The sequence below is a fragment of the Chromobacterium fluminis genome (assembly GCF_011602385.1).
Taxonomy (GTDB): Bacteria; Pseudomonadota; Gammaproteobacteria; order Burkholderiales; family Chromobacteriaceae; genus Chromobacterium; species Chromobacterium fluminis.
The window spans coordinates 1-57,671 of the sequence record NZ_JAAOMA010000011.1; the positions used below are offsets into that span (position 1 = coordinate 1).

Annotated in this window: 47 protein-coding genes (1 of these 47 running past the window's edge); 28 read left to right on the plus strand and 19 right to left on the minus strand. The window is 62.2% G+C overall.

The window, feature by feature from the left end; translation table 11 throughout:
- From HA052_RS09565 to HA052_RS09580, 4 genes are all read left to right on the plus strand, one after another.
- A partial coding sequence (locus HA052_RS09565; protein ID WP_166451754.1) for a sensor histidine kinase occupies positions 1-1,423 on the plus strand: 1,423 nt, incomplete at its 5' end.
- Positions 1,420-2,154, plus strand: coding sequence for a two-component system response regulator BtsR (gene btsR / locus HA052_RS09570; RefSeq protein WP_240937326.1), 735 nt, complete (start codon positions 1,420-1,422; stop codon positions 2,152-2,154). The genes HA052_RS09565 and btsR, both read left to right, overlap by 4 nt.
- A 71-nt stretch (positions 2,155-2,225) precedes the next feature.
- Entirely contained in the window at positions 2,226-3,002 is a 777-nt protein-coding gene (locus tag HA052_RS09575; protein ID WP_166451755.1) for a type 2 periplasmic-binding domain-containing protein, read from the plus strand.
- Between the two features lie 258 nt (positions 3,003-3,260).
- On the plus strand, positions 3,261-5,069 hold the full coding sequence (locus HA052_RS09580) for a carbon starvation CstA family protein (protein ID WP_166451756.1): 1,809 nt from the start codon (positions 3,261-3,263) through the stop codon (positions 5,067-5,069).
- 482 nt (positions 5,070-5,551) lie between these two features.
- On the opposite strand, the gene HA052_RS09585 is transcribed toward HA052_RS09580, so the two are convergent.
- The 5 genes from HA052_RS09585 to zigA form a co-directional block, all read right to left on the minus strand.
- Positions 5,552-6,313: a methyltransferase domain-containing protein gene (locus HA052_RS09585; protein WP_166451757.1), complete on the minus strand. Its 762-nt coding sequence runs from the start codon at positions 6,311-6,313 to the stop codon at positions 5,552-5,554.
- Positions 6,314-6,986: 673 nt separating this feature from the next.
- Positions 6,987-8,324, minus strand: a complete 1,338-nt coding sequence (locus HA052_RS09590) for a dihydroorotase (protein ID WP_166451758.1) — start codon at positions 8,322-8,324, stop codon at positions 6,987-6,989.
- Positions 8,325-8,885 carry an LbetaH domain-containing protein gene (locus HA052_RS09595; RefSeq protein ID WP_166451759.1) on the minus strand — a complete coding sequence of 187 codons (561 nt, stop codon included), beginning with the start codon at positions 8,883-8,885 and terminating at the stop codon, positions 8,325-8,327.
- A 139-nt stretch (positions 8,886-9,024) separates the two neighbouring features.
- Positions 9,025-9,909 (minus strand): GTP cyclohydrolase FolE2, encoded by an 885-nt coding sequence (gene folE2 / locus HA052_RS09600; RefSeq protein ID WP_166451760.1) that lies wholly within the window; start codon positions 9,907-9,909, stop codon positions 9,025-9,027.
- Positions 9,906-11,153 (minus strand): zinc metallochaperone GTPase ZigA, encoded by a 1,248-nt coding sequence (gene zigA / locus HA052_RS09605; protein ID WP_166451761.1) that lies wholly within the window; start codon positions 11,151-11,153, stop codon positions 9,906-9,908. The genes folE2 and zigA overlap by 4 nt, the downstream gene beginning before the upstream one ends.
- 308 nt (positions 11,154-11,461) lie before the next feature.
- On the opposite strand from zigA, the gene HA052_RS09610 reads away from it, so the two are divergent.
- Genes HA052_RS09610 through narI form a run of 4 tightly spaced genes read left to right on the plus strand, consistent with a single transcriptional unit; the run spans position 11,462 to position 18,072 of the window.
- Positions 11,462-15,163: a nitrate reductase subunit alpha gene (locus HA052_RS09610; protein WP_166451762.1), complete on the plus strand. Its 3,702-nt coding sequence runs from the start codon at positions 11,462-11,464 to the stop codon at positions 15,161-15,163.
- A complete protein-coding gene (gene narH, locus HA052_RS09615) occupies positions 15,160-16,710 on the plus strand; it encodes a nitrate reductase subunit beta (RefSeq protein ID WP_166451763.1) in 1,551 nt (516 codons plus the stop codon). Before HA052_RS09610 ends, narH begins: the two co-directional genes overlap by 4 nt.
- Positions 16,711-16,721: 11 nt before the next feature.
- On the plus strand, positions 16,722-17,363 hold the full coding sequence (gene narJ / locus HA052_RS09620; protein WP_166451764.1) for a nitrate reductase molybdenum cofactor assembly chaperone: 642 nt from the start codon (positions 16,722-16,724) through the stop codon (positions 17,361-17,363).
- A 22-nt stretch (positions 17,364-17,385) separates the two neighbouring features.
- Positions 17,386-18,072, plus strand: a complete 687-nt coding sequence (gene narI, locus HA052_RS09625; protein WP_166451765.1) for a respiratory nitrate reductase subunit gamma — start codon at positions 17,386-17,388, stop codon at positions 18,070-18,072.
- A gap of 212 nt (positions 18,073-18,284) precedes the next feature.
- On the opposite strand, the gene HA052_RS28240 is transcribed toward narI, so the two are convergent.
- Positions 18,285-18,581, minus strand: coding sequence for an integrase core domain-containing protein (locus tag HA052_RS28240; protein WP_166451766.1), 297 nt, complete (start codon positions 18,579-18,581; stop codon positions 18,285-18,287).
- Positions 18,582-19,371: 790 nt separating this feature from the next.
- Here HA052_RS28240 and HA052_RS09635 point away from each other — a divergent pair.
- The 12 genes from HA052_RS09635 (at position 19,372) to HA052_RS09690 (ending at position 33,384) form a co-directional block, all read left to right on the plus strand.
- Positions 19,372-20,082 (plus strand): cupin domain-containing protein, encoded by a 711-nt coding sequence (locus tag HA052_RS09635; protein WP_166451767.1) that lies wholly within the window; start codon positions 19,372-19,374, stop codon positions 20,080-20,082.
- Positions 20,083-20,207: 125 nt separating this feature from the next.
- Positions 20,208-21,671 carry a class-II aminoacyl-tRNA synthetase family protein gene (locus HA052_RS09640; RefSeq protein WP_166451768.1) on the plus strand — a complete coding sequence of 488 codons (1,464 nt, stop codon included), beginning with the start codon at positions 20,208-20,210 and terminating at the stop codon, positions 21,669-21,671.
- Positions 21,672-21,702: 31 nt separating this feature from the next.
- The gene (locus HA052_RS09645) at positions 21,703-22,779 is read left to right on the plus strand and encodes a GTP cyclohydrolase II (RefSeq protein WP_166451769.1); all 1,077 of its coding nucleotides are present in this window, start codon (positions 21,703-21,705) and stop codon (positions 22,777-22,779) included.
- Between the two features lie 9 nt (positions 22,780-22,788).
- Entirely contained in the window at positions 22,789-23,481 is a 693-nt protein-coding gene (locus tag HA052_RS09650; RefSeq protein WP_166451770.1) for a DUF6939 family protein, read from the plus strand.
- Positions 23,478-24,860 (plus strand): phenylacetate--CoA ligase family protein, encoded by a 1,383-nt coding sequence (locus HA052_RS09655; RefSeq protein ID WP_166451771.1) that lies wholly within the window; start codon positions 23,478-23,480, stop codon positions 24,858-24,860. The genes HA052_RS09650 and HA052_RS09655 overlap by 4 nt, the downstream gene beginning before the upstream one ends.
- Entirely contained in the window at positions 24,857-25,924 is a 1,068-nt protein-coding gene (locus HA052_RS09660; protein WP_277345088.1) for an Ldh family oxidoreductase, read from the plus strand. The genes HA052_RS09655 and HA052_RS09660 overlap by 4 nt, the downstream gene beginning before the upstream one ends.
- A complete protein-coding gene (locus HA052_RS09665) occupies positions 25,914-26,711 on the plus strand; it encodes an HpcH/HpaI aldolase family protein (RefSeq protein ID WP_166451773.1) in 798 nt (265 codons plus the stop codon). Before HA052_RS09660 ends, HA052_RS09665 begins: the two co-directional genes overlap by 11 nt.
- Positions 26,712-27,067: 356 nt before the next feature.
- The gene (locus tag HA052_RS09670) at positions 27,068-27,394 is read left to right on the plus strand and encodes a YMGG-like glycine zipper-containing protein (protein ID WP_166451774.1); all 327 of its coding nucleotides are present in this window, start codon (positions 27,068-27,070) and stop codon (positions 27,392-27,394) included.
- A 133-nt stretch (positions 27,395-27,527) separates the two neighbouring features.
- Positions 27,528-29,507: a methyl-accepting chemotaxis protein gene (locus HA052_RS09675; RefSeq protein WP_166451775.1), complete on the plus strand. Its 1,980-nt coding sequence runs from the start codon at positions 27,528-27,530 to the stop codon at positions 29,505-29,507.
- A gap of 218 nt (positions 29,508-29,725) precedes the next feature.
- Positions 29,726-30,700, plus strand: a complete 975-nt coding sequence (moaA, locus tag HA052_RS09680) for a GTP 3',8-cyclase MoaA (protein WP_166451776.1) — start codon at positions 29,726-29,728, stop codon at positions 30,698-30,700.
- A 10-nt stretch (positions 30,701-30,710) separates the two neighbouring features.
- Positions 30,711-32,645 carry a type IV pili methyl-accepting chemotaxis transducer N-terminal domain-containing protein gene (locus HA052_RS09685; protein ID WP_166451777.1) on the plus strand — a complete coding sequence of 645 codons (1,935 nt, stop codon included), beginning with the start codon at positions 30,711-30,713 and terminating at the stop codon, positions 32,643-32,645.
- Between the two features lie 70 nt (positions 32,646-32,715).
- Positions 32,716-33,384: a response regulator gene (locus tag HA052_RS09690; RefSeq protein WP_081551081.1), complete on the plus strand. Its 669-nt coding sequence runs from the start codon at positions 32,716-32,718 to the stop codon at positions 33,382-33,384.
- A 571-nt stretch (positions 33,385-33,955) separates the two neighbouring features.
- Here HA052_RS09690 and kdpE read toward each other — a convergent pair.
- The 6 genes from kdpE to kdpF all read right to left on the minus strand — a co-directional run bounded on the left by kdpE (position 33,956) and on the right by kdpF (position 42,197).
- Positions 33,956-34,651: a two-component system response regulator KdpE gene (gene kdpE, locus HA052_RS09695; protein WP_166451778.1), complete on the minus strand. Its 696-nt coding sequence runs from the start codon at positions 34,649-34,651 to the stop codon at positions 33,956-33,958.
- A gap of 19 nt (positions 34,652-34,670) precedes the next feature.
- Entirely contained in the window at positions 34,671-37,373 is a 2,703-nt protein-coding gene (locus tag HA052_RS09700; protein ID WP_166451779.1) for a DUF4118 domain-containing protein, read from the minus strand.
- Positions 37,374-37,551: 178 nt separating this feature from the next.
- Positions 37,552-38,127: a potassium-transporting ATPase subunit KdpC gene (gene kdpC / locus HA052_RS09705; protein ID WP_107731737.1), complete on the minus strand. Its 576-nt coding sequence runs from the start codon at positions 38,125-38,127 to the stop codon at positions 37,552-37,554.
- Between the two features lie 20 nt (positions 38,128-38,147).
- Complete coding sequence (gene kdpB / locus HA052_RS09710) at positions 38,148-40,259, minus strand: potassium-transporting ATPase subunit KdpB (RefSeq protein ID WP_166451780.1); 2,112 nt, start codon at positions 40,257-40,259, stop codon at positions 38,148-38,150.
- Positions 40,260-40,281: 22 nt separating this feature from the next.
- Complete coding sequence (gene kdpA, locus HA052_RS09715) at positions 40,282-42,105, minus strand: potassium-transporting ATPase subunit KdpA (protein ID WP_166451781.1); 1,824 nt, start codon at positions 42,103-42,105, stop codon at positions 40,282-40,284.
- Positions 42,106-42,107: 2 nt separating this feature from the next.
- A complete protein-coding gene (gene kdpF / locus HA052_RS09720) occupies positions 42,108-42,197 on the minus strand; it encodes a K(+)-transporting ATPase subunit F (RefSeq protein WP_019103745.1) in 90 nt (29 codons plus the stop codon).
- Between the two features lie 90 nt (positions 42,198-42,287).
- On the opposite strand from kdpF, the gene HA052_RS09725 reads away from it, so the two are divergent.
- Positions 42,288-42,521: a hypothetical protein gene (locus tag HA052_RS09725; protein ID WP_166451782.1), complete on the plus strand. Its 234-nt coding sequence runs from the start codon at positions 42,288-42,290 to the stop codon at positions 42,519-42,521.
- A 632-nt stretch (positions 42,522-43,153) separates the two neighbouring features.
- Entirely contained in the window at positions 43,154-43,924 is a 771-nt protein-coding gene (locus HA052_RS09730) for a sulfite exporter TauE/SafE family protein (RefSeq protein WP_166451783.1), read from the plus strand.
- Between the two features lie 195 nt (positions 43,925-44,119).
- Here the strand turns inward: HA052_RS09730 and HA052_RS09735 are convergent, their stop codons facing one another.
- From HA052_RS09735 to recA, 5 genes are all read right to left on the minus strand, one after another.
- Complete coding sequence (locus HA052_RS09735) at positions 44,120-44,605, minus strand: GNAT family N-acetyltransferase (protein WP_166451784.1); 486 nt, start codon at positions 44,603-44,605, stop codon at positions 44,120-44,122.
- A 115-nt stretch (positions 44,606-44,720) separates the two neighbouring features.
- The gene (alaS, locus tag HA052_RS09740) at positions 44,721-47,354 is read right to left on the minus strand and encodes an alanine--tRNA ligase (protein ID WP_166451785.1); all 2,634 of its coding nucleotides are present in this window, start codon (positions 47,352-47,354) and stop codon (positions 44,721-44,723) included.
- Between the two features lie 76 nt (positions 47,355-47,430).
- On the minus strand, positions 47,431-47,889 hold the full coding sequence (locus tag HA052_RS09745; protein WP_166451786.1) for an SRPBCC domain-containing protein: 459 nt from the start codon (positions 47,887-47,889) through the stop codon (positions 47,431-47,433).
- A gap of 2 nt (positions 47,890-47,891) precedes the next feature.
- Positions 47,892-48,347 (minus strand): recombination regulator RecX, encoded by a 456-nt coding sequence (gene recX / locus HA052_RS09750; RefSeq protein WP_166451787.1) that lies wholly within the window; start codon positions 48,345-48,347, stop codon positions 47,892-47,894.
- An 8-nt stretch (positions 48,348-48,355) separates the two neighbouring features.
- Positions 48,356-49,408 (minus strand): recombinase RecA, encoded by a 1,053-nt coding sequence (gene recA, locus HA052_RS09755; RefSeq protein WP_166451788.1) that lies wholly within the window; start codon positions 49,406-49,408, stop codon positions 48,356-48,358.
- A gap of 306 nt (positions 49,409-49,714) precedes the next feature.
- Between recA and hrcA the strand changes: the two genes are divergently transcribed.
- From hrcA to recR, 6 genes are all read left to right on the plus strand, one after another.
- Complete coding sequence (hrcA, locus tag HA052_RS09760) at positions 49,715-50,737, plus strand: heat-inducible transcriptional repressor HrcA (RefSeq protein ID WP_081547740.1); 1,023 nt, start codon at positions 49,715-49,717, stop codon at positions 50,735-50,737.
- A 230-nt stretch (positions 50,738-50,967) separates the two neighbouring features.
- Positions 50,968-51,978, plus strand: coding sequence for a lytic murein transglycosylase B (mltB, locus tag HA052_RS09765; RefSeq protein WP_081547738.1), 1,011 nt, complete (start codon positions 50,968-50,970; stop codon positions 51,976-51,978).
- Between the two features lie 73 nt (positions 51,979-52,051).
- Entirely contained in the window at positions 52,052-53,956 is a 1,905-nt protein-coding gene (dnaX, locus tag HA052_RS09770) for a DNA polymerase III subunit gamma/tau (protein ID WP_166451789.1), read from the plus strand.
- 7 nt (positions 53,957-53,963) lie between these two features.
- Entirely contained in the window at positions 53,964-54,302 is a 339-nt protein-coding gene (locus tag HA052_RS09775) for a YbaB/EbfC family nucleoid-associated protein (protein WP_081547734.1), read from the plus strand.
- A 62-nt stretch (positions 54,303-54,364) separates the two neighbouring features.
- Positions 54,365-54,820, plus strand: coding sequence for an Rv1443c family protein (locus HA052_RS09780; protein WP_166451790.1), 456 nt, complete (start codon positions 54,365-54,367; stop codon positions 54,818-54,820).
- A 5-nt stretch (positions 54,821-54,825) separates the two neighbouring features.
- Positions 54,826-55,428: a recombination mediator RecR gene (gene recR, locus HA052_RS09785; protein WP_166451791.1), complete on the plus strand. Its 603-nt coding sequence runs from the start codon at positions 54,826-54,828 to the stop codon at positions 55,426-55,428.
- A 251-nt stretch (positions 55,429-55,679) separates the two neighbouring features.
- Here the strand turns inward: recR and hcnC are convergent, their stop codons facing one another.
- Complete coding sequence (gene hcnC, locus HA052_RS09790) at positions 55,680-56,951, minus strand: cyanide-forming glycine dehydrogenase subunit HcnC (protein WP_166451792.1); 1,272 nt, start codon at positions 56,949-56,951, stop codon at positions 55,680-55,682.
- 2 nt (positions 56,952-56,953) lie between these two features.
- Positions 56,954-57,671, minus strand: partial view of an FAD/NAD(P)-dependent oxidoreductase gene (locus HA052_RS09795; RefSeq protein ID WP_166451793.1) — the 3' portion only. 680 nt of this gene lie beyond the right edge of the window; 718 of the gene's 1,398 nt are visible here — the last part of the coding sequence; the start codon falls outside the window, past its right edge; the stop codon is at positions 56,954-56,956.

The following is a 57,671-nucleotide window of genomic DNA, read 5'->3' on the forward strand; positions in this document are numbered from 1 at the left end:
TCGTTATTCGTTGGGCGGTGTCACCGCCGGCGCTTGCATGGCGTCCACCATGGCGGAAGGCTTGCTGGGTGGGTTGGTGCATCTTTATTTCGTGCGGCGCGGCCAGGTGGGACGGGTGTTCGACCCGCTGGCGGTGGCCGCGGTGGCGCTGCTGGCCGAATGCATGCAGATGTTGATCCTGCTGGCGGCGGTCAAGCCCTTCGCCGCCGCCTGGCATCTGGTGCGCAGCATCGCGTTGCCGATGATGATCGCCAATACTCTGGGCGCGGCCATGTTCATGCGCATCCTGCTGGACCGGCGCGCGCTGGCGGAGAAGTATTCTTCCGCCTTTTCCTCCAAGGCGCTGCAGATCGCCGCCCGCGCCGAGGGTGTGCTGCGCCACGGCTTCGACCGCGACAATTGCATGACCATGGCGCGCATCTTGTACGAGGAGCTGGGCGTGGGCGCGGTGGCGCTGACCGATCGCGAGCGCCTGCTGGCCTTCATCGGCGCCGGCGCCGACCACCACCTGGCGGGCACGCCCATCACCTCGCCGCTGACCCAACGCGCCATCGCGGCCAATCAGGTAGTGTACGCGGACGGCAACGAGACGCCTTACCGCTGCTCCATCAGCCCGGCCTGCAAGCTGGGCTCGTCGCTGGTGATTCCCTTGCGCGGCGAGGACGAACGGGTGATAGGCACCATCAAGTTGTACGAGACGCGCAACAAGCTGTTTTCCGGCATCAACCTGACCCTGGGCGAGGGCATTGCCCGGCTGCTGTCCAACCAGATTCTGCAGGGCAAGTACGAGCAGCAGAAACAGCTGCTGGCTCAGACCGAGATCAAGCTGTTGCACGCTCAGGTCAATCCTCATTTTCTGTTCAACGCGCTCAACACCCTGTCCGCGGTGATACGCCGCAACCCGGAGCATGCGCGCCAGCTGGTGCAATACCTATCCACTTTTTTCCGCAAGAACCTGAAGCGCTCCAGCGAGATGGCCACGCTGGGCGACGAGATAGACCACGTCAGCGCCTATCTGCGCATTGAGGAGGCGCGCTTCGCCGGCCGGCTGCAAGTGGAGATCGAGGCGCCGGAGGCGGCGCGCCGGGCCGAACTGCCGGCGTTTTCCCTGCAGCCGCTGGTGGAAAACGCGATCAAGCACGGCACTTCCCAGTTGCTGGAGCCGGGGCGCATCCGCATCGCCGCCCGTTGCGACGCGCAAGGCCTGCGGGTGACGGTGGAGGACAACGCCGGGCTCTACCGCAAGCCGGAGCAGAGCGACGGCCTGGGCATGTCGCTGGTGGACCGCCGCATCCGCGCCCGTTACGGCGAGGCCTACGGGGTGGCGGTGGACTGCGCGCCGGAGCTTTACACCCGGGTCAGCCTGCTGCTGCCCTGTCGTTGTCCGCAGGCGGACGCGCGCCGCGCCGGAGCGGCGGCATGAGCGCGGCCGGCCTGCCCAGCGCGCTGCTGGTGGACGACGAACCGCTGGCGCGCGATGAATTGCGCCAGCTGCTGCAAGCCGCCGGCGGCCTGGACATCGTCGGCGAGTGCGGCAACGCGGTGGAGGCCATCGCTTTCATCCATCGCCGCAAGCCGGACGTGGTGTTCCTGGATATCCAGATGCCGCGCATCAGCGGCCTGGAAATGCTGGCGATGCTGGACCCGGAGGCCATGCCGCAAGTGGTGTTCGTCACCGCCTACGACGCCTACGCGCTGCAGGCCTTTGAAGAACACGCCTGCGACTATCTGCTGAAGCCAGTGGACCCGGCGCGCTTGGCCAAGACCCTGGCGCGGCTGCGCCAGCGCGCCGCCCCGCCGCCGGCGGCGGTATGCGGCTTGGCGCCGCTCAGCCTGATTCCCTGCCAGGGCGTCAACCGCATCGTGTTGTGCCGGCTGGAGGAGGTGGCCTATGTCTGTTCCCGGCTCAGCGGCGTTTACGTGGTGGACGCCGCCGGCGCGGAGCGCTTCACCGAGCTGACGCTGCGCACCCTGGAAGAGCGCAGCGATCTATTCCGCTGCCACCGGCAATACCTGGTGCGTTTGTCCGCGATACGGGAAATCCTGTTCGGCGACAACGGCGTCGCCACCATCCATACGCTGGACGGCCACAGCCTGCCGGTCAGCCGCCGCTATCTGAAGCCCCTGAAGGACGCGCTGGGCATCGCGAGCTAGCGGCCGCCCGTCCAAATGCGCCGCGCAGCCCCCACAGGTGTGCTACACCTCAGTCCAGGGGGAAACATTCGATGGCAAAACAAATGCTGCTGTGCGCGGTTTGGGCGCTGGGCTGCGCGCCCGGCCTGCTCCTGGCGTGCAACGGCACGGCAACCCAGGACAGCTCGCCGGACATCAACCGGCCGGATCTGCACGGCATCGCCGTCTTCCTGCCGCAATTGCTGGAGAACAACCAGAACAGCCCGTTTGCCGAACTCTTGCAGGTGGTGGCCAGACATTACAAGGAAGGCAAGATCAGTTTCAGCATAGAGCCGGTCAAGCGCGTCTATCTGGACGCCAGCGACAAGAACGCGGACTTCCGCTTTCCCATCATGAAGGTGAGGGAGGGAGCGGACGACGCCACGCCCTATCAGTTCACCAAGGAGATGCTGGGCAAGGTCACCTTCGTGCTCTACACCCACAAGACCAAGCCGCTGGACAAGGAGGACGTGCTGCGCATGGCCAATCTGGCCAAATACAATATCGAGGCGCCGCCGGTGAACTGGGGCTTTCCCAGCAAGAGCGTGGTCAATCTGGAGCTATCGCTGAAAAAGCTGAACCTGGGCCGGGTGGACGGGGTGCTGTGGGCGCAGGAGGAGGCGGACTATCTGGTGCGCAAGTTCAAACTGAGCAACATCCATCGCGCCCGTTTCGACGATTACCCGGACGTGCTCTTTCTCAACTGCAACCGCCGCGGCGATTTCGTCCATCAGGTGCTGAACCGGGCCATCCGCGCCGCGCGCGCCAGCGGCGAACTGCAAAAAGCCTACGCCAAGGTGCATAGGCCCTATCAGGACTGGCAGCCCTGATAAGCTGTTCAAAGTCTGCTGCGCGTCGGCGATACGGCGTTAAAACCGCCTTCGAAATGCTCATGTACCATCCGTACATTCCGCTTCCTCAGCCGGTTTCGCCTTGTCCCGCTCAAGATCGTCAGCACATTCCGGGAACCGCTCGCCCCGCTCTGGCCGCCGCTGGCGACGCCATGCGGCCGCTGAGCCGCTTTCCGCCCCACGGAGACCGCGCCCGCGCGTAAGTTCCGGGTGAGACTATCACCGGAGCTGACAAAAATGGATCACGCATTGACCTTCGTGATCGCCACCCTTTGCATACTTGCCATCTGCTACCGCCTGTACGGGGTGTTCTTCACGCGCAAGGTATTGGGTGTCGATGATAGCGCCGTGACCCCGGCGCATGAATTAAAGGACGGCAAGGACTATGTGCCCACCAGCAAGTGGGTGGCGTTTGGCGGCCACTTCGCCGCCATCGCGGCGGCCGGTCCGCTGGTGGGACCGGTGCTGGCCGCCCAGTACGGCTATCTGCCCAGCATGTTGTGGCTGCTGATAGGCTGTGTGATCGGCGGCGCGGTGCACGACACCGTGGTGCTGTTCGCCTCGATGAAGCATCACGGCAAATCGCTGTCGGAAGTGGCCAAGACCGAGCTGGGCCCCTGGGCCGGCTGGTGCACCGGCCTGGCCATGCTGTTCATCATCACCATCACCATGGCCGGCCTGTCCATGGTGGTGGTGCACGCGCTGGAGCGCAATCCCTGGGGCGCGTTCGCGGTGAGCATGACCATTCCCATCGCCATCGCCGTCGGCTTGTGGGAGCGCGTCACCGGCAGCATGAAGAACGCCAGCTATGTCGGCGTCGCCGCCATCATGGCCTGTGTGTTCGCCGGTCCCTACATCCAGGGCACCGCGCTGGGCGAGCTGCTGACGCTGAAGGCGTCCACCGTGTCCCTGCTGCTGCCCATCTACGCCTTCTTTGCCACCGCGTTGCCGGTGTGGATGCTGCTGACCCCGCGCGCCTGTCTGTCCAGCTTCATGAAGATAGGCGTGTTCGGCCTGTTGGTGGTGGGCGTGGTGTTCATCAACCCGCAAATCCAGTTCCCGGCCGTTACCCAGTTCATCCATGGCGGCGGCCCGGTGCTGGCTGGTCCGGTATGGCCGTTCATCTCCATCACCATCGCCTGCGGCGCCATTTCCGGCTTCCACGCCTTCATCGGCTCCGGCACCACGCCCAAGCAGATAGACCGTTGGAGCGACATCTTGCCGGTGGGCTTTGGCGCGATGCTGGCCGAATGCGTGGTGGGGGTGATGGCGCTGATCGCCGCCACCGCCTTGCACCCGGCGGATTACTTCGCCATCAACTCCGCGCCGGATGTCTTCGCCAAGCTGGGCATGCAGGTGGTGAACCTGCCGCAGCTGTCCCAGGAGATCGGCCTGGACCTGTACGGCCGCACCGGCGGCGCGGTGACGCTGGCGGTGGGCATGGCGGACATTTTCACCCGCATCCCCTGGTTCCATAATCTGGCGTCCTATTTCTTCCAGTTCATGGTGATGTTCGAAGCCGTGTTCATCCTCACCGCCATTGATTCCGGCACCCGCGTCGCCCGCTATCTGATCCAGGATTTCGTCGGCGACGCCTGGGCGCCGCTCAAGCGCACCGACTGGATGCCCGGCGCCATCGGCGCTTCGGTGGTGGCCTGCTTGCTGTGGGGCTATTTGCTGAACTCCGGCGACATCAATTCGGTGTGGGCCTTGTTTGGCGTGTCCAATCAGCTGATGGCGTCCATCGGCCTGATCATCGGCGCCACCATCATCCTGCGGCTGTCGCACAAGCGCGCTTACATGATGACCTGCCTGGTGCCGTTGGCTTATCTCTACGTCACCGTCAATTACGCCGGCTACTGGATGATCAAGCACGTTTATCTGAACCCGGCGGCCAAGGGCTACAACCTGTTCAACGCCGCCATCTCCATCGCCATGCTGGCGCTGGGCTTGGTGATCCTGCTCTCCGCCTGCCGCAAGTGGATGGAGCTGCTGGCGCGGCCGGCGCCGGATGCGCGGCGCGAACTGGCCGCCACGGAGGCTTGAGCCGCTTGATTAAAATTGGGGTAAGACTTGGCCCGCTGGAAACAGCGGGCTTTTTTTAGGACTTTAGTTCTTCTTTCGATCACATATGGGGGGGCGGGAAGCAAGCAAGGGGTGGACTGCGTAATAGTTATATGGGGTGTAATATTGTTTTTTCTTGCCTGTATTAATTTTTGTTAGTGTTTTTCTAAAATTTTAAGAACAGTGATGGCCCCAGTGATAGCTATTAAAAAGTCTATCGACGTTTTATGTGTGTTGGAAGGTGTAAGAGAGTATGTTAAGGCAATGGTTGAATTAAAGGTGGTGGCGCTTTTCTTTTGAGGTGGAGAAATAATTTTTAGGTAATGTATTTAATAGTCGTTGGTGTGATGCCGGTGCGAGTGATATTTTTAATTAATATGTTTTCTATATTTTGTGAGTTTTAGGTAAAATATTTTTGTGTTCTGTTTTAGTGTTGCGGTTCTATGGGATTTTTTGTTGTAAAGCTATTCTCTATTTTTAGTCGGATTTCTGTTTTTTATTGCAATAATTCTCTTTAGTCCATCAAGGCCAAGAAAACATAGTAGGTGAGAAATGATAGTTGCGGTCCAGAAGGGAAGCCAGGTGGGGAGCTTTGGATGGGGGATCGTATAGATGCAGAAGTGTAGATTGGGGCATAAACTTTTAACTTCATCCAGTATGGCAACTAAAGAGTTTGGATTGTTCCAGGCTTGGTAAATTACAATTGTGCCCAGAGGATTTAGTTGGGCAGAAAAGTATTCGAGAAATTTAGATTGCAGACTGGAGTCTTTGTTGCGAGTAAATGGATAAAATTCAAAACAAAATATGCAGTCGAATTTTCCAATTTTTTCTGAGCTGGGAGAAATGGCTAGGGACTTGAATTCGGCGTTGTGGAAATTTTGCTTTGCATACTCTATGGCATCTTCGGAAATGTCAATTCCAGTAACTTTACTTTTGATGAAGGTATTTGCAAGGGCCGTTGTGGTGTAGCCTAGGCCGCAGCCTGCATCAAGGATGTGGTTTGAATTGGAAAGTTTAAGCCTTTTTTTGATTAATTGTATTTTTCTAATTGGATTGATGTCGTTGTGGGATTTTATTTCGGAGGCTGATTTGTCCCCTGTTAACAGCATTTTTCTATAAGATCCAAAATCATTTTTTGTGTCAATTTCTGAAATATTTTTTATTGAGCGAAATTTTCTTTCGGTTATAGCCAGCTCATCAGGGGTCCACCAAGTTTTTTCTTTCATCTTTAAGGCCTCTTAAGATTGAGTAGATGGTTTTTCTTGAGTGCGGCTTACGGTTTTGCTTCTTCTATAATGCTCTTGTGAAACCAAGAGTGCAGTTAGTGCATTCTAGTTGGTTGCTGTTGCGAGATTGCATCGATGTTATCTGCTATTTTCTGCGGTGAACAGGCGTAGTGCTGGCCATTTTGCTAGGTTTTTTGGGAGGCAATCCATATTCTTGTGGCTATAGGTTGAAACAATACTCTCTTTATTGTTTTTCAAGGTAGTCTTGCTATGCAATAGTGGCCGCCGCACTCACCTCAGATCCGCATCGGCCATCACTCTGCAACTTCACGGCACTAACAGTGCTTGAATTCTATCAATATTGGAATAAGGGGCGCGGTGGCTCGGCAGCCCGCGAGGGCGGGCTGGTTGGCATCCATGTTAGTAAAGCCCTGCAAGGTGCTTGCGGAACTGTCCTGCTAAGGCCGATTGTTAGGTGCAGTAGAACAAAGGCCACGGTGGAATGGCGAAGTGCTGGTGCCAAGAGGCGTTGGAAGTCGATCCAGAAATAGGGGCAGGGTCAGTTGGCCGGACTCTACCTCGTAGGCAGGCTGCTTAGACGAGGCGTAGCTGTAGCGCAGTGGTTGACCCGTGTAGTGTAAGGACTGTTTTATGGCAAACCTGTAACCGGCCCTCAGCGCATAAACCGCAGCGGCAGGCCCTGACAGTCCGGCTGGAGGCGGCCCTGGAACCAGGCCAATTGACCGGAAACGATGGTGGCGCTGACCGCGTGGCGGAAGGCCAGATGCGGGAAGGGGGTCCAGCCGCAATGGGCCAGCAGGGCGTCGCGGCAGACCGGACGCGGCGCGGGCAGGCGCCGCACCAGCGTCAGATCGGCCCAATAGCCTTCGCGCAGATAGCCGCGCTCGGCGATGGCGAAGCGGGTGGCCACCGCGTGGCTGGTCTTGTCCACCAGTTGCGGCAGCGTCAGTTCGCCGTCGGCCACCAATTCCAGCAGCGCCGGCAGCGCGTGCTGGACCAGCGGCAGGCCGGCAGGGGCCTGCGCGTAGGGCTGCTGTTTTTCCTCCCAGGCATGCGGCGCGTGGTCGGTGCCGATCAGATCGATGCGGCCGTCGCGCAGCGCCTGGCGCAGCGCGTCGCGGTCGGCGCGGCTTTTGATCGCCGGATTGCATTTGATCAGGTGGCCCAGGCGGGCGTAGTCGCCGTCGTCCAGCAGCAGGTGGTGGACGCAGGCTTCGGCGGTGATGCGCTTGCCGGCGACGGGGCCGGGCTGGAACAGCTCCAGTTCGCGAGCACTGCTTAGGTGCAGCACGTGCAGCTGGCTGCCGTGGCGCCGCGCCAGGTCCACCGCCAGCCGGGTGGATTGGTAGCAGGCTTCGGCGTCGCGGATCAGCGGGTGCTGGTTCGGCGGGATGTCGTCGCCGAAACGCAGCCGCCAGGCGGCTTCGCGTTCGCGGATGCGCGGCGTGTGTTCGCAGTGGGTGAGGATGGGCAGCGGACAGGCGGCGAACAGCCGTTCCAGCGCGGCCGGGTCGTCCAGCAGCAGGTCGCCGGTGCTGGCGCCCATGAACACTTTGACGCCGGCGGCGCGGTTGGGCGGCAGCGCGGCGATCAGGTCCAGATTGTGGCGGGTGGCGCCCAAATGGAAGCCGTAATTGGCCACCGAGCCGGCGGCGGCGCGGCTTTCCTTGTCCGCCAGCGCCTCCAGGCAGGTGGTGGCCGGCCGGGTGTTGGGCATGTCCATGAAGCTGGTGACGCCGCCGGCCACCGCGGCGCGGGATTCGCTGGCGATGCTGCCCTTGTGCGGCGCGCCGGGTTCGCGGAAGTGGACTTGGTCGTCGATCATGCCGGGCAGCAGCCATTGGCCGGCGGCGTCGATGTCGATGTCGCCGGGGCGGCCGGGCAGGCTGGCGCCTATGAGGCGGATGCGGCCGTTGCCGACGCGCAGGTCGGCTTCCCACTCGCGGCCGTCGCTGACCAGGCGGGCGTTGCGGATCAGGATGTCGTTCATTCAGAACTCGTTTTGCAGCGCTTTGTAGCCGCGCACCAGTTCGCTATTGGCGCGCAGCACGTCTTCGGAGAATTCGGCGGCGGAGACGCTGGCTTTGGGCAGGCGCGCGGTGTCGCTGGCCGCGCCTATGCGTTCGGTGGAGGCCACGTAGCAGCCGGCCGGCAGTTCGCAGCCGTCCACCACCGCGTTGTGGCGCACCACGCAGCCGTCGCCGACGCGGCAGTTGAACAGCACGCTGTTGAAGCCGACGAAGACGCGTTCGCCCACGGCGCAGGGGCCGTGGATGATGGAGCGGTGGGCGATGGAGGTGTGCGCGCCTATGGCGACGGCGGCGCCGGCCTTGGAGTGGATGACCACGCCGTCCTGGATATTGGAGTGGGGGCCGATGACGATGGCTTCCATCTCGCCGTTGGCGTCCACTTCGTCGGCGCGGATCACCGCGTAGGGGCCGATGAAGACATGGTCGTGGACGATGATCTTGCCGCAGAGGATGGCGGTCTTGTCGACGTAGGCGGATTCGGCGATCACCGGCAGGTGGCCGGAGGGATTTTTGCGTATCAAGCGCGGCTCCTTGAGAGTGTGTTCACGATCGCGATACGGCGTTGAGAACATCTTCGAAATGCTCATGTACCGAATGTGCATTCTGCTTTCTCAGCTGTTCTCGCCTTGTCTCGCTCTTGCTCGCGAGGTCGTGGATAAATTATGAGAGCTGGCTGGCGGCCACCGCGTCGTGCGGGTGCAGGCTTTCCTGATGGCGCACGTCGACCCGGCTCAGGCCGTGGCCGGCCAGCGCCGCTTGCAGCCGGCGCGCGGCGTCTTCCACATACATCAGATTGGCGCCGTTGAGGGCGGCGAAGGCTTGTTCGTCGGCGCGCTTGACCGCGGTTTGCACCGGGGTGGCCAGTGCCTGCTCGGCCAGGTCTATGCGCGCCGCCAGGTCCCAGCCGGTGGCGTCGGCGGGGATGTCGAAGCGCAGCCGCGCCTGGCTGCGCTGGCTGTGCGGGGTGGCCAGGGTGGCGTGTTCCAGCAGCCAGTCGTAAACCGCGTCCGGCGTGGTCGCGCAGTTCTGTTGGAGGAAGGCGTCGGCGATCAGCCGGCGCGCCAGCGCGGCGGAGCAGGGGCAGGTGGAGGAGTAGGAGATTTCCACTTCGGCCCACAGCCGGCAGCCGTCGCCATCGAGTTCGGCACCCAGCGCGGCGGGGTAGGCTTTCCAGCCGGACAGGCCCGGCGTGGCCAGCGCCGGGCGCTGGCACAGCAGTTCAAAGCGGAATTCGGCGCGGGCGGCGTCGCTGCCGCAGTCGGCGTGACTGTCCGTCATCGCCCGCAGCAGCCGGCTTAGGGCGGCCGGGCTGAGCGGCGCGGCATCGGCGTGGGGCTGCAGCAAGCGGTAGAGCCGGGACATGTGGATGCCCTTGATCTCAGGCCGGGGCAGGTTGACTTGCACGCTGGCGCGGGCGGCGACGCAGCCGTGGGCGGCGTCCGCCAGCCGCAGCGGCAGCGCGATGCCGTCCATGCCCACCCAGTTCAAGGGCAGCAGCGCGGCGGCGGCGCCGCTGCGCGCGATATCGGGCAGCGGGGCGTTCATGCGGCGTCCTCGGCGTCGGTTTCCAGCGGCGGGAAGGGGTCCGGCAGCAGCGCCCAGGCGGCCGGGCCGGCGGCCATTTCGGCCTCGTCCAGCAGGCAGGCGTCCAATTGCCGGCGCAGTTCCGCTTCGTTCATGGCGATGCCGATCAGCACCAGTTCCTGGCGCGCGTCGCCGATGCCGTCCCGCCAGTGGCTTTCGATCTGGCGCAGGCTGTCTTCGTCCTGCGGCCAGTGTTCGCGCGGGGTGGCGGCCCACCACTGGCCGGCCAGTTCGTGGCGGCACACCGCGCCGGCCTGCGACCACAGTTGGGCGTGAGCCGGGCGGCTGGCCAGCCAGAAATAGCCCTTGGAGCGCAGCACGCCGGGCCATTCCCGTTGCGCCAGTTCAAAGAAGCGCTGCGGGTGGAAGGGGCGGCGCGCGCGGTAGACGAAGCTGGCGATGCCGTATTCCTCGGTTTCCGGCGTGTGCTCGCCGCGCAGCTCGCTGAGCCAGCCGGGGGCGTCGGCGGCGGCGTCGAAGTCGAACAGGCCGGTGTTGAGCACCGTGTCCAGCGGCACCTGGCCGAAGCGGGCTTCGACGATGCGGGCGCGCGGGTTGAGCTGGCGCAGGATGCCGGCCAGCCGCTCCTTGTCCGCGGCGTTTATCAGATCGGTCTTGTTGAGCACGATCACGTCGCAGAACTCCACTTGTTCGATCAACAGGTCCGCCACCGTGCGTTCGTCGGCCTCGCCCAGGGATTCGCCGCGTTGCCGCAGCTGATCGCGCGAGGCGTAATCGCGCAGGAAGTGACAGGCGTCCACCACGGTGACCATGGTGTCCAGCCGCGCGGAATCGGCCAGGCTGCGGCCTTGCTCGTCGGCGAAGGTGAAGGTTTCCGCCACCGGCAGGGGTTCGGCGATGCCGGTGGATTCGATCACCAGTTGGTCGAAGCGGCCTGCGCGCGCCAGCCGCGACACTTCCAGCAGCAGGTCTTCGCGCAGGGTGCAGCAGATGCAGCCATTGCTCATCTCCACCAGTTTTTCCTCGGTGCGGGACAGCGCGGCGCCGCCTTCGCGCACCAGGGCGGCGTCGATATTGACCTCGCTCATATCGTTGACGATCACCGCCACGCGGCGGCCCTCGCGGTTGTTGAGGATGTGGTTGAGCAAGGTGGTTTTACCGGCACCGAGGAAACCGGACAGCACGGTGACCGGCAGTCTGGCGTCCGCGGATGGCGCGGCGGCGGGGGAGAGGGTGGGCGTCATGGCATGGGTCCGATTAGGTGATGGCGATGCGGATGGAGAGAGCGCTTGGCTTTCGCTATTTTTGTTATGTTATAACATTTTATTTTTCCGCGACAAGCGACTCTTGTCGCAACTAGTTCTTTCTGGCTAGTTCTTCTCGCCAAAGTACTAATCGTGACTAGTGCCAATGCGCCGCCCGGCGTCGACCTTCGGCGAATGTCGGCGCTTGCCGGCGCGTTCTAAGCTTGCAATCAAGTGAAAAGGTCCGTTTCCCCCGGTGGCTGGAGCCGCCGGCCCGCACGGCGCGGACCCCGATATTTGGAGGCAAGATGAGTCACTTTCTCGACCGTTTGAATTTCCTGGGCAAGACCCGCTCCACCTTTGCCAATGGTCACGGCGCCGTCGTCAACGAGGATCGCGGTTGGGAAGACGCCTACCGCCAGCGCTGGCAGCACGACAAGGTGGTGCGTTCCACCCACGGCGTGAACTGCACCGGCTCCTGTAGCTGGAAGGTGTATGTGAAGAACGGCCTGATCACCTGGGAAACCCAGCAGACCGATTACCCGCGCACCCGGCCGGACCTGCCCAATCACGAACCGCGCGGCTGTCCGCGCGGCGCGTCCTACAGCTGGTACGTCTACTCCGCCCAGCGCGTCAAATATCCGATGATCCGCGGCCGTCTGGCCAAATTGTGGCGCGAAGCGCGCCAGACCCTGAGCCCGGTGGAGGCCTGGGAAAAGATCAGCCAGACGCCGGAACTGGCCAAGCAGTACAAGTCCAAGCGCGGCCAGGGCGGTTTCGTGCGCGCCAGCTGGGACGAGGCCAATGAGATCGTGGCCGCCGCCAACGCTTTCACCATCAAGAAATACGGCCCGGACCGCGTGGTGGGCTTCTCGCCGATTCCGGCGATGTCCATGGTGTCCTACGCCGCCGGCAGCCGTTACCTCAGCCTGATCGGCGGGGTGCCGCTGTCCTTCTACGACTGGTACTGCGATTTGCCGCCGGCCAGCCCGCAGACCTGGGGCGAGCAGACCGACGTGGCCGAATCCGCGGACTGGTACAACTCCACCTATCTGATGGTGTGGGGCTCCAATGTGCCGATGACGCGCACCCCGGACGCCCATTTCTACACCGAGGTGCGCTACAAGGGCACCAAGACGGTGGCGGTGTCCAGCGACTTTGGCGAAATGGCCAAGTTCGGCGATATCTGGATGGCGCCCAAGCAGGGCACCGACGCCGCGATGGCCATGGCGATGGGCCATGTGATCTTCAAGGAGTTCCACCTCGATAAGCCGTCCGGCTATTTCACCGACTACATCCGCCGCTATACCGACATGCCGATGCTGGTGGCGCTGAAGCAAGACGGCGAGCGCTACCTCCCGGACTACTTCCTGCGCGCCTCCCATCTGGAAGGCGGCCTGGGCGAAGACAACAACCCGGACTGGAAAACCCTGCTCATCGACGAGGCCAGCGGCGACATCGTCGCGCCCAACGGCTCCATCGGCTTCCGCTGGGGCCAGGCCGAGGGCAAGGCCGGCAAGTGGAACCTGGAACAGAAGGACGGCGGCAATGGCCGCGAGGTGTCCGCCAAGCTGTCGCTGATCAAAGAAAGCGATGCGGTGGTGGGCGTGGGCTTCCCTTACTTCGGCGCCGAGCACGATGAACTGCTGACCCGCAATGTGCCGGCCAAGCGCATTCGTCTGGCCGACGGCAGCGAAACCCTGGTGGCCACGGTATTCGACCTGATGGCGGTCAACTACGGCATAGACCGCGGCCTGGGCGGCGGCAACGTCGCCGCCGACTACATGGACGATGTGCCCTACACCCCGGCCTGGCAACAAAAGCACACCGGCGTGAAGCCGGAACTGGTGATCCAGGTAGCGCGCGAGTTCGCGCAGAACGCGGACCAGACCCAGGGCAAGTCCATGGTGATTGTCGGCGCGGCGCTGAACCACTGGTACCACATGGACATGACCTATCGCGGCATCATCAATATGTTGATGCTGTGCGGCTGCATCGGCCAGTCCGGCGGCGGCTGGTGCCACTACGTGGGCCAGGAAAAACTGCGCCCGCAGACCGGCTGGGCGCCGCTGGCCTTCGCCGGCGACTGGAACCGCCCGGCGCGGCAGATGAACGGCACCAGCTTCTTCTACGCCCACACTAGTCAGTGGCGGCATGAAAAACTGGGCGTCGGCGAAATCCTGGCGCCGACGGCTGACGGCCGCATGGCCGGCATGGCGCTGATCGACTACAACGCCAAGGCGGAACGCATGGGCTGGCTGCCGTCCGCGCCGCAGCTGTCCGCCAACCCGCTGGACGTGACCCGCGCCGCGGAAGCCGCCGGCCAGGACGCCGCAACCTACGTGGTGGACGGCCTCAAGTCCGGCAAGCTGGACCTGGCCTGCAACGACCCGGACAACCCGCAGAACTTCCCGCGCAATATGTTTGTGTGGCGTTCCAACATCCTGGGCAGCTCCGGCAAGGGCCACGAATACTTCCTCAAATACCTGCTGGGCACCCAGAACGCGGTGCTGAATTCGGAAGACGACTGCATCAAGCCCACCGAGATCACCATGCGTCCGGCGGCGGAAGGCAAGCTGGACCTGTTGGTGGTGCTGGACTTCCGCATGTCCACCACCTGCTTGTACGGCGACGTGGTGCTGCCCACCGCCACTTGGTACGAGAAGGACGACCTCAACACCTCGGACATGCACCCCTTCATCCACCCGCTGTCCGAAGCGGTGCAGCCCTTGTGGCAGTCCCGCACCGACTGGGAGATCTACAAAGGCTTCGCCAAGAAGCTGTCCGAGCTGGGCAAGGACTATCTGGGCGTGCAAAAGGATCTGGTGCTGACCCCGCTGATGCACGACACCCCGGAAGAACTGGGCCAGCCCTTCGATCCCAAGGACTGGAAAAAAGGCGAGTGCGAGCCGGTGCCGGGCAAGACCATGCCCAAGATGACGGTGGTGGAGCGCGACTACGGCGCGATCTACGACAAGTTCACCACCATCGGCCCCTTGCTGGAAAAAGCCGGCAACGGCGGCAAGGGCATCAACTGGAAAACCGGCCATGAAGTGGACATCCTGCGCGGCCTGAACCAAGTGGCGAGCCAAGGCGCCGGCAAGGGCCAGCCCAAGCTGGAAACCGCGATCGACGCCGCCGAGATGATTCTGACCCTGGCGCCGGAAACCAACGGCCACGTGGCGGTGAAGGCCTGGGACGCTCTGTCCAAGATCACCGGCCGCGACCACACCCATCTGGCCAAGCCGCGCGAGCACGACAGCATCCGCTTCCGCGACGTGCAGGCGCAGCCGCGCAAGATCATCTCCTCGCCCACCTGGTCCGGCCTGGAAAGCGAAGAAGTCAGCTACAACGCCGGCTACACCAATGTGCACGAGCTGATTCCCTGGCGCACCATCACCGGCCGCCAGCAGTTCTATCAGGATCACCAGTGGATGCGCGCCTTCGGCGAAGGCCTGTGCGTGTACAAGCCGGCGGTGGATCTGAAAACCACCCAGGCGGTGCTGGGCAAGCATGGCAACGGCAACCATGAACTGGTGCTGAACTTCCTGACCCCGCACCAGAAGTGGGGCATCCACAGCACGTACTCCGACAACCTGCGCATGTTGACCCTGAGCCGCGGCGGCCCGAACGTGTGGCTGTCCGAGGACGACGCCAAGAAGGCTGGCATCGTGGACAACGACTGGATTGAGGTGTTCAACGCCAACGGCACGCTGACCGCCCGCGCCGTGGTGTCGCAGCGGGTGCCTCAGGGCATGACGATGATGTACCACGCCCAGGAGAAGATCGTGAACGTGCCGGGCGCAGAAGTGTCCGGCAAGCGCGGCGGCATCCACAACTCGGTGACCCGCACGGTGACCAAGCCCACTCACATGATAGGCGGCTACGCGCAGCTGTCCTGGGGCTTCAACTACTACGGCACCGTGGGCGCCAACCGCGACGAATTCGTGGTGGTGCGCAAGATGAATTCAGTGGACTGGATGGATAGTCCGGCAGGAGAGCAACAATGAAAATCCGCGCTCAAATCGGCATGGTGTTGAATCTGGACAAGTGCATTGGCTGCCACACTTGTTCGGTCACCTGCAAAAACGTCTGGACCAGCCGCGACGGCGTTGAATACGCCTGGTTCAACAATGTGGAAACCAAGCCCGGCATCGGCTATCCCAAGGAATGGGAAAACCAGGAAAAGTGGAAGGGCGGCTGGGTGCGCAAGCCCAACGGCAAGCTGGAGCCGCGTCAGGGCGGCCGGCTGAAAATCCTGGGCAATATCTTCGCCAACCCCAATATGCCGGCGATAGACGATTACTACGAGCCGTTCACCTACGACTACGAGCACCTGCAGAACGCGCCGGAGATGAAGACGCCGCCCACCGCGCGGCCGGTGTCGGTGCTGACCGGCAAGAAGATGGACAAGATCGAATGGGGCCCGAACTGGGAGGACGATCTGGGCGGCGAATTCGCCAAGCGCAGCAAAGACGCGCTGTTCGAAGGCATCCAGAAGGAAATGTACTCGGCCTTCGAGAACACCTTCATGATGTATCTGCCGCGCCTGTGCGAACACTGCCTGAACCCGGCCTGTGTCGCTTCCTGTCCGTCCGGCTCCATCTATAAGCGCGAAGACGACGGCATCGTGCTGATCGACCAGGACAAATGCCGCGGCTGGCGCATGTGCGTGTCCGGCTGCCCGTACAAGAAGATCTATTACAACTGGACCTCCGGCAAGGCCGAGAAATGCACCTTCTGCTATCCGCGCATCGAAGCCGGCCAGCCGACAGTGTGCTCGGAAACCTGCGTAGGCCGCATCCGCTACCTGGGCGTGCTCTTGTACGACGCCGACAAGATAGACGAAGCCGCCGCGGTGGAAGACCCAAAGAGCTTGTACGAAGCGCAGCTGGGCGTGTTCCTGGACCCGAACGCGCCGGAAGTGATCGCCGAGGCGCAGAAGCAGGGCATTCCGCAAAGCTGGATCGACGCCGCGCAGCACTCCCCGGTCTACAAGATGGCGATGGAGTGGAAAGTGGCCTTCCCGCTGCATCCGGAATTCCGGACCCTGCCGATGGTGTGGTACATCCCGCCGCTGTCGCCCATCCAGTCCGCGATGGAAAACGGCCTGATCGGCGAGAACGGCATCATCCCGGACGTCAAGGACCTGCGCATCCCCATCCAGTACTTGGCCAATCTACTGACCGCCGGCAAGGAAGAACCGGTGGTGAAGGCGCTGGAAACCATGGTGGCGATGCGGCGCTATATGCGCAAGAAGAGCGTGGAGAAGGTGTCGGACGCCGCCACCCTCAAGGGCACCCATCTGAATCCGGCCCAGGTGGAGGAGATGTACCAGGTGATGGCCATCGCCAATTACGAAGACCGCTTCGTGATTCCGTCCAGCCACAAGGAACTGGTGGAGAACACCTTCGAGGACAAGGCGTCCTGCGGCTTCACCTTCGGCAACGGCTGCTCCGGCGGCGAGTCCGAGGCCAGCCTGTTCGGCAAGAAGAAGGCCACCCCCATCGTGTTCCACGACATGCGGCGCGACCGCAAGTCCAATTCCGGTCAGTGAGGGAGAACGCCATGCGCATCTATCAAGCCTTATCGGCGCTGCTGTGCTACCCGGAGCCGGATCTGCTCGCCGCGGCGGACGATATCCGCGCCGAAGTGGCGGCGGAGCCGCGCATCGCCCGGCTGCTGGAGCCGCTGCTGCTGTCCTTGGAGGGCGAGGATCTGATCACCCTGCAAGAACGCTATGTGCAGACTTTTGACCGCAATCCCAGCCATTCGCTGCACCTGTTCGAGCATATCCACGGCGAGGACCGCGCCCGCGGTCAGGCCATGGTGGACCTGCTGGCGGAATACCAGGCTCAGGGCTTCGAGCCGGCGGGCAACGAGCTGCCGGATTATCTGCCGCTGTTCCTGGAGTTCCTGGCGCAGTGTCAGCCGGAGGAGGCCGTCCGCCTGCTTTCCGACGCGGTGCACGTGATCGCCCACGTGGCCGGCAAGCTGGCCGACAGCCACTCCCACTACGCCGGCGTGCTGCAGGGGCTGGTGCTGCTGTCGCCGGTGGCGCCGGAGGCGCTGACCGTGCCGCCGGTGCGCGACATGGACGAGATGCTGGAGACCTTCGGCCCCGGCGCCGACGGCGTGGAGCCGCTGCTGAAGCCGACGCGGCCGGCCATCGCTCCGGTGAACTTTTACCCGCAGCGGCCGCAGGGCTGAATCCCGCTGCCAGGAGAGCAACATGAACTATCTGCACCAATTCGTATTCGGCATCTACCCCTACATCGCGCTGGCGGTGTTCCTGCTGGGCAGCCTGATCCGCTTCGACCGCGAGCAGTACAGCTGGAAGAGCGAGTCCTCGCAGCTGCTGTATCGCGGCCAGTTGCGGCTGGGCAACATCCTGTTCCACCTCGGCATCATCGGCCTGTTCTTCGGCCATCTAGTCGGCCTGCTGACCCCGATGGCGGTATGGGAGGCGCTGGGCGTCAGCCACAGCTTCAAGCAAGTGTTCGCGATGACGGCCGGCGGCATCATGGGCGGCCTGTGTCTGATCGGCATCCTGATCCTGCTGCACCGCCGCTTCACTTGCGACCGGCTGGCGGCCAACACCACCTGGCGCGACAAGCTGGTGTTGCTGTGGATACTGGCCACCTTGTTGTTGGGCCTCAGCACCATTGCGGTGTCGGCGCAGCACCTGGACGGCCACGAGATGGTGTTGCTGATGAGCTGGGCACAGCACATTGTCACCCTGCGCGGCGATGCGGCCTTCTTCATCGTCGACGCCTCGCCGGTGTTCAAGGCGCACTTGTTCATGGGCATGAGCTTGTTTGTGATCTTCCCGTTCACCCGTCTGGTGCACGTGTGGAGCGGCTTCGGCGCGGTGACCTACCTGGGCCGGGCCTGGCAGCTGGTGCGGCCGCGGGGTTGAGAACTACGGGGAGGTATCCCTAGGTTTGAATCCGCTGTGCGGATGATGATTTGAACAAATAAAGTCTGTAACAACACGGTCATTATGGTTTTGTGTCGTTAGTACAAAAAGAGGCTCGGGAGAGCCTCTTTTTGTATGCGATTGATTGATTCGATGAAGCAGATTGGCCTGGTCTCAAGGGCTGGTGCTCGGCCTGAGTGGTTCTTCGCGTGTCAGATGGAAAAGAACTGGTTCCATAAAGATTGTCTTTCCACAGTTTGTATGTTGCCGATTAAGTGGCGATCCAGTTTGGTTGGGGTAAGTGATTTCTCTCGGAATTCAACCAGGGTCGGGTAATTCAAGGCATTGTGGGGACAGGCATGATTGTAGCTTGGTCGCCACGCTTCAATCGTCTGTCTAGCACCTGGCCAATTATGAAAGACGGGCTTTAATTCCTCCCGGGAATGTCCGTTGAAGTTCTCGATAAATGTATTCTCAACGGGCTTGCTTGGCCGGATGAGTTGCGGCATCACGCTGTGACGATACACTCATTTGCCCAGTGCTCGGCTGATAAACGCTGGCCCATTGTCTAGCTGAATCAGATTTGGGCGACGTCTGGCACAAGCATAGCGGATTTTGAACACGGACGATGCGTCATCCAGAAAGGGTGTGGTTCACCTCGAATCACGCCGATTCGCGATCCTAGATATTCACCATCGTCAACGCTCGGATACAGTAGCCATCCCAGAGCGTATCCAACATCAATTCCATTGCCTGATGCTGATTTTGCCCCTTCGGCAAGCACCACCAAGATGGCTGGCGTTTCTTGTGCTATCGGCGTTGCTAAGCCACTTGCGCAGCCTTGCTCGCGACTCCCCATGACGATCTTTAGTAGGTTTACGGTGAAAGCGTGACCAACATTACGCGCCAGATCCGACGTTCAGAGAGCTGTGTCTGGCGACACTGTTTTAAGCTCGATATCTAAACATTTACTAGCCTGATCTAGTTTGTTGGCTAAATGATTGTCATCATAAAAACTTTATTTTCTCGGATATTATTGCTGTGTGAATTTTCAACAAAATACAGAGTATGGTTGCAATGAAGGCTGTAAATTTTTTTTCGTTAAATTTTCACTGTTAAGTGAACTAATGATATTTCTGAAAATCTAGAATAATGGCTCTACATGCAGCAGAACAAACACCTAGGGGGATATTGGGTTGGGGGTATCTATTAATGCCTCGCTCGTAGTGTGTAAGGTACGTTTTGTCCTGTGTTCAATGCATGTCTAGCATTTCAATAAGCTAAATTAAGGACATTGACATGGAAGTTTTTGACATTAGGAAACCTCTCTCGCTACATGACCTAGATCCGCTCTTCCCTTCTCAGATGCATATATCGGCAGGCAATCAAGAGGTGTTGGTCGAATCTGGCAGCACAGTCTATGGCTATGTACAACATGGACAGTTGAGCATTACCCACGCTGGCTTGAGCCAGCAGTTAAGTGCAGGGATGTTTTTCGCAATTCCAGGGCCAGCCAGGCTTGGTTCCTTCATCGGGCTAGCATGCATCCGTCAGTATTATCATGGCGCGCCAATATACGGTGGGCCAATAGAACAGCTGGGTCGCCTGAAATACATCGATGGCTGCTCTGACAGTTTACTGATTTCGCCAATGCTCAAGGGCGATCCATGTCTTAACTATCTATATGTCCCACCTCATCTGAACCAGACCGCTCATACTCATCCCTCAGTTCGTATCGGTATCATCATTGAAGGGGAGGGTTATTGCCTGACTGAACATAGGCGTCTTGAACTGGTCGCCGGCAAGATATTCTTGCTGCCTGCAAATGAGGTTCACAGCTTTCATACCGAAAATAGTCCTCTGCGCATCGTGATCTATCACCCCGACTCTGACTTCGGCCCCACCCATGAAGAACATCCAATGGTCAACCGTACGTTGGTGGATGGCGTATCCCTTGCTGGTGAGAATCAATATCGCACCCGCAAGATCGCTCAAAACGTTACAGATTGAGCCTAGCCATGCATCAAGATGTCCATCCGGGCCCTCCATGCCCACAACTGGGCGGTAGCACCCTCACGGGGGCTCTACCCTCACTACCTACATGGTTGACAGACTCGCAGCCGGCGGCATTGAGCTTGTCTTCGGATGTGCAGAAAACGACACAAACACACGGTTTGGGTCTGGGAGAATTCACCCTCCGTTTGAAACAGGCGGGCATCTGTGATCTTGGAGTAGTGCAAGTGCCGGGCGCAAACGTATTACTACCTTGGGGTGTCGCCTTGAGTGAGCGGTTGGTAACGCTGATTCGCGCGAGTTTTAACGAAATGGGGCTAGACGAATACGCCTATCCGCAGGTTGTGCCGGAAGTTTGCTTTGAACCCATGGCTGACCTTTTGGATTCTCAGCGTGGCCTATTGCAGATTGCGACCCGCCTGGATATGGAGCAAGGACGCTCTCGGGGCGTCCTGACTCCAACGGGAGAACAGGTAATCGCTAGTCATTGGCGGCAGCTGGTACATCAATCGGAGTCCTTGCCTATCCGCATGTTTCAGCGCGCACGTTACTTTCGTCCAGTCAGCTCCGCTGATCGCAGTGGCAAGGGAGTATTCGCTGCATTAGAGGCCGCAGACATATTCGAATTTCACTGTTGCCATCCCTTAAAACAAACAGCGCTGGATGATATCCAGAAATTGCATCAGAGACTACTCAAGCTGGTTAACGAGCTGCCACTGCCTCAATTTGTCGGAATCCGTCCACCTTGGGGCAACCATAGCGAACTATACGAATGGGCGCTGGGTGGCGACACTCCGCTGCCCAGCGGCGAGTGTGTGCAAACTTCAGCGTTGTATTTTCAGGGACAGCAATTATCGCGCCGCTACGATATCGGCTTTGGGAAAGGTGAGCAGCGCCAACATACCTGGCAACTGGATGGTTTCGTCAGCCGCCGTACGATGTACGCCCAATTGTGTCTGACTGCCAAGCAGGATGGCTCTTTGTCAGTACATCCCCGTCTTGCCTCCACTCAAATTGTCATCCTGGCGCGTAGTCTTGAGCAGGCCCACGATGAACGGCAGCAGTTGCAATTGTTGTTGGGTCAGTTGAAGGCACAGGGTCGGCGTGTGCTCTTGGAATACTGTGTTGACGCCAAGGCACTGACGAATAAGTTCAAACAATGGAAAGGCCGCGGAGCGCCCCTATTGATGTTGTACTTTGGCCGTCGCCATCCACAGGATCAGCTGCGGATTCGTTTGTACCGGACCGATTCGGATCAGGAGGTAGGAGCATCTGCAGATACAGACATGCTAGCTCGGCAAGTCGAAAACGCACTAGACGATATTGACGATGACGCCAGTGAAACCATCTTGCGCCGCGCCCGGGCGCAAATAGTTTTTGCCTCATCTATTGACGATGCACGCGATGCCCTAGCGGCACGTAAAAGCGTGGTCGCCCCAGTTTGCCCCACTCGCGAAAATGCGCAGGAGGTAGCCACCTGGAAGATGGGGGAATTATGCAGCTTTGCCGCAGCGGAAAATTCCGCCCCTTGTATTTTTTCGGGCCGGCCCACTTGGGCGAGGGCTTTGTTGTCGCGACGTATTTGAGCCCGACCTCAACCATAGCAAAGGATAAAACATGAGAAACAGCCATACAGACCAATTGGAAATGATCGTCGGCCCAGTACGCCTACCCTTGAAAATTGACGACAGCGTCAACTATTTCCAGCTGCACTACTTCGAATTTCAGGGAAAACGCTGGGCTTGCGCCGCACTGGGCGAACTATCAACGCTGGAGGCGGTGCCGCTGCGGATAGAGTCGGCTTGCTTCTTTGGCCATGTGATGCACTCGCAACAATGTGATTGCGGTTTCCAGCTAGACGAGGCCTTCCGTCGGATCTCGCAACGACAGAGCGGGCTTGTGATCTATGGCATAGACCAAGATGCGCGAGGCCTGGGTATAGAAAAGCATTTCCGCATCTATGACTACCGGCAGAATCAACAGCTCGATACCGATGAAATTTACCAACGATTTCATGCTCCGCTAGACAGTCGTTCGTATGAGGCAGTAGCCGCGATTCTGAGATTCCTAAACGTAAAGCATATCCTGTTAATGTCCAACAACAACGACCGGCTCGCGTTTCTCCGCGCCGAGGGTTTCCATGTGGAACGTGACCAGATTGAGGCTCCACTCACCCCGTATAATATGGCCACCATGATGTTGGAGAAGGAGGACTTGGCCTACCAATGGAGTTTCCAGACGCATAGCGACTGGTTGAGTCCATTGCAGAAGCAAGTAGAAGCTCACCCACAACGCTATGCCGCCTGCGTAGTGCGGGATAACCAAGCCATTGTTGCTCAGTGGGAAGGCGAAAGCTGGGATGTAGCACAAAATCTGCTGGCTGAGTTCCCGAGGGAATCGGGGGGTAGCTTAGTGATCTACCTGAGCGACCTGCCACGATTGGATGAATTGACCCTCTACGCCACCACTGGTGCGCGCTTTGTGGTTGTACCATTCTCCAGCTTGCCGGACTACTTGCTGACGGAGGCTCGTCGGCTGGGTATTAAGGTGCAAGATTGGGAGCGTGGCAATAAATATCGTGCACCACGTCCACAATGGCAATTGGAAGAACGGAGTGAAACCGGCGATATCTATAGCCGTGGCGAAGAACTCAGGATATTGCGCCAGGACGACATCACCGGTACGGCCAACTGAGCCGCCGTGATGACCTACCTGGCCCTCTCCATGTCGAGACAAGACGCCATAGCCATGATGCTGGATGAGGCATCGTCCTGCATGATGGTAGACAGCTTCAATGGCGCGCCCGCCAATATGCGCGATTTCCGCTGCTTCAATCCTTTTACGCAATGGCCTGAGCCAAGTATCCCGGTGCCTGGCCAGACCGGCCTGTTAGCACGCTCGGTAGAGTCAATATGGCAGGGACTAAAACTGGTGAATGGCCAGACCGATTTCGATCAGTTTCTGGGGCCGCCGCATAAGCGCCCCAGCGATGCAGAGCGGCGGCGTCTGCATGGCTACTGCTATTCGGACAGTCGTTTCGCTTATGGTGATCGATCACTCAATCTATTGTCCGCACGCTTACTGATTTATCTACCCACCTATCTGTTTTTGCTGGATAGGTTGGTGCCCGAGGCACTGCTAAGGCAGTTACGGCAACATCTTGAGCAAACCGGACCGGTGCTGTGTTACGACTGGGACGCCAACCAAAATATTGCCGACACCTCATCGTCGTTCAGCCATTCGGCCATTCTTGCCAATTGGCTCAACGGCATGCTGGAGCAGCAATACCTTCCCCTTGCCAAGCAGGTCCTAACTGAAAGCGACCGGTGTGAATTTGATGCCAGCATGGGCACCTTGTTGTGTCGCTACCGCGCTTTTCATCAGGAGAATCCATGACTTTACATCCGGGTTTGGCCCGCAAGCTGTACTGGGGCTGCGAAAAGCTGCAAGGTCGGCAGCAGGTGGCCGAGCGGCTACGCTGGCTGGAGGAAACCCAACACCTGTCGTCACAAGCTTGCCGTGAGCTCCAAATGCAGAAGTTGCATGCGCTACTGAGTCATGCCTACGAGACTGTTCCCTACTACACTCGAATATTCCTCGAGCGCGGCCTAGTGCCAGACGACTTCAACTCATTGGCCGACCTGTCCAAGTTGCCGTTGCTGACTCGACAGGATCTCACCGCCAACCAGACCGATCTAATTTCCAGCCAAGCCAATCGCGCTAGCCTTCAGACGAACTACAGCAGTGGCTCTACTGGCAAGCGTGCCTGCTTCGTACAGGACTCTAACTTCCGCTTATGGATGCGAGCCCATCAGCTACGTACCTATCAATGGTGTGCCGATTGGAAAGTGGGGGAGCCATTCGCGCTGTTATGGGGCTCATCCATCTACTGGAGCCTTAAAAGAGTATCGGACCAGTTAAAAAACCTACTTAGCAACCGCCGAGAATTCAACACTTTCCGGTTGTCTCCGGAATTGATAGGGCAGTTCACCCGCAGCCTAGCAAACTTCAATCCGGTGCTTATCAGTACCTACACCAACGCCATGCATCTGATTGCACGACAGATGGAGCGTGAAGAGGTCAAGGTGCCAGCGCTGCGTGCCATCCAGGGAACTTCAGAACCACTCCCACCAATCATCCGCGAGCGCTTGCAGAAAGTATTCGGTTGCGAGGTCTACGACAAGTATGGCTCACGTGAAACCAATATCGTCGCGCATGAAAGTCCCTGCCACGATGGCATGCTGATTCAGGTGGAGAACGTCGCGGAAGAGTTTCTGCGCGACGATGGCACAGCCTGCCTACCCGGAGAGACTGGCCGCGTGGTACTGAGCACGCTGAACAACTTTGCCATGCCACTGATTCGCTACGAAACCAGTGATCTGGCCGCACCGTTGTCCGGACTCTGCGCCTCGGGTCTAGGTTTGCCGCGCATGAGTCATGTCGCTGGTCGTCAGCAGGATCTGATCGTTACTCCAGATGGCTCCTATATCGATGCCTACTTGTTCTCTTTCTTGATTATGCGTTTTGAAGAGATAGAGTGGTTTCAGGTGGTGCAGGACGGCATAGACAGATTGCGTATCAGGCTGATGGCACCAACTGGTATTTCACATATGCGTTGCGCCGCCATCATTGAGCGTATCCATCACCATACGGGCTACCCGTTCCGCATCGAATTCGAGCAGTTCGAACAAATGCCAGATTCGCCTACAGGCAAGTTCCGCCTCTGTGTGTCAGAGCTAAGCGACATAGGCACCCGTCATCCGGTGACGCTATGAGCGTTGACATTCACGTGGACGAACTGCGAGGCTTGGTCATGCGTACGCTGCAAGGCTGCAGTGTGCCGGCTGCACTGGCACGGCAGGTAACGGATGACCTGCTGGAGAACGAACTGACCGGTTATCCTTCGCATGGCGTGTTGCGCCTAATCGATTTGGTCGCCGACATCCGTGCCGGTCTGTTAGACCCGGCGGCTCGGCCTGTGGTAGAGCAAACGGGGGTCAATGTCGCCATTGTAGAGGGCAACGGTGCCTTCGGCGTCCTTGCCCGCCAGGCGGTTGCAGACATCTTGCGGAGTATGTGTCGTGAGCAGCCGCTGGTCATGGTCTGCCTGCGGCACGGCCATCATCTGGGTAGATTGGCCGCGTTGGGCCGCGAACTGGCGGGTGCTACGCACCAGCCATTGGCTGTCATGGGATTTTGTAACTTCCAGGGCCGCGGCCAACGGGTGGCGGCTCCCGGTGGGCGTCTCGGCCGGCTGTGCACCAATCCGCTACTCATGGCCTTTCCATCCGACGACACGGATCCGGTGGTGCTGGACATGAGTACCACTTCGGTGTCGGAGGGGTATGTTCGTCGCCGAGCACAGGAAGGAATCCCCTTGCCGTCTGGCTGCCTGGTTGGTGCCGATGGCCGGCCAGCGCTGACCCCATCCCTGCTTTACGCCGACCCACCGTTAGCGACCATGCAGCCGTTAGGCGGCGAGTTGGCTGGTCACAAGGGGTATGGTTTGGCTGTTCTTATCGAGTTACTAGCAGGTGCGCTGGCTGGCGCCGACCATGTCGCCCGCCCCGGGAGTGCTGGCAATGGAGGACTATTCCTCGCGATCAACCCCGCCCTCACACCATCCGGTCTAGCCACCATCAAGGCTGAGGCAGCGGCCATAGCCGGACATTGTCGCGAAACCGGGCAGGCTGGTCGTATGGCCCGGATGCCCGGGGAGGGCTATGTAGAGCGCTGCCGGGTTGCTGCCGGGCGGACCTTAGTAACGCTTCCTGCCACAACCTTAAATACCATCCGACATCTGGCAGGGCAGAACAAGGATTCCCTATATGCTGAATAATTCACCATTTCATCCGCTGCTGAACGCGGGCAACCCGATAAAGGACAAACTAACCGCTGGTCACACCAGTTTTGGCCTCTTTTTGGTTACCGCTAGCGCGCTCATCGCGGAGTGTTGCGCTACTCGCGGCCCAGATTGGTTGCTGGTTGATATGGAGGCATCCCCAGCTGACCGCGCAACTTTGATTCATATGCTACAGGCGATGAATGGCTCGCGCAGCATTGGTATGGCGCGAGTAGCACGCAATGAACGGCACTTGATAGAGGCGGCCCTGGACAGCGGGGCACTGGGGGTGATGGTGCCTAAAGTGGAGTCTGCAGCGGAGGCGCGAGCGGTGGTGGATGCTGCACTTTATCCACCGCAAGGTCGGAGGGGTGTCAATCCCATTCGCTGCTCCGGCTACTTCTCCCGCCTGCCTGACTATTTCTCCGAGGCGAATCAGTCGCTGCTAACTATAGCCCAGATCGAATCGGCACAGGCAGTAGCCGCTGCGGACGAGATCGCCGCAGTGGATGGAATAGATGTGCTCTTTGTCGGTTGTGGCGATCTAGCCAGTGACCTAGGTCAGGCTGGTCAAGTGGGTGGTCCGCAGATGGATGCAGCCTGCGCTCAAGTGCTTAAGGCTTGTCGACGTCACAACAAGGTGCCGGGCATTTTTGCCAACAACCTGGAACTGGCGCAACGCTATGCTCGTCTGGGTTTCCGTTTGATTGCATGCGGGAATGATATTGGGTTAGTGGTACGGTCGCTAGAGCAACAGATGCATGAATTAGATGAGCGTACCTAGGGCCATCCTTGATTTGGAGGAGGCTGAGTCGTCGACTGAGCAGGCAATTCTACCGTGTCAAACTTCTCACCTTTCACCCGGTGGCTGCCAGGGGGTAGCTGGGCGTTAGATACTTGGTTTTCTATTACGACTTACAAATTAAGTTCTTTTGTATTTGAGCTTTAAACAGTAGTTTGAAGGGGTAAGCGGCGGAGCGCACCAAGGTGCTTCGCCGTTTTTCATGCCATCAGGCTACATATAAACTCGATAAGTTGTGTAGCGATAACAAGAGCGAACAATTCCTAACAATTCGAAACAGCCGGCTGTCAACCAAACGGTTAAGCTGCGCCATCTGTTTAAATTCGGGAGTTAGCCGCATGAAACGCGCACTTGTCATCTTTTCGCTGAGCCTGGCCGGCCTGGCCTCCACCGCCATGGCGGACACTTCCACCATCGTCGGCGGCGCGCTGGGCGGCGCGGCCGGCGCGGCGGTGGGCGAGGCGGTGGGCGGCCGCAACGGCGCCATCATCGGCGGCGCGGTGGGCGGCGCTTCCGGCGCGGCCATCGGCCATGACTACGGCAAGCCGGCGGCGTCGGAACGCCATGACGACGATGGCCGCCGTTATCGTAAGCACCGTCATCGCCACCACCGCGACAAGGGCTATTTCTGCCCGCCGGGACAGGCCAAGAAAGGCCGCTGCTGAGCGTCCCGTCGACCATAGTCATTAGTCACATCGCCGTATTCAGCATGGGCCGGGCTTGATCTATATTGATGGGTGTTGGTTTCCATTGTCATGGAAAATCAAGAGAAACAGCCAATCGAGATCGGAGCCCGCCATGCTGTCCAGGCTATCCCTCGCCAGCAAGCTGCTATTGCTGCTGCTGCCTTTTTCCGCCGCCCTGATCGGCCTCGCTTCGGTGCTGGCCGTTGATCGCTTCCAGACCCTGTCGGAACTGCAACGCTCGGATCGCCTGATCCAAGTGGCGGCGGGGTCAAGCCAACTGATTCATGATTTGCAGACCGAACGCGGCCTGAGCAACGGCTTTCTCAGCGGCCAGGCCGTGAGCCTGCCGCCGCCCTTGCTGCAGGCGCGTTCGGTCAGCGACAAGGACTTGGCCGCCTTTCGCGATGAGGCAACCAACCACGTCGCCAGTAATCTGGCCGGCGATCTGTCCGCCTTGAGCGGGCAATTGGACGGCCTGTCCCAGTTGCGCGACAGCGTGGAAAAGCGCGCGATGCCGGCGGCCGAGGCCTTCGCCGCCTATTCCGGCCGCATCGACGCCTTGATCGGCCTGATCGCCAAGCTGGCGCAGGCGAATAGCGACGGCGATCTGCTGCGCAGCACCGCGGCCCTGCTCAGCTTGCAATGCGAGAAGGAGTTCGCCGGCCGAGAGCGCGGCTACGTCAACGGTGTGCTCAACGGCGGCGCCTTCGACCAAAAAAGCTTCGCCCAGGCGGTGGGCCTCAAAGCCAAGCAGGACGCTTGCGCCGGCCAGCTGCGGCTGATGGCGGACGAAGCGCTGCGCGCCCAGGCGGACGCGGTGGAGGGCGGCGACGAGGCCAAGGCCTTGCAGGCGCTGCGCGATAAACTCTTGGGCCAGGCCCTGGGCCAGCCTGCCGGCGTGGCGCCGGCGGCGTGGTTTCAGGCGGCGACCCAGCGCATCGGCGCGCTGAAAACGCTGCAGGACAAGCTGTTGTCCGATCTGGCGGCTCAGGTGGCGGCCAAGGTGTCCCAGGCCCGCGTCGACCTGTGGGTGACGCTGGGCGGCTCCGCCCTGGTGATTCTGGCTTTGGGCGGCTTGGGTTTCGCCATCTATCGCGGCATCCATGTGCCGGTGCAGCGGCTGGAGCTGCTGATGACCTCGATGAGCCGGGATTTCGACCTGCGGCCGCGCGCCAACATCCGCGGCCATGATGAAATCGCGCGCATGGGCAAGGCTTTCGATCATTTGGTGGAGGCCTTCGCCCGCACCCTGAATCAAGTCAATCACAACGCCCATAGTTTGGTGGAGGCGGCGCATGCGATGCTGGCGATTTCCCACCGCGCGGCCAAGGCCTCTGAGACCCAGAGTCACTCGGCCGCGGGCATCGCCGCCGCGGTGGAAGAGATGAGCGCCGGCATAGAATCGGTCAGCGCCAACACCCGCCTGTCTTTGAACGTGGCGCAGCAGATGCAGAGCAGCGTCAGCGACGGGCGCGAGCGCATGCGCAGCACCACCCAGGCGATGAATCAGACATCGTCGGTGCTGGACGACGCCGGCGGCCGGATAGAGTCCTTGCAGCAGAAGTCCGAGGATATTCGCTCCATTATCACCGCCATTCGCGAGATCGCAGATCAGACCAATCTCCTGGCCTTGAACGCGGCGATCGAGGCGGCGCGCGCCGGCGAGATGGGGCGCGGCTTCGCCGTGGTGGCGGACGAGGTGCGCAAGCTGGCTGAACGCACCGGTAAGGAAACGTTGGACATCACCTCTTTGATCGAGGACATCCGAGGCGAGACCCAAACCGCCGCCCACCATATGCAGGAGGCGCGTCAGCGCATGGAGTCCGGCTTGGAGCTGGTGGGCCAGACCGTCAACGATCTGGACGAAATCCACGAGGAAGCCAGCGAAGCGGCGGCCAAGAGCCAGGGCACCGCGGCGGCGATGGCGCAGCAGACCGCGGCTAGCGGGGAGGTGGCCAACAATATCAGCGTGATCGCCTCGCTGGCGGAGGAGAATTCCGGCCTGGTGCAGGAGGTGGCGGATTTGTCCGACCGGCTCAACGCCTCGGCCAGCGAACTGGTGGAGCTGGTGGATAAGTTCAAGCACGCCTGAAAATCTGTTTACGATCTGCTGCGCTTCGACGCTGTCCTCAGGCTTCAATTCTGCCGGCTGGCCCCTAGTTAGAAGTGACTAGGGGCCAGCGTGCTTTGGTTGGACTGCGGATTATTGGTCTAGCTAGTAAAATGGAATCAGGAAATATCAGATTGGCGGCGACAGCCGGGCCACTTGGTTGCGACTAAGCGGTATCATTGGCTGCCATGGAGGAACTCATGCTTACCGACCGCTTCGGGCGCTCCATCGAATACCTGCGTTTGTCCGTGACCGACCGTTGCGACCTGCGCTGCAATTACTGCCTGCCCAAAGGCTTCAAAGGCTTCGAGGAACCGGCCAACTGGCTGACCTTCGACGAGATAGAACGCGTGGTGGGGGCTTTCGCGCGCCTGGGCACCCGGCGGCTGCGGCTGACCGGCGGCGAGCCGCTATTGCGCCGTAATCTGCCGGAGCTGGCGGCGCGCCTGTCCGCGCTGCCCGGCCTCAACGATCTGTCGCTGACCAGCAACGCCACTCAGCTGGCGCGCCATGCCCAGGCGCTGCGCGCCGCGGGGGTGAGCCGCGTCAATGTCAGTCTGGACTCGCTGCGCCGCGACTGCGTGCACGACATCACCGGCAGCGATAGCCTGCCGCGGGTGATGGAAGGCTTGATGGCGGCCAAGGACGCCGGCTTTTCCCCAATCAAGATCAATATGGTGGCGATGAAGGATGTCAACGACGCCGACATCGGCGCCATGGTCGCCTTCTGTATCGAGCATGGCTTCGTGCTGCGGCTGATCGAAGCCATGCCGATGGGCGATACCGGCCGCGCCGCCAGCTATCTGGACTTGCAGCCGGTGCTGCGTCAGCTGCAAACCGAGTTCGATCTTGTGGAACAGGCCGCCACCCTGGGCGGCGGCCCGGCCCGCTACTGGAAAACCCGGGACGGCGGTTTCTCGCTGGGCCTGATCACCCCCATATCCCAACACTTCTGCGCCACCTGTAACCGGGTACGGTTGTCGGTGGACGGCACGCTCTACATGTGCCTGGGCCAGGAAGAAAGCTTTGAGCTGCGCCCTCTGCTGCGCGCCGGCGTCAGCGACGCCGAACTGGAAGCGGCGATCCGCGCGGCGATAGAACTGAAACCGGAGCGACATGAGTTCAGCGAAAAGCCGCAAAAGCTGGTGCGCTTCATGTCGATGACCGGTGGTTAGGGCGACGGCGATGCGGCTGAACGTGTCTCCTGTGCTGGGCGGCCCGCTGGGCCAGCGGCTCAGCGCCAAGATCGTCGGCGTGCTGGCGGTCTTTCTGTTGGTGGCGCTGGGGTCCATCGGGGCCACGCTGTGGCTGTCCTGGCAGCAAGAGGGCGGCGCGGCGGCGATCAACGACGCGGGGAGCCTGCGCATGCGCGTGACCCGGCTGGCGCTGGACTTGCAGCTCAGCGGCCGGGACGGCGCGCGCGCCGACGCCTTGCGTCGCGACATGGTCAATTACGAAGCCATCTTGCAGAGATTGCGCCGAGGCGACCCGGCGCGGCCGCTGCTGGTGCCGCGTCAGGCGGACATTCAGCAGGCTCTGACCCAGGTGGAAACGCAGTGGCGCGGGCAACTGAAACCGGTGCTGCTGGACGCGCTGACGCGGCCTGGCGACAACGCGGCGGAGGGCGCCCGCTTTGCCGAGCGGGTGGCGCTCTACGTGGCGGACATCAACACCTTCGTCAGCGGCATGGAAGCCTACAACGCGCGCAATACCGACTACCTTCGCCTGTTGCAGCTCTTGCTCGCCAGCATGGCGGTGGTGGGCACCGTCGCGCTGATCTATCTGATGCTGCTGATCGTGCTGCGGCCGCTGGACAAGCTGCATCAGGGCATACGCCGGCTGGCGGCCGGCGATTACAGCGTGCGGGTGCCGGTGGAAACCGACGACGAGTTCGGCCAGGTCAGCACCGGCTTCAATCTGATGGCCGCCTGTCTGTCCGAATCCCACGCCACCCTGGAAGAGCGGGTACGCGGCAAGACCGCCAGCCTGCAGCAGAAAAACCAGGAATTGGCCTTGCTGTACGAAATCACCTCCTTCTGCAATCAATCCCAGCCGCTGGAAGCGCTGTGCAAGGGCTTTCTGGTCCGGGTGATGCGCGCTTTCGACGCGGACGGCGGCGCTGTGCGCTTGACCGACTACGGCCAGGGAATGGTATTCGTGGTGGCCGACGACGGCTTGCCGGAAGGGCTGCTGCGCGACGAACACTGCCTGAAAGTGGGCGACTGCCTGTGCGGCGAAGCCGCCGCCAAAGCCGAGAGCCGGGTGGAGAATATGCGCGGTCTGCCGGACAAACAATGCAGCCGCGAAGGCTTCCGCGTCGTCAGCGCCTTTCCGGTGGCGACGCAGAACCGCACGCTGGGCATTTTCAATTTGCATTTTCGCCAGGCGCGCATTCTGCTGCCGCAGCAAGTGCGACAACTGGAGATGTTGGGCCAGCATCTGGCGGTGGCGATTGAAAACCTGCGGCTGGCGGCCAAGGAGCGCGAACTGGCGGTGCTGGAGGAGCGCAATCTGGTGGCCCAGGGCTTGCACGACAGCATCGCTCAGGGTCTGTCTTTTCTGAACCTGCAAACCCAGATCATGCGACAGGCGCTGGACAGCGGCGATCCGGGTCTGGTGGACGACACGCTGGCCTTGTTCGAGGCCGGCGTCAAGGAAAGCTACGACGATGTGCGCGAGCTGCTCAACAACTTCCGCTCCAAGCTGTCGGAAAGTCTGAGTCAGGCGGTGAGCAGTTTGCTGGACAAGTTCCGCAAGCAGACCGGACTGCGGGTGGAGCTGCGTTCCACCGGGGCGGGCGCGCCGTTGATGCCGGAGCAACAGCTGCAAATCCTGTTTATCCTGCAAGAGGCGCTGTCCAATGTGCGCAAGCACGCCGAGGCCAGCCAGGTCACGGTCAGCCTCAGCGACGACGGCGAGGTCTTCGTGCTCAGCGTGCTGGACAACGGCGTCGGCTTTGATCTGGATACCGTGCGGAACAAGGGCGACGGCCATTTCGGTCTGTCCATCATGCAGGAGCGCGCGCAGCGCGCTGGCCTGCAGTTGGACATTGAATCCACCCTGGAGGAGGGCACCCTGGTCAGCCTGCTGCTGCCGCGCGCGCGGCGCATGGCCGCTTGAGCCACTAGCGCAGCGGCAAGACAGCTCTCATACTGTCCATATCTGAACTTGAAAGACCCGGAACTCGATGATGTCTGAACAGACCATACGCATTTTGCTGGTGGACGATCACACTTTGTTCCGCAGCGGAATCAAGGCCCTGCTGGCGCGCCAGGCCGGCTTCGACATTGTCGGCGAGGCGGCCGACGGCGCCGAGGGCGTCAAGCTGGCCAAGCAGCTGGATCCGGACGTGGTGCTGCTGGACCTGAACATGCCCGGCATCTCCGGCGTGGAAGCGTTGACCTTGATGCTGCAGGACCAGCCCAAGCGGGCAGTGGTGATGCTGACGGTGTCCGAGGAAGCCGACGACCTGACCGCGGCACTGAAGGCCGGCGCGCGCGGCTATCTATTGAAAAACATCGACGCGGATTTCCTGACCCAGGCGGTGGCGCGCGCCGCCGCCGGCGAATCGGTGATGAGCGATTCGATGACCGCCAAATTGATGGCCCAGTTCCGCCACGGCGCGGCGGCGCCGGTGGAACCGGCGGAGCAGGAGCTGGATAAGCTGACCCCGCGCGAGCGCGAAATCCTCGGCTTCCTGGCCCAGGGCAAGAGTAATAAGGAAATCGCGCGCAGCCTGGACTTGGCTGAGAGCACGGTCAAGATCCATGTGCAGAACATCCTGAAGAAGCTCAGCCTCAGCAGCCGGGTGCAGGCGGCGGTGTTCGCGGTGGAGAACGGGGTGGGGCGCAGCGCTTGAGCGGCTGCGCACGACCCTGGCTCCCTGGAGCATGAACAGCTTCTAAGAGCCTGTTCACGATCTTTCCGAGTGATGGCTCCAAGACATGGAATCCGCTGCGCGGATGGTGATTTTCATTGCCGGGGCTGCCCGGCGAGCAGGGAGGAGATATTTGCTTGGCCAAATATCCCCTCCACCCCTAAAGGCCACCCTGCAAGCCAGGCCTACGGCTTCCCGCCGGTTCCCGTCAGGCCCGAGGCGCGGCTGAACTCGCACCGCGCTAGCGTCGCGGTGCTCGAACAAGCAGCCGCTTAAAACCTCGGGCCTGCCACCCGTCGGCAGGCTTGAAGGGACCCGGGGCGCGTCGGATGCGCGGCTTCCTGTGCAGCAAACCGTGTTTCAAAGCACAGGCAAAAGATCGTAAACAGGTTCTAAGAACCTGTTTACGATCTGCTGCGCGTAGTGAGACGTCACACGGTGAGTCCCGCTTCGAAATGCTCATGTTCCACGCGTACATTCCGCTTTCTCAGCCGCAACGCCTTGTCTCGCTCTGGCTCGCGAGACTTTGAACAGGCTCTAAGCGGCGGCCCGCTCAACCCTCCACCAGCCGATAGCCGACCCCGGTCTCGGTGAGGATGTGGCGCGGCATCGCCGGATTGTCTTCCAGCTTCTGCCGCAGATGGCCCATATAGACGCGCAGATACTGGTTGTGCTCGGAGAACGACGGCCCCCACACCGCCAGCAGCAGCTCGCGATGGGTGATCACCTTGCCGGCGCTGCGTATCAAGGTGGACAGCAGCCGATATTCTATCGGCGTCAGATGCACCGCCGCTTCCGCCTTGGCCACCTGGCGGTTGACCAGATCCACCTTGATGTCGCCGAACTGGAACACCTGCTGCGCGGCGGCGCTGCCGTGGATGCGGCGGCGCAGCAGCACGCGGACGCGCGCCAGGCATTCGGCCACGCCGAAGGGTTTGGTCAGGTAGTCGTCGGCGCCGGCGTCCAGCGCCGCCACTTTTTCGGTTTCCTGAGTACGCGCGGACAAGACCAGGATGGGCAGGTCGGTCCATTCGCGCAGCTGCTTGATCGTGTCCTGGCCGTTCATATCCGGCAGGCCCAGGTCCAGTATCACCAGATCCGGCTTGCGGGTGGCCACTTCGATCAGGCCCTGCTTGCCGGTTTCCGCCTCATGGACGGTCAGGCCTTCCTCTTCCAGCGCCGCGCTCAGAAAGCGGCGGATCGGTTTTTCGTCTTCGATGACGACGATGCTGATTGGTGCGTCTTGCATGATAGGGTTTCGCTCAGGTTTAGGCTCGCGGTTCGGGGAGTTCTTCCGGCAGTGCCGGCGCTTGTCCGGCCGGCAGGCTGAAGCGGAATTCCGCGCCGTGCGGCGAGCGGTTGCGCGCGCTGATGCGGCCGCCGTGGATTTCCACGATGGAGCGGCAGATCGCCAGACCCAGCCCCACGCCGGGGGTGCTGGACTCCGCCGCGCCGCGCGAGAATTTATCGAAGGCGCGTTGTTCCATATTGGGCGGCAGGCCGGGGCCGTCGTCGCTGACCGACACCACCACCTCCGCGCCCTCGCGCCGCGCCGACAGTGTGATATGGCTGCCGGGCGGTGTGTATTTGCCGGCGTTTTCCAGCAGGTTGACCAGCACCCGCTCCAGCAGCACCGCGTCGTATTCCAGCACCGGGAGGTCCGGCGCCAGCTCCAGCGTCAGCTCCCGGCCGCGCAGGCCGCGTTCGGCGGCGCGCAGCGCGCTGCCCACCACCTCGTCCAGCATCTGCCATTCCTTGTTCAGCTTCACGCCGGATTGCAGGCGCGCCATGTCCAGCAGATTGGTCACCAGCTTGTTCATGCGCAGCGCCTCGTCCTGGATGGCGGCGGCGATCTCGGCCCGCTGGCCGTCGTCCACATTGGGCGAGCACAGCCGCTCGGACAAGCCGGCCATGGTGGTCAGCGGCGTGCGCAGATCGTGAGACACCACCGATAGCACGCTGTTGCGCAGCCGCTCGGACTCCATCGCCACGATGGCGTCCTGCGCCACCTCCACGTAATGCACGCGTTCCAGCGCCAGCGCGATCTGGGCGGCGCAGGTTTCCAGCAGCCTTTGCTGCTCCGGCAGGAAGGCCTGGTCGGTGACTTCCGGCAGCAGCGCGATCACGCCGCGGTTGCGCATGGGCGCGCGCAGCGGCACATAAAGCGCGGCGTTGGCGGGCAGGGTGTTGGTGCCCAGGCCAGCCGGCTGCTGATGGTCGTAAACCCATTGCGCGACGCCGATATCGGCATCGCCGCGGCCCTCGCCGGCCGAGCGCAGCTCGTCCCCGCTATTGGGCAGGAACAGGCTGACCTTGGCGGCGAACAGCGGTTCCAGCCGGCTGACGGCGGTGTCCACGATCTGGGCGGCGGTCAGCGCGCCGGCCAGTTCGCGGCCCAGGTCGTATAGCGCGCGGGTGCGGCGTTCGCGGTAAGTGGAAATATTGGCTTCGAAGCGCAGCCGGGCGGTGAGCTGGCTGATGATGGAGGCCACCACCAGCATCACCACGAAGGTCATCAGATACTGGGTGTCCGATACCGCGAACGACATATGCGGCGGCACGAAGAAGAAATCGAAGGAGGCCACCGACAGCAGGGAGGCCAGCATGCCGGGACCGCGGCCATAGCGCACCGACACCAGCACCACCACCAGCAGGTAGATCATGATGTCGTTGGCCAGCGCCACGTGAGGAGTCAGCAGGCTGGCCAGAGCGGTAGTCAGCAGGCAGGCGACGAAGGCGGCGAGATAGCCGAAGCGCGAGCGCGGGCTATCCTGGTCCTCGAACAGCAGGCTGCCGCCGGTTTTGGCTGCGGCGTCGGCGGAGGCGTCTTCCTGCTCGTGGGCCACCACGTAGAGATCGACGTCGCTGGAACGACGGCTCAGTTCGTCGGCCAACGGGCGGCGCCACAGCCGCGACCAGCCGCCGCGCGCGGATTTGCCCAGCACCAGCTTGGACACATTGCGGCTGCGGGCATAGGCCAGCAGGGTGGGCGCCAATTCGCTGCCGCCCAGCACCGTGGTTTCCGCGCCCAGCTCCTGCGCCAGCTTCAGGCCCTTGAGCACGCGGGCGCGCTGATCCTCGGACAGTTTGCGCTGCTGAGGCGTTTCCACATAGACGGCGATCCAGTCCGCGTCCAGGCTGGCGGCCAGGCGCTTGGCGCTGCGGATCAGCTTGTCGATGCCGGCGCTGGCGCCGACGCAGACCAGCAGCCGTTCGCGAGCGTGCCACACCGGGTTGATGGCCTGGTCGGCGCGGTAGGCGCGCATCTGGGCGTCCACGCGGTCGGCCGTGCGGCGCAGCGCCAGTTCGCGCAGCGCCAGCAGATTGCCCTTGCGGAAGAAGTTCTTCACCGCGCGTTCGGCTTGCTGCGGCAGATAGACCTTGCCAGCGGCCAGTCGGCCCAGCAATTCGTCCGGAGGCAGGTCCACCAGCGCCACTTCGTCGGCGCGGTCGAACACATGGTCGGGCAGGGTCTCGCGCACCACGATGCCGGTGATCTGGCCGACCACGTCGTTCAGACTTTCCAGGTGCTGGACATTCAGGGTGGTGTAGACGTCGATGCCGGCGGCCAGCAGTTCTTCCACGTCCTGCCAGCGCTTGGGGTGGCGCGAACCGGGCGCGTTGGAGTGGGCGAATTCGTCCATCAGGATCAGCTGCGGCCGGCGTTCCAGCGCCGCGTCCAGATCGAATTCAGCCAGTTCGTGGCCTTTATAAGCGATCTGTCTGGGCGGCAGGACTTCCAGATCGGCCAGTTGTTCCTGCGTTTCCTTGCGGCCGTGGGTTTCCACCACGCCCACCAGCACCGCCGCGCCGTCCTGGCGCTTGGCGCGGGCCGCCGCCAGCATGGCGTAAGTCTTGCCGACGCCGGCGCAGGCGCCGAAGAAAATCTTCAGCCGGCCGCGCTGGGCGTCTAGTTCTTCGCGTTTGAGCTCATCGAGCAGGGCGTCCGGATCGGGACGGGAGTCGGTCATAGGCGAGCTTTGTTTAAACCTGTTTACGATCTGCTGCGCGTCGGCGATACGGCGTTGAGAACGGTTTGTCTCGCCTTAGCCCGCGAGATCGTAAACAGGCTCTTAGGGTCTGTACGGCTTCATTCATCAGCGCCGGGGGCGGAGCAAGCCCCGCTACGCCCCCGGCGCCGAAGGTCGATCAGGCTTTGGCGGCCTGGTCCAGCGCCAGATTCAATTCCAGCACATTGACGCGCGGCTCGCCAAGCAAGCCGAAGGTTTCGCCTATCACCCGGCTTTCCACCAGCTTGCGCAGCGCGGCCGGCTCCATCTTGCGGGCGGCGGCGACGCGTTCCAACTGGTAGAAAGCCGCGGCGGCGGAAATTTCCGGATCCAGGCCGCTGGCCGAAGCGGTGACCAAGTCCACCGGCACCGGGCCGCTTTGCGCCGGGTGGGCGGCGCGGATGCGCGCCACATTGGCTTTCACCGCGTCCAGCTGCGCCGGGTTGGTGGGACCCAGATTAGAGCCGCTGGACCCGCCGGCATTGTACGGCATTGGGCCGGTGGCGGATGGGCGGCCCCAGAAATATTGCGGGCCGGTGAAGTTCTGGCCTATCAGTCGCGAGCCGACGACCTTGCCGTCGCGTTCGATCAGGCTGCCATTGGCCTGGAACGGAAACAGCGCCTGGGCGGCTCCGGTGGTGAGCAGCGGGTAGGCGAGGCCGGTGATCAGGGTCAGGCCTCCGAACACCACCAGCAGGGGACGTAACAGTTTCATTTGGGTTTTCCTTTCGGTGCTCATACCAGGCCCAGCGCGCCCAGCAGCATGTCGATCAGCTTGATGCCGGCGAAGGGCACCAGCAGGCCGCCCAGGCCGTAGATCAGCAGGTTGCCGCGCAGCAGCTCCGCCGCGCTCTTGGCTTGGTATTTGACGCCCTTCAGCGCCAGCGGGATCAGGAACACGATGATGACGGCGTTGAAGATCACCGCCGACATGATGGCCGAGGCCGGGCTGTTCAGGCCCATCACGTTCAGCGCGTTCAATTGCGGATAGGTGCTGGCGAAGGCGGCCGGAATGATGGCGAAGTATTTGGCCACGTCGTTGGCGATGGAGAAGGTGGTCAGCGAACCGCGCGTCATCAGCATCTGCTTGCCGATTTCCACGATCTCGATCAGCTTGGTGGGGTTGGAATCCAGGTCCACCATATTGCCGGCTTCCTTGGCCGCCTGGGTGCCGGTGTTCATCGCCACCGCCACGTCGGCCTGGGCCAGCGCCGGCGCGTCGTTGGTGCCGTCGCCGGTCATCGCCACCAGCTTGCCCTCGGCCTGGTGGCTGCGGATCAGCTTGAGCTTGGCTTCCGGCGTGGCCTCGGCCAGGTAGTCGTCCACGCCGGCCTCGGCGGCGATGGCGGCGGCGGTCAGCGGGTTGTCGCCGGTGATCATCACCGTCTTGATGCCCATCTGACGCAGCTCGGCGAAACGCTCCTTGATGCCGCCCTTGACGATGTCCTTCAGCTCGATCACGCCCAAGGCGCGGTTGCCTTCCGCCACCAAGAGCGGGGTGGAGCCGCGGCGCGCCACGTCATCGGCGCTCTTGGCCAGCGCGTCCGGGAACTGGCCGCCCTGATCGGCGATATGGCGGCGGATGGCGTCGATGGCGCCCTTGCGGATCTGGCGGCCGTCGTAGTCTATGCCGCTCATCCGCGTTTGCGCGGTGAAGGGGATGAACACGGCTTCATGGCTGGCCAGTTCGCGCTGACGCAGATTGAACTGCTTCTTGGCCAGCACCACGATGCTGCGGCCTTCCGGGGTTTCGTCGGCCAGCGAGGCCAGTTGCGCGGCGTCCGCCAGCGCCTGCTCGCTGACGCCGGGCGCCGGGATGAAGGTGGAGGCCTGGCGGTTGCCCAGAGTGATGGTGCCGGTCTTGTCCAAGAGCAGCACGTCCACGTCGCCGGCGGCTTCCACCGCGCGGCCGGAGGTGGCGATCACATTGGCGCCCATCATCCGGCTCATGCCGGCCACGCCGATGGCGGACAAGAGGCCGCCGATGGTGGTGGGGATCAGGCAGACCAGCAAGGCCACCAGGGTGGTGATGCTGATGGGCGAGCCGGCCTTGGCCGCTTCCACGCTGAACAGCGAGAAGGGTAGCAGGGTAACGGTGACGATCAGGAACACGATGGTCAGCGCCACCAGCAGGATGGTCAGCGCGATCTCGTTCGGGGTTTTCTGGCGCTTGGCGCCTTCCACCATCGCGATCATGCGGTCGAGGAAGGTTTCGCCCGGGTTGACGGAAATGCGCACCACGATCCAGTCGGACAGCACGCGGGTGCCGCCGGTGACCGAGGAGAAATCGCCGCCGGCCTCGCGGATCACGGGAGCGGATTCGCCGGTGATCGCGGACTCGTCCACCGAGGCCACGCCTTCGATCACCTCGCCGTCCACCGGGATCACGTCGCCGGCTTCCACCAACACATAGTCGCCCTTGCGCAGGCTGCTGCCGTCTATCACGGTCTTGCCGGCGTCGTGGCTGGGGCCGGACAGCTTTTTGGCCACCACGTTTTTCTTGGCGGAGCGCAGGCTGGCCGCCTGGGCCTTGCTGCGGCCCTCGGCCAGCGCTTCGGCGAAGTTGGCGAACAGCACGGTGAACCACAGCCACAGCGCCACAGCCAGAATGAAGCCGGACGGCGCCTCGCCCTGGCCGGCCAGCGACTGAACCCACAGCGCGCTGGTCAAGATGCTGCCGATGTAGACGACGAACATCACCGGATTGCGCCACTGGGTGCGCGGCGACAGTTTCTTGAAGGAGTCGACGATGGCCGGTTTCACCAGGCTGGGGTCCAGCATGGACTTGGCCGCGCTTCGGTGGCCCGCTTGAGCGGGCTGGATATTGGAATGGTTGATATTGTTCATTTTCTGCATCCTCCCGTCAGGCTCAGCGACCGTTGATCATCTGCAACTGCTCGACGACCGGGCCCAGCGCCAGCGCGGGAACATAGTTGAGCGCGCCCACCAGCAACACGGTGCCTATCAGCAGCACCACGAACAGCGGGCCGTGAGTGGGCAGGGTGCCGCCGGTGACGGCCAGACGCTTCTTGGCGGCCAGCGATCCGGCGATGGCCAGGATGGGCACGATCATGAAAAAGCGGCCGAAGAACATGGCCACGCCGGTGGCGATGTTGTAGAAAGGCGTGTTGGCGGACAGGCCGGCGAAGGCGCTGCCGTTGTTGTTGGCGGCGGAGGTGAAGGCGTACAGCACCTCGCTGAAGCCGTGCGCGCCGGGGTTGAGGATGCCGGCCTTGCCGGAGGCGGTCAGCACCGCGACGGCGGTCAGCGTCAGTACCAGCACCGGGGTCACTAGAATGGTGATCGCCGTCATCTTCATTTCATAAGTTTCTATCTTCTTGCCCAGGTATTCCGGTGTGCGGCCCACCATCAGGCCGGCGATGAACACCGCCAGGATGGCGAAGATCAGCATGCCGTACAGGCCGGAGCCGACGCCGCCGAACACCACCTCGCCCAATTGCATCAGGAAGGTGGGCACCAGGCCGCCTATCGGGGTCAAGGAATCATGCATGGCGTTGACCGCGCCGCAGGAGGCGGAGGTGGTCACCGCGATGAACAGCGAGGTGTCGATGACGCCGAAGCGGGTTTCCTTGCCCTCCATATTGCCGCCGGCCTGCAAACGGTTGGCCTGTTGATCCACGCCCAAGGCGGTCAACTGCGGCACGCCGGCCTGTTCCGCGCCGGTGGTCGTTGCCACTGCACAGGCGAACATCAGCGCCATCGCGGCGATGATGGCCCAGCCCTGGCGCTGGTCGCCCACCATGCGGCCGAACATGAAGCACAGCGCCGCCGGAATAAGGAAGATGGCCAGGCATTGCAGGAAGTTGCTCAGCGGGGTGGGATTCTCGAACGGATGCGCGGAGTTGGCATTGAAGAAACCGCCGCCATTGGTGCCCAGCAGCTTGATCGCTTCCTGCGAGGCCACCGGCCCCATAGGCAACGTCTGTTTCTGCGTGCTGGCGTCCACCATCACCGGCTTGCCGTCGGCGCCATTGACCGTATTGCCCTGGGCATCGGTCTTGGCCTGCTGGTAATGGGTGGTTTCCACCGTCTGTACGTCTTTATAGGCGGCCAGGTTCTGGATCATGCCCTGCTGGCTGAATACCAGCGCGAACGCGAAGGACAGCGGCAGCAGCACATAGAGAGTGAAGCGGGTGATGTCCACCCAGAAGTTGCCTATCTTGGCCGAGCTGTGGCGGGCGAAGCCGCGCACCAGCGCCAGCACCACCGCGGCGCCAGTGGCGGCGGACAGGAAGTTCTGCACCGTCAGGCCCAGCATCTGTACCAGGTAGCCCATGGTGGACTCGCCGCCATAGCCTTGCCAGTTGGTGTTGGTGACGAAGGAAATCGCGGTGTTGAACGCGGAGTCCGGCACCACCGCGCCCATGGCTTGCGGGTTGAACGGTAGCCAGCCCTGCAAGCGCTGTAGCAGGTACAGCGCCAGCACGCCCAGCACATTGAACAAGAGCAGCGCCACGGCGTAGCCGCGCCAGCCCATGTCTTCGTCCTGCTTGACGCCGGCCAGCCGGTAAAAGCCGCGCTCCAGGGGAGCGAACAGGCGCAGGGGGCCGATATTGTCGCCCTGCATCACGCGGGCGATATAGGCGCCCAGCGGCCAGGCCAGCGCCAGCAGCACCAGCAGGAACAAGCCCAGCTGCAAGGGTGCGGCCGAGCCGATGAAATTGGCGAACATGATTAAAAATTCTCCGGCTTAAGCAATGCGTAGATTAGATAGCCAAGCAGGCCCAGCGCGATTAGCGCGCTGAGCAGATACCAGACGCTCATTCCTTTTCTCCCAGTTTCCGGCAGCCGGCGACGAAGCCGTAGCTCAGCGCGCCAAACAGCAGGACGAGTCCCAGATAGACGACATCCATCATGAAAATCTCCATTCGAATCAGTAATGAGAAGGTACGCAAGCGCACGTCAAAAACCCGACAAAACCCTATGGTAGCCGATAAAAATCGTATAAAAATGTTTGAAAAACTGGCCTTTATTTCATTTCAAGCCAGATTTGGGCGGGAAAACGGATTTTTTTTATACGCGGGAATGGGCGGCGTCGCCAATGGTGAGCAAACGACGCGCGGCCGGCGGCCTGCCGGCGGAAGCTAGGAAAAGAGGCGAAATAGTGGGACGGCGGCGCAGGCGGAATTCGGCGCCGCGATTTGCGGGCAGGTAGGGCTGCGGCCTGGCGTCAGGCTGGGTCGCTAGCCGTCATTAGGCGGAAATCCGCCGGGCGGGTGTTCAGAACAGGTCGTCGCAGCGGTCTGCCAGGAACCGGGCATCGTCCCGATCATGTGCGCGTTGACGCACTTTCTGCTGGCGCGACCTCTCAGCATCACTCAACTGAGGCTTGGCGACCGCATAGAGAAAACTCTCGTGCTGGTCTCTAGCCTGCTTTCTGCGAACACTCAGAGGAATACGGGAAGTCATCATCCTTGCACCTCTCGGTCACGTACTTGTGTGAGGTCAGGGCAAACCCTGACCCTTTGACATTGACGCTATTTTGAAGATTTGTAAAGCCCTGCTTGGTTGCGGTTAGAAGCAAATGTTGTGTTTGCTCGCCGTCTCTGCCTTTTTACGCTACCGGCGCGATGTTACCGCAGCATGATCCCGCGGACGGTTGAAGCAAGTCTTTGAGGCAAATAACTTTTCGAATAATGTTGTTTCAAAACGGTATAAATCCTTATATGAAACAGGCGTAGCATCCCGCTATCGAATGGCTTGGCCAAGGAGCGGGTTTTATGGAGTGGGGGTATGCGATCGCAGGGTTGACGGTGGGTTTCATTGTCGGCTTGACAGGAGTGGGCGGCGGCTCGCTGATGACGCCCATCTTGCTGTGGTTCGGCATTTCTCCGGCCACCGCGGTGGGCACCGATCTGCTGTACGCGGCCTTGACCAAGATGGGCGGGGTGACGGTACATCACCGGCAGGGCCATGTTGATTGGCGTATCGCCGGCTGGTTGACGGCGGGCAGCGTGCCGGCGGCCTTGCTGGTGCTGGCCGGCCTGTCCTATCTGCACCTGCCGGAGAAGATGCTGGACACTCTGTTCAAGCTGGTGCTGGGCGTGGCGTTGTTGCTGACCGCCGTCGCCATCCTGAGCAAGCCCTTGCTGCTGCGCTGGCTGGGCGGCCGTGGTGCGGCCAGCCTGTCGTTGGAGCCGCGCATTGGCCTGACCATCGCCACCGGCGTGGCGCTGGGCGCCTTGGTGACGCTGAGTTCCATCGGCGCCGGCGCCCTGGGCACCCTGGCCTTGTTCCTGCTGTATCCGGCCCTGCCGACTTCGCGGCTGGTGGGCACCGAAATCGCTCACGCGGTGCCCTTGACCCTGGTGGCCGGTCTGGGACACGCCGGGCTCGGCAATGTGGATTTTCCGCTCTTGCTCAATCTGCTGGCGGGCTCCCTGCCCGGCATCTGGCTGGGTAGCAAGCTGACGCGGCGGCTGGCGGAACGCTGGCTGCGGCCGACCCTGGCGGTGATGTTGGGGTTGATCGGGGCCAAGCTGGTGTTCTAAACGGCGTGGAATGGATGATAAAGGCGGCTGCGGCCGCCTTTATGCTGGGCGGCACGCAAAAAAATGCCCTGGTCGGAGAGGCGAGCAGGGCTGAAATGCAAACAACAAAAGGAGAAGCCAAAATTAAGCCTCTCAATATTAGTATTTCGTAATCCTGATTCCCTTGACCTGAAGCAAGAAAGCCGCGTCCTCCGTCTACAATTGTTTTTCCAGAATGATACGCAGATCGGCAATGCCTGTCGGGTAAGGATCTTCCGCGACGATGCGATAGCCCAGCGCCTGATAAAAGCGCAGATTGGCCGGCATGCTGGCGCGGGTGGCCAACTGGATGCGGATGAGACCTTGTTGTTTCAGGAGGGCTTCGCTGTGCAGCATCAGGCGCTTGCCCAGACCTAGGCCCTGACAGTCCGGGTGGGTGCACACGCGTTTGCATTCCACCGTGACGGCGTTCAGCGGCGCGGTGATGAGGCAGGCCAAGGGCGTATCCTGCCGGCTGGCGATGTAGACTTGTCCCCCTGCGTCCAGCCGCTGGCGCAGGCTGTCTTCTGTCTCGTCCAGCGCGGTGGGACGGCTGGGCAAACGCGCGACCAGCGGTTGGAAGGCGAGGGCGATCAAGGTCAGTACGGCGGGTAGTTCGTCGGCGCGCGCCGCGCGCAGTTCCAGCGTGTCGAGCGAGTTCATGGCGGTTTCCGCTGCGTTGTCCCGTTACAGCATGCGCGCGGCTTGGCCCATTTGGCAAAAGGCGGGCAAAAAAAAGACCGCTTGCGCGGTCTTTTGTCGTAGCGTGGCGTGCGGCTTAGAGTTTGCCGGCCACCCAAGCTTGCACGCCGGCCAAGGCCGCCGCCAGGTTTTCCGGCTGAGTGCCGCCGGCTTGGGCCATGTCCGGACGGCCGCCGCCCTTGCCGCCCACTTGCTGGGCGACGAAGTTGACCAGCTCGCCGGCCTTGAGTTTGGCGGTCAGGTCGGCGGTGACGCCGGCCACCAGCGCCACTTTGCCGTCGCCCTTGGCTGCCAGTACGATGGCGGCGGAGCCCAGCTTGTCTTTCAGCTTGTCCAGGGTTTCGCGCAGCGCGTTGTTGTCCGCGCCGGGCAGTTCCACCGCCAGCACCTTGACGCCGTTGACGTCGGCGGCGCCGTCGGCCAGGCTGTCGCCGGCGGAAGCGGCCAGCTGGCCCTTGAGCTTGGCCAGCTCTTTTTCCAGGGTCTTGACGTTGTCTTGCAGGCTGCCGATCTTGACGGCCACCTCGTCCAGCGTTTGCGCTTTCAGCGCGCCGGCGGCTTCTTTCAGCAAGGCGTCCTGAGCCTGGATGTGGGCGATGGCGCCTTCGCCGGTGACGGCTTCAACGCGGCGCACACCGGCGGCGACGCCGCTTTCCGCCACAATCTTGAACAGGCCGATGTCGCCAGTGCGCTGCACATGGGTGCCGCCGCACAGTTCGGCGGAGAAGTCGCCCATGGTCAGCACGCGCACTTCATCGCCGTATTTTTCGCCGAACAGCATCATCGCGCCGGATTTCTGCGCGGCTTCCATGCTCATCACTTCGGCCTTGACCGGCAAGTTGTGGCTGATCACGCGGTTGACCACGCGCTCCAGCTCGGCGATCTGTTCGGCGCTGACTGGTTCGCCGTGGGCGAAGTCGAAGCGGGTGCGCTCCGGATTCACCAGCGAGCCCTTCTGCGCGACATGGTCGCCCAGCACGTGGCGCAGCGCCGCGTGCAAGAGGTGGGTGGCGGAGTGGTTGCGGGCGCTGGCGGCGCGCGCGTGCAGGTCTATGGTGGCGGTCACGCTATCGCCGACGGCCAGGCGGCCGCGGGCCAGCTTGCCTTTGTGGCCGAACACCGCGGCTTGAATTTTCTGGGTGTCGTTGACGTCGAACAGCGCGCCGATGCCGCCTTGCAGCGAAATCTCGCCCACGTCGCCGACCTGGCCGCCGCCTTCTGCGTAGAAGGGGGTGTCGTCCAGCACCACGATGCCTTCTTCGCCGGCTTCCAGCGCGGCGACGGCCTCGGTGCCCTTGAACAGCGCCAAGACCTTGGCGTCGGTGCTGGCGGAATCATAGCCGTGGAAGCAGGTGTCGGCGCCGCTGTAGCTGACCTTGCCGGTCATTTTGAAGCTGGAGCCGGCGCGGCCGCGTTCGCGCTGCGCTTCCATCGCGCGCTCGAAGCCTTCCAGGTCGGCGTGGATGTCGCGTTCGCGGCAGATGTCGGCGGTTAGGTCCACCGGGAAGCCGAAGGTATCGTAGAGCTTGAAGATGGTATCGCCGTCAAGCTTGGTCTTGCCGCCTTCCAGCGCGGAGTCGACCAGGCCCATGCCGATTTCCAGCGTCTCGGCGAACTTGATTTCCTCGGCGCGCAGCGCGTCTTCGATATGCGCCTGCTTTTCGCGCAGTTCCGGATAGGCGTCGCCCATCTCGGCCACCAGATCGGCGACGATCTTGTGGAAGAACAGGCCTTTCTGGCCCAGCTTGTAGCCGTGGCGGATGGCGCGGCGGGCGATGCGGCGCAGCACGTAGCCGCGGCCTTCGTTGGACGGCAAGATGCCGTCGGCGACCATGAAGCAACAGGCGCGGATGTGGTCGGCGATTACTTTCAGCGACGGCACGTCCTGGCTGTAGGCAATGCCGGTTTCGCGCGCGGCGGCGCGCACCAGGCAGGCCAGCGCGTCGGTCTCGTAGTTGGACTTGACGTGTTGCAGCACGGTGGACAGCCGTTCCAGGCCCATGCCGGTGTCTACCGACGGCTTGGGCAGAGGATGCAGGGTGCCGGACTCGTCGCGGTTGAACTGCATGAACACGTTGTTCCAGATTTCCATGAAGCGGTCGCCGTCTTCGTCCGGGCTGCCCGGAGGGCCGCCGGCCACGCTTGGGCCGTGGTCATAGAAGATCTCGGTGCAGGGGCCGCAGGGGCCGGTGTCGCCCATGGTCCAGAAGTTGTCGGAGGCGTACGGCGCGCCCTTGTTGTCGCCGATGCGGATGATCTTGTCGGCCGGCAGGCCCACGCTCTTGTGCCAGATGTCGTAGGCTTCGTCGTCGGAGGCGTAGACGGTGACCAGCAGCTTGTCCTTGGGCAGGTTCAGCCACTGTTCGCCGGTCAGGAATTCCCAGGCGAAGGTGATCGCGTCTTGTTTGAAGTAGTCGCCGAAGCTGAAGTTGCCCAGCATTTCGAAGAAGGTATGGTGGCGCGCGGTGTAGCCGACGTTTTCCAGGTCGTTGTGCTTGCCGCCCGCGCGCAGGCATTTCTGGCTGGTGGTGGCGCGGGTGTAATCGCGCTTTTCAAAGCCCAGGAACACGTCCTTGAACTGCACCATGCCGGCGACGGTGAACATCAGCGTGGGATCGTTGCCGGGGATCAGGCTGCTGGAAGGCACCACCTGATGGTGTTTGCCGGCAAAGAAATCCAGGAATTTCTGGCGAATTTCAGAGGTTTTCATGTTTGATTTCGTAAGATTGCGAATTCTGGGCCGCTTTGGGGGCTTAAACCCAGAGCGGCGCGGACAGCTGATTGTGTCAAGCCGCGCCCGCGCTGGCAAGGGTTTCGGCGCGGCGCTTGAGCGCCTGGTTCATCAACTCGAAACCCTTGCGGGCATCGGCCAGCAGCGCCTGGCCGAACAAGGGCAGGAGCAGACCGCTGAACGTTTCGCCGTGATGCAGGCGGGTGCCGCCGTTTTCCAGCGCTTCCAGGCGAAAACTGTGGCGGCCATCCAGCAGGCCCGGCAGTAGCGCGCGTCCCAGCCAGACCAGCTCCTCCGCCGTTTGCAAGACTTCCAGCCGCGGGCGGAAGGTCAGCCGCGGCCGGCCGGGCGGGTGAATGCTGACCACCAGGCGAGACCCTATCTGCTGGCGGCCGTGCAGCCCGACGATGAAGGGGTTCCACTCTGGGTAGGCGGCCCAGTCGCACAGCACGCGCCAGACCGCGGACGGCGCAGCGGCTATGTCGATATGGGTGGCGATGCTGCGCGTTTGCATGCTCAGTCCTCGTCGGCGGGAAAGTCGTCGTCGGCGGCGCCGCTAAGCACCTTGCCAATCACCGTCATCGGGAAGCCGCGTCCGGCCAGAAAGCGGATCTGGCGCGCGCGTTCCTGCGGCGTGGCCGGTAGTTGGCCGAACTTCTTGCGCCACTGCGCCTGGGCGGTGGCCAAATCGTCACGGCCCTGCAGCGTATCGCGGATCAGTTCGGTGTCCACGCCGCGCTGACGCATTTCCTGTTGCAGGCGGCGGCTGCCGTAGCGCTGGCCCTTGCTGTCGGCGAACTGCTGGGCGAAACGCTGATCGGACTGCCAGCTGTGTTCGGCCAGCTCGTCCAGCAAGGCCGTCAATTGTTCCGGGCTCTCCGCAAACGGAGCGAGCCGCCGCTCCAGTTCCCGCCGCGTGTATTCGCGGCGGGACAGGAGATCGACGGCTCGTGCCCTCAGGCTTTTTTCCATTCAGGGAATCAGGCGTCGAGCGCGTCGTCGGCGAACTCTTCGTCCGCTTGGCCTTCAGTGATTTCCACTTTGATGCCCACCGCGTCGCGGATCTTGCGTTCCACTTCGGCCGCGATTTCCGGGTTGGACTTCAGCCATTCGCGGGTGTTGTCCTTGCCTTGGCCGATCTTCTGGCCGTTGTAGGCGTACCAGGCGCCGGACTTGTCGATGAAGCCGTGCTTGACGCCCAGTTCGATGATCTCGCCCTGGCGGGAGATGCCCTCGCCGTACAGGATTTCGAAATCAGCCTGGCGGAACGGCGGCGACACCTTGTTCTTCACCACTTTGACGCGGGTGTCGTTGCCGATCACTTCCTCGCCCTTCTTGATGCCGCCGGTGCGGCGGATGTCCAGGCGCACGGAGGCGTAGAACTTCAGCGCATTGCCGCCGGTGGTGGTTTCCGGGTTGCCGAACATCACGCCGATCTTCATGCGGATCTGGTTGATGAAGATCACCAGGGTGTTGGTGCGCTTGATGTTGCCGGTGAGCTTGCGCAGCGCCTGGCTCATCAGACGGGCTTGCAGGCCCACGTGGCTGTCGCCCATTTCGCCTTCGATTTCCGCCTTGGGCACCAAGGCGGCCACCGAGTCGATCACGATCAGATCGACGCCGCTGGAGCGCACCAGCATGTCGCAGATTTCCAGCGCTTGCTCGCCGGTGTCCGGCTGCGAGATCAGCAGGTCGTCGACCTTGACGCCCAGCTTTTGCGCATATTGCGGGTCCAGCGCGTTTTCCGCGTCGATGTAGGCGCAGGTGCCGCCCAATTTTTGCATCTCGGCCACCGCTTGCAGACACAAAGTGGTTTTACCGGACGACTCCGGGCCGTAGATTTCCACCACGCGGCCGCGCGGCAGGCCGCCGACGCCCAGCGCCAAGTCCAGACTCAGCGAGCCGGTGGAGACCACCTGCAGGTTTTCGTTGATCTGGTTGTCGCTCATGCGCATGATCGAACCCTTGCCAAACTGTTTTTCAATTTGGGCAAGGGCCGCGGCCAACGCTTTGCTCTTGTCTTCGGATGCCATGCTGTCTCCAGTGTGGGGCGCTACACAAATGAATGCTCGGCCAGCGGCGGCCCGCGTCCATGGCGGCGGGAAAAACCCGATGCCGGACAGGGGTTTGCGCGGCGCGGGGGCGAATCCCGCCGCGCCTGCGCTTGCTGAGCCGATAGCCGAAAAGATGCCGTCGATTATCTCATAAAGCCTTGGCCAACGGCAGGGCCGCTTGCCGGCGCCACCGTCCTTCGGGACGGGAGCGTGGCGATATTGCTTGAAAAAGTTGTGATTGCGACCACTTTTACAAGTGTCCACCCTGTGTACAATGAAACCATCATGATGAACGAACGCGCGCAACACCTGCTCAAGGTCCTGATCGAACGCTATATCGTCGACGGCCAGCCGGTGGGGTCCAAAACCCTGTCCATGCTGCCCGGCGTCGAGCTGTCGTCCGCCTCCATCCGCAATGTGCTGGCGGAGCTGGAGACGATGGGGCTGATCGCGGCGCCGCACACCTCGGCGGGGCGGGTTCCCACCGCGCGCGGCTACCGCCTGTTCGTCGATCGCCTGCTTACCATCCGGCCGTTGGAAGAAGCGGCGCTGCATGAGCTGGAATTGAACCTGCAGCCGGACAGCCCGCAGCGCATCGCCCAGTCGGCGTCGTCTTTATTGTCAGAACTGACTCATTTCGCCGGCGTGATCGTCACGCCGCAGCGTTCCGATATCGCTTTCCGCCAGATTGAATTTCTGCGTCTGTCCGAGCGACGCGTGCTGATGATACTGGTGACGCTGGACGGCGACGTGCAGAATCACTTGCTGACCACTGAGCGCGACTACAAGCCGTCGGAACTGATAGAGGCCGGCAATTTCATCAATCAGCATTACGCCGGTCAGGGGCTGGACCGCATCGCTAGCCGGGTGGCGGAGGAGTTGCATCAGTTGCAGGGCGACATCGCCGAGCTGATGTCGGCGGCGATTCGTCTGGGGCAGAGCTCGATGGCGGCCAGCAGTGCGGCGGTGGTGGTGGCCGGCGGCAACCGGCTGCTGGAGGTGAACGACCTGTCTGATGATTTGTCGCGGCTGCGTCAGCTGTTCAATGTCTTCGAGCGCAAGACCGAGTTGCTGAAATTGCTGAACCAGGGGCGCGATGCGCAAGGGGTGAACATTTTCATCGGCGAGGAGTCAGGCGTAGTGACGCTGGACGAGTGCTCGGTGGTGACGGCGCCTTACCGGATCAACGGCCAGGTGGTCGGCGCGCTGGGCGTTGTCGGCCCCACCCGGATGGCTTACGAGCGCGTGATACCCATCGTCGACATCACCGCGCGCTTGGTGTCCAGCGCCTTGTCGTTCCGGATTTAGGACTTGTTTACGATCGGCTGTGCGTTGGCGGGATGGATTGAGAAGAGTGTTGAAACCAAAGAATGCTCACGTATCGTACGACCATTCCGCCTCTTTAGCCGCCTTGCTCGCAAGACATTTGAACAGGCTTAGCGCGTGGCCGCGAGCTTGCGAGACTTGAGGCTTTGTTTTCGCGCCGCGTTCTTTGAGGAGCGTGGCTAAGTCAAAAACGCTTATTCAGAAACCAGCCCATGAAATCTTTGCTTAAACTGGCCCCGTTGGCGGCCCTGTTCTCCTTCCAGCTGGCGCAGGCCGACGCGGCTTTCCTGGCGCGTCCGGACGTTCAGCGCTACATCGACGAGCAAGTGGCAGGCGGTCAGTTCAACCGTCCGGAGCTGGAGGCGGTGTTCGCCAATGTCGAACTCAAGCCCAATATCATCAAGATACTGGATAAGCCGTCCACCTCGCGGCCCTGGTATCAATTCCGCAATTCCTCGGTGGGGGAAAAGACCATCGCCGACGGCGTGGCGTTCTGGCGCGCCAACGCCGCCGCGCTGACGCGCGCCGAGCAGCAGTACGGCGTGGCGCCTGAGCTCATCGTCGCCATTCTGGGGGTGGAGTCCCATTACGGCCGCAACACCGGATCGTTCCGCCTGGTGGACGCCTTGTCCACCATCGGCTTCGATTACCCGCGCCGCGCGGAATTCTTCCGCAAGGAACTGACAGAGTTCCTGCTGCTGGCCAAGGAGGAGGGCAAGGATCCGCTGACGCTGAAGGGCTCTTACGCCGGCGCGATGGGCTGGCCGCAATTCATGCCGTCCAGCTTCCGAAAATGGGCGGTGGATTTCGACGGCAGCGGTCACCGCGACATCTGGAGCGATCCGGACGACGTGATCGGTAGCGTGGCCAATTACTTCCAGCGCCACGGCTGGCGCCACGGCGACGATGTCATCTTGCCGGCCAGCGTGCAGCCGGGGCCGCAGATTGATCAACTGATCGCCGACAAGTTCAATTTGCATTACACCGTGGGGGAGCTGAAGAAAATGGGCGTGACGCCGCAGTCGCCGGTGGCCGATGACGTGCCGGCGGTGCTGGTGCCGCTGGAAACGGCGCCGGGCGTGACCGAATACTGGCTGGGCCTCAACAACTTCTTCGTGATTACCCGCTACAACCGCAGCACGCTGTACGCCAAGGCGGTGCAGGAAATCGCGGATCAGCTGCGCCAACGCTACCTGGCGGGCCAGGCCGCCGCGCAGCCGTGACGCCGCGCGCCGCCCGCCGCGGCGGCGCGAAACCTGTCGCCACGCGCGTCAATTGCCATTAAAATCCGCCCCCATGAGCTATCAAGTCCTTGCCCGTAAGTGGCGTCCCAAGCGCTTTGCCGATTTGGTCGGCCAGGAGCACGTGGTGCGCGCCTTGACCAACGCCCTCAAAGAACAGCGCCTGCATCACGCTTATCTGCTGACGGGGACGCGCGGGGTGGGCAAGACCACCATCGCCCGGATTCTGGCCAAGAGCCTGAACTGCGAAACCGGCACTACCGCCGAACCCTGCGGCGAATGTTCGGCCTGTCGCCAGATCGACACTGGCCGCTTCGTCGATCTGCTGGAGATCGACGCCGCGTCCAATACCGGCATCGACAATATCCGCGAAGTGCTGGAAAACGCCCAGTACGCGCCGACGTCCGGCCGCTTCAAGGTCTATATCATCGACGAAGTGCACATGCTGTCCAAGAGCGCCTTCAACGCGATGCTGAAGACGCTGGAGGAGCCGCCGGCCCACGTCAAATTCATCCTGGCCACCACCGACCCGCAGAAAGTGCCGGTCACGGTGTTGAGCCGCTGTCTGCAGTTCTCCTTGCGCAATATGACGCCGCAGCAAGTGGCCGGCCATCTGGCCCATATGCTGGACGTGGAGGGCATCGCCTACGAGGCGCCGGCGCTGGCTTTGCTGGGCCGCGCGGCCTCCGGCTCCATGCGCGACGCGCAGTCGCTGCTGGACCAGGCCATCGCCTACGGTCTGGGCGAGGTGAAGGAAGACGGCGTGCGCGCGATGCTGGGCGCGGTGGACCGTCGTTACCTGTTCGCCTTGCTGCAGGCGCTGGCGGCCGGCGACGGCCCGCAGCTGATGGCCGAAGCCGACGGCCTGGCCGAGCGCGGCGTCAGCTTCGAAGGCGCGTTGAGCGAACTGGCGGTTTTGTTGCAGCAGTTGGCGCTGATGCAGACCGTGCCGCAGGCGATCGCTCAGGACGAGCCGGAGCGCGACGCCTTGCAGGCGCTGGCGGACGCCATCGCGCCGCAGGACGTGCAGCTGTATTACCAGATAGCTATCCATGGCCGCAAAGACTTGGCGCTGGCGCCGGATGAGCATGCCGGTTTCAGTATGACCCTGCTGCGCATGCTGGCCTTCCACCCGGCAAATGCCGGTGCCGAAGCCGCGCCGTCGCGACCTGCCGCCGTCGCGCCAACGCGTCCGCAACCGCCGCAAGCACAGCCGGCCCCGGCCGCGCCCGGGGGCATTTCGCCGGCCGCGCGCGCCTTGCAGGCCGCCGGTCTGAGTTCGCCGGCTCCGCGTCAGTCCGCGCCGCCGCCGGTACAGGAAAGCGCCCCGGCGGCGGAACCCGAACCCGAGCCTGCCGCGCCGGAAGCCAGGCCGGCTCCGCTGGCCGCGCAGCAAACCGCTCCCGCCCGCCCGGCCGCGCCGCCGGCCAGGCCGGAAGACGCGGACGACGAGGAAAGCGATAGCGACGGCGACGTCAGCCCCGACGATGTGCCCTGGGATCGGGGCGCCGCGGCGGACGAGGAGATGCCGTCCTATTTGCAGCAAGAGCCGGAGGAAGCGGTCGATTATCAGTTCGACGGCGACTGGCAGGCCTTGGTGACCGAATTGGGCGTCAAGCTGGGCGCGGCGCGCATGCTGGCCCATAATGCGGTATTGAAGGACTGGGGCCAGGATCGCCTGGCGCTGGCGGTGCCGGAGAGCTTCCGCCACATGACCAGCCGCGATTATCAGGACAAGCTCAAGCTGGCGTTGAGCGAACGTTTCGGCCGGCCGGTGGAGCTGGCGGTGACGGTAGAGGAACTGGGCCTGGAAACGCCGGCGATGAAAGATGCCCGCCATAGGCAGGAGCAGTTGAACATCGCGCGCGAGAATATGAAAAACGATCCGGTGGTGCAGCAAATGGTGCGCGAATTCGACGCGACGCTGCTCATCGAAACCATTCAACCCGTGAAGGAGTGAAACGATTATGTTTGGCAAAGGTGGCATCGCCGGCCTGATGAAGCAGGCCCAGCAAATGCAGGACAATATGAAAAAGGCGCAGGAAGAACTGGCCACGGTGGAAGTGGAAGGCCAGTCCGGCGCCGGCATGGTCAAGGTGGTGATGACCTGCTCGCACGACGTTAAGCGCGTCAGCCTGGACGACAGCCTGCTGGACGACGCCAAGGAAGACAAGGAAATGCTGGAAGACCTGATCGCCGCCGCGTTCAACGACGCGGTGCGCAAGGTGGAAGCCACCACCCAGGAAAAGATGTCCGGTTTTTCCGCCGGCCTGAATCTGCCGGCCGGCATGAAGCTGCCGTTCTGATCGCGCCGATTTCGGCATCCGGATGGCTCGGCGCGCGCCGGGCCATTTTTGCGTTGACCCCGATGCGCCGCTTCGCCCATTTCACCGTGCGCAGCCGGCTGAGCGTGGATGCCGACAGGGTGTGGGCGCACGCGACCAGCGCCGCCGGCGTCAACGACGAATTATGGCCCTGGCTCGGCATGCGCTTGCCGGGCAAGGCGCTGCCCGCCGGACTGAAGCCGCCGGCGCGCATCGGGCCTTGCTGGATTCTGTTGTTCGGCTTGTTGCCGGTGGAGTGTGACGACTTGGGGTTGACGCGTTTGGAGCCGGGGGCTTTCGACGAGCGTTCGACCATGCTGACTCAGCGGCGCTGGTTGCACCGGAGGCGGGTACGCGCCTTGTCCGATGGCTGCGAAGTGGTGGACCGCATCGGCTTCGCGCCGCGTGTGCCCTGGCTTTTGACACTGCATTACGGCATTTTCCGTCTGGTCTTTGCCTGGCGGCATGCGCGTTTGCGCCGCCGTTTTTACCGATTGTGAAAGCGATGAAGAACCCTCCCGCTCTAGACCATTTGATCTCCGCTCTGAAAGTGTTGCCGGGCGTCGGTCCCAAGACTGCCCAGCGCATGGCCTTCCATCTGCTGCAACGCGACAAGAAGGGCGCGGACAAGCTGGCGCGCGCGCTGGACCGCGCCTTGACCCAGCTGACCCACTGCGAGCGTTGCAATACCTTCAGCGAAACCCCTCTGTGCCCGATCTGCGCCGACGAGGAGCGCCGGCAGGATTTGCTGTGCGTGGTGGAGATGCCGGCGGATCTGCTGACGCTGGAGCAGGCCAAATGCTTCGACGGCTTGTATTTCGTGCTGATGGGCCGCATCTCGCCGCTGGACAATGTCGGCCCGCGAGACATCAATCTGGACAAGCTGCTGGTGAGGGCGGCGGACAGCGGAGTGCAGGAGGTGATCATCGCCACCAATTTCACCGCCGAGGGCGAGGTCACCGCGCATATGATCGCCGAACTGCTGAAGGAGCGTGGTTTGAATGTGACGCGCATCGCGCGCGGCATGCCGGTGGGCGGCGAGCTGGAATACGTCGATCTGGGCACCTTGGCGCAGGCAGTATATGAGCGTCGCGGCGTCGGTCAGTAAGAAGCTGCTTACAATCTGCTGCGCGTCGGCGATACGGCATTGAAAACCCCTTCGAAATGCTCATGTACCGTGTGTACACTCCGCTTTCTCCGCGGTTTTCGTCATGTTTCGCTCCTGCGGGCGAGACTTTGAGCGGCTTTGAAGGGCTAGCCCGGAGGGGCAAAAAAAGCAGGCCGGACTAGCCGGCCTGTAACAGAGGAACATCTGAATCAGCGGGAAGGCCTGCACGCATGCGTGCAGGCCTTCGCGTTTTAGGAGAGCGCCAGTTCGACGGCTTCCTGCACCGTCGGCTTGGCGGTCGGGGCGTTGAAACGGTCAGCCAGGAAGGGGGTCACGTCCAGCGGCGGCGTTTCGCCGCGCACCAGCGCGTCCAGCATCACGCCGGTGATGGCCGAGGTCAGAATGCCGGTGCGGAAGTGACCGCAGGCGTTCAGATAGCCGTCCACGCCCTGCATCGGCCCGAGGATGGGCAACTCGTCCGGAGAGCCGGGGCGCAAGCCGGCCCAGCAACGCTTGATGTTGATGTTCTTCATCTCCGGCAGGCAGCGGATCGCGCCTTTGACCAGGCCGGCGATTTCCGGGTAGGTGTTGCTGACGTCGAAGCCCTTGTCCTCCGTGGTGCTGCCGATCAGGATTTCGCCGTTGTCCTTCTGCGCGATATAGCAATCGCTCGTGGTGATGCAGCCGCGCAACAGCTTGGGCATCTTTTCCGACAGCACGATCTGGCCCTTGACCGGTTTGACCGGAATGTCGATGCCGGTCGCCCATTGGCTCAGCTCGGCGGCCCAGGATCCGGCCGCGTTGATCAGGGTGTGGCAGTGGAATTCGCCGGCTTCCAGCGTCCGAACGCCGGTGACGCGGGAGCCTTGCTTGAGCACGCCGGTGACATTGGTGTTGAAGAACACGTCGACGCCGTTCTGACGCGCCGCCTCGGTGTAGGCGTCGGTCAAGCGGAAGGGGCTGACCTGATGGTCGCACAGGAATTCCAGCGCGCCGGTGGCTTCGTGGCTGATGTAGGGCTCGTTTTCACGCAACTGAGCCTGGTCCACCCAGCGCACTTGGTCGGACAGGTGGGGAATCTGCGCGGCGATGTGTTCGGCGTAGAGTTGGTCTTCCTCGTCGTAGATCACGAACTTCAGACCGGTCTCCTCGAACTTGAAATCCATGCCGTGGTTTTCGATCAACTCCTGATGCAGGGCCGGATACAGTGCGTTGGAGGCCAGAGCGAAATTGAAGAAGGATTCGGGCAGGATGTGCGGTGTGCTGGCGTCCACGGCGATGGCGGCGCCGGCCGCCTCGCGCTTGTTTTTGGCCGAGGTCATGCGGAAGAAGATCACGCCGCAGCCCAGGCCCACCGATTCGCCGATCGCCCACAGGCCGCCGGCCGAGGCGCGCGAAGCGTTGCCGGGGCGCTTGGCGTCGATCAGCGCGATTTTCAGGTCTTTGCGTTTGGACAGCTGGTAGGCGCAAGAGGCGCCGATCACGCCGCCGCCGGCAATCACGATGTCGTATTGTCTGCTCATGGTCAGGCCTCTTCGGTTTCGGTTTGGAAGGCGGAGAACGGCAAGGGGTCCAGCGGGAAGCGCGGTCGGATCCAGCCCACGTCCGCCTTGCCGGTGTGTTCGCGCAGGCGGTCGCTGCAATAGCCGACGCACATCTTGCCCTGGCAATCGCCCATGCTGACGCGGGTGCGCATCTTTAGGCTGATCAAGTCCTGCACGCCTTGTTCCAGCGCGGAGTCGATATCCTTGCGCAGGGCGTTCTCGCAGCGGCAGATCACCGTGTCTTCCCGCGGCAGCGTCAGCTGCCCGCTGCCGCGCTGAGTAAAGCTGTCGATGCCCACGCGGAAGCGCAGCACCGCCTTCAACTCCGTCAGATAGCGCTGGCGGTTTTTCTCGGCCAGTTCGGCGCTGATTGCGCCGCGTTGCTTGAGCATGGACTGGGCGGCGATGCGGCCGCTCAGCATGGCGGCTTCGCCGCCGCGCAGGCCGCCGATGTCGCCGGCCAGGTGGATGTGGGCTTCGCTGCTTTGCTGCCAGCCGTTGATTTCCGGCTTGAGAAAGCCGTCGGCGTCGTAAGCGTGGCGCAGGCCCATTTGCTGCGTCAGCTGGGTGCGCGGAATGAAGCCGTAGCCCACCGCCAGGGTTTCCGTGGCCAGGCTGACCGCGCGGTTCAGGTCCGGCGTCCAGTTGTCGTCGTAAGGCGCGACGGTTATTTCCTGCACCTCTTGCTGGCCGCTTGCT

Excerpts from the sequence above, each read along its gene's own strand:
- btsR (WP_240937326.1), top strand. The coding sequence starts at position 1,420 with ATGAGCGCGGCCGGCCTGCCCAGCGCGCTGCTGGTGGACGACGAACCG.
- HA052_RS09575 (WP_166451755.1), top strand. The coding sequence starts at position 2,226 with ATGGCAAAACAAATGCTGCTGTGCGCGGTTTGGGCGCTGGGCTGCGCG.
- HA052_RS09580 (WP_166451756.1), top strand. The coding sequence starts at position 3,261 with ATGGATCACGCATTGACCTTCGTGATCGCCACCCTTTGCATACTTGCC.
- HA052_RS09585 (WP_166451757.1), bottom strand. The coding sequence starts at position 6,313 with ATGAAAGAAAAAACTTGGTGGACCCCTGATGAGCTGGCTATAACCGAA.
- HA052_RS09590 (WP_166451758.1), bottom strand. The coding sequence starts at position 8,324 with ATGAACGACATCCTGATCCGCAACGCCCGCCTGGTCAGCGACGGCCGC.
- folE2 (WP_166451760.1), bottom strand. The coding sequence starts at position 9,909 with ATGAACGCCCCGCTGCCCGATATCGCGCGCAGCGGCGCCGCCGCCGCG.
- zigA (WP_166451761.1), bottom strand. The coding sequence starts at position 11,153 with ATGACGCCCACCCTCTCCCCCGCCGCCGCGCCATCCGCGGACGCCAGA.
- HA052_RS09610 (WP_166451762.1), top strand. The coding sequence starts at position 11,462 with ATGAGTCACTTTCTCGACCGTTTGAATTTCCTGGGCAAGACCCGCTCC.
- narH (WP_166451763.1), top strand. The coding sequence starts at position 15,160 with ATGAAAATCCGCGCTCAAATCGGCATGGTGTTGAATCTGGACAAGTGC.
- narJ (WP_166451764.1), top strand. The coding sequence starts at position 16,722 with ATGCGCATCTATCAAGCCTTATCGGCGCTGCTGTGCTACCCGGAGCCG.
- narI (WP_166451765.1), top strand. The coding sequence starts at position 17,386 with ATGAACTATCTGCACCAATTCGTATTCGGCATCTACCCCTACATCGCG.
- HA052_RS28240 (WP_166451766.1), bottom strand. The coding sequence starts at position 18,581 with ATGCCGCAACTCATCCGGCCAAGCAAGCCCGTTGAGAATACATTTATC.
- HA052_RS09635 (WP_166451767.1), top strand. The coding sequence starts at position 19,372 with ATGGAAGTTTTTGACATTAGGAAACCTCTCTCGCTACATGACCTAGAT.
- HA052_RS09645 (WP_166451769.1), top strand. The coding sequence starts at position 21,703 with ATGAGAAACAGCCATACAGACCAATTGGAAATGATCGTCGGCCCAGTA.
- HA052_RS09650 (WP_166451770.1), top strand. The coding sequence starts at position 22,789 with ATGACCTACCTGGCCCTCTCCATGTCGAGACAAGACGCCATAGCCATG.
- HA052_RS09655 (WP_166451771.1), top strand. The coding sequence starts at position 23,478 with ATGACTTTACATCCGGGTTTGGCCCGCAAGCTGTACTGGGGCTGCGAA.
- HA052_RS09660 (WP_277345088.1), top strand. The coding sequence starts at position 24,857 with ATGAGCGTTGACATTCACGTGGACGAACTGCGAGGCTTGGTCATGCGT.
- HA052_RS09665 (WP_166451773.1), top strand. The coding sequence starts at position 25,914 with ATGCTGAATAATTCACCATTTCATCCGCTGCTGAACGCGGGCAACCCG.
- HA052_RS09670 (WP_166451774.1), top strand. The coding sequence starts at position 27,068 with ATGAAACGCGCACTTGTCATCTTTTCGCTGAGCCTGGCCGGCCTGGCC.
- HA052_RS09675 (WP_166451775.1), top strand. The coding sequence starts at position 27,528 with ATGCTGTCCAGGCTATCCCTCGCCAGCAAGCTGCTATTGCTGCTGCTG.
- moaA (WP_166451776.1), top strand. The coding sequence starts at position 29,726 with ATGCTTACCGACCGCTTCGGGCGCTCCATCGAATACCTGCGTTTGTCC.
- HA052_RS09685 (WP_166451777.1), top strand. The coding sequence starts at position 30,711 with ATGCGGCTGAACGTGTCTCCTGTGCTGGGCGGCCCGCTGGGCCAGCGG.
- HA052_RS09690 (WP_081551081.1), top strand. The coding sequence starts at position 32,716 with ATGTCTGAACAGACCATACGCATTTTGCTGGTGGACGATCACACTTTG.
- kdpE (WP_166451778.1), bottom strand. The coding sequence starts at position 34,651 with ATGCAAGACGCACCAATCAGCATCGTCGTCATCGAAGACGAAAAACCG.
- HA052_RS09700 (WP_166451779.1), bottom strand. The coding sequence starts at position 37,373 with ATGACCGACTCCCGTCCCGATCCGGACGCCCTGCTCGATGAGCTCAAA.
- kdpC (WP_107731737.1), bottom strand. The coding sequence starts at position 38,127 with ATGAAACTGTTACGTCCCCTGCTGGTGGTGTTCGGAGGCCTGACCCTG.
- kdpB (WP_166451780.1), bottom strand. The coding sequence starts at position 40,259 with ATGAACAATATCAACCATTCCAATATCCAGCCCGCTCAAGCGGGCCAC.
- kdpA (WP_166451781.1), bottom strand. The coding sequence starts at position 42,105 with ATGTTCGCCAATTTCATCGGCTCGGCCGCACCCTTGCAGCTGGGCTTG.
- kdpF (WP_019103745.1), bottom strand. The coding sequence starts at position 42,197 with ATGAGCGTCTGGTATCTGCTCAGCGCGCTAATCGCGCTGGGCCTGCTT.
- HA052_RS09725 (WP_166451782.1), top strand. The coding sequence starts at position 42,288 with ATGAAAATCTCCATTCGAATCAGTAATGAGAAGGTACGCAAGCGCACG.
- HA052_RS09730 (WP_166451783.1), top strand. The coding sequence starts at position 43,154 with ATGGAGTGGGGGTATGCGATCGCAGGGTTGACGGTGGGTTTCATTGTC.
- HA052_RS09735 (WP_166451784.1), bottom strand. The coding sequence starts at position 44,605 with ATGAACTCGCTCGACACGCTGGAACTGCGCGCGGCGCGCGCCGACGAA.
- alaS (WP_166451785.1), bottom strand. The coding sequence starts at position 47,354 with ATGAAAACCTCTGAAATTCGCCAGAAATTCCTGGATTTCTTTGCCGGC.
- HA052_RS09745 (WP_166451786.1), bottom strand. The coding sequence starts at position 47,889 with ATGCAAACGCGCAGCATCGCCACCCATATCGACATAGCCGCTGCGCCG.
- recX (WP_166451787.1), bottom strand. The coding sequence starts at position 48,347 with ATGGAAAAAAGCCTGAGGGCACGAGCCGTCGATCTCCTGTCCCGCCGC.
- recA (WP_166451788.1), bottom strand. The coding sequence starts at position 49,408 with ATGGCATCCGAAGACAAGAGCAAAGCGTTGGCCGCGGCCCTTGCCCAA.
- hrcA (WP_081547740.1), top strand. The coding sequence starts at position 49,715 with ATGATGAACGAACGCGCGCAACACCTGCTCAAGGTCCTGATCGAACGC.
- mltB (WP_081547738.1), top strand. The coding sequence starts at position 50,968 with ATGAAATCTTTGCTTAAACTGGCCCCGTTGGCGGCCCTGTTCTCCTTC.
- dnaX (WP_166451789.1), top strand. The coding sequence starts at position 52,052 with ATGAGCTATCAAGTCCTTGCCCGTAAGTGGCGTCCCAAGCGCTTTGCC.
- HA052_RS09775 (WP_081547734.1), top strand. The coding sequence starts at position 53,964 with ATGTTTGGCAAAGGTGGCATCGCCGGCCTGATGAAGCAGGCCCAGCAA.
- HA052_RS09780 (WP_166451790.1), top strand. The coding sequence starts at position 54,365 with ATGCGCCGCTTCGCCCATTTCACCGTGCGCAGCCGGCTGAGCGTGGAT.
- recR (WP_166451791.1), top strand. The coding sequence starts at position 54,826 with ATGAAGAACCCTCCCGCTCTAGACCATTTGATCTCCGCTCTGAAAGTG.
- hcnC (WP_166451792.1), bottom strand. The coding sequence starts at position 56,951 with ATGAGCAGACAATACGACATCGTGATTGCCGGCGGCGGCGTGATCGGC.